The organism is Thermosyntropha sp. (assembly GCF_017656155.1).
Lineage (GTDB): Bacteria > Bacillota > Syntrophomonadia > Syntrophomonadales > Syntrophomonadaceae > Thermosyntropha.
Map to the genome: position 1 here is coordinate 115,343 of NZ_JACDOH010000005.1, position 57,671 is coordinate 173,013.

The following is a 57,671-nucleotide window of genomic DNA, read 5'->3' on the forward strand; positions in this document are numbered from 1 at the left end:
TTTCAAGGTAAAATACATATGACCTGACTGCTGATAAAGCTTAAAACCAGAAATTTCACCTTTAATCCACAAATCTGACAATACTGGATCCCTGGTTAATATTTCATTTATATAATTGTTAAGCTGAGTTACCGTAATAAAATCAGGCATTATTCAGTCTATTCCTCCTGTATGCCAGCTGCAGGTTTTGAAGCAACTTGCTTATAAGTATGGGCCCCAACCCCCCAGGAACAGGAAGGAGAAATCCGTCTTTTTCTTTTAAATTTTCATTGTGGACATTTCCGCATATTTTATCATAAGACAACCAGTGAAACCCGGCATCTATAACTAAAGCCCCTTCATTTATCATTTCGCCTGTAACACTCAAAGGATCTCCTTTTTCAAATACAAAAATATCACTTGCTTCCAATTCCCTTTTGTCTAATTCCGGAATCACATCTACATTAACCCCTTTTCTAACCAGCATAACAGATAAAGGCAGTATAAGGTCAAATGAATCTCCTATCAAAGTAGCTTTTTTCCCCTGTAGAGATATAATGTTTCTTTCAATCACTTCCAAAGCGGCTAATGCTGCACAGCTTGTGAAAGAAGGTTTTTCCCCCATAAGCAAACCCCGATTATGAGGAGTAAAGCCGTCTACATCTTTATGGGGAGAAATCGCCGATAAAATCTCCTCCAAAAAGGGATTTAAGTCTTCCGGCAAAGGAAGCTGCAGTAAAATACCGTCAATAGAACTGTCTTCATTAAGCTCTTTTATCCTGTTAACCAGTTCATCTCTAGTAACATTTGAAGGAAAAATAACATGTTCAACCTCTCCACCTGTATATTCAACAGCCTTTTCTTTCAAGCCTACATATACAAGGCTTTCCTTGTCATCTCCAACTACAACTACGGCCAGCCTTGGCTTTATGTTGTTTTCCAGGTTTTCCGCTTTAATTCTTTCTCTTATTTCGCGTGCTATTCCCAATCCGTCAATTATCTGCATCTTTTCACCCCTCTTAATCAGCAGCAAGTTGCCACTTTAAAGCCTCCACAGTGTTTTTCATCAAATAAGCGGTAGTCAAAATTCCTACCCCTCCAGGAACCGGAGTTATATAAGCTGCTCTCTTCCGCGCCTCTTTGAAATCAACATCTCCTACTATCTTATCTTCTACCGCAGTTATACCTGCATCAATAACAATAGCTCCTTCTTTTATCCATTCTCCTTTTACTAATCCAGGATAACCTGCTGCTACTACTAAAATTTCAGCATTTCTAACATGTTTTTCAAGCATTCCCCGCTTAAAAGTTTCATATTGGCAAACCGTAACGGTAGCCTCCTGCTGCATCAAAAGCATGGCAACCGGTTTTCCTACAATATCACTGTGTCCGATTACCGTTATTTCTTTACCTTTTAGATCTACACCTGTTGACTTTATTAAAGCTACAATAGACTGTGCAGTACAGGGAATTAAGCCCGGCATTCCCAGAAAAAGCTGTCCCAAGTTGGAAGGGGTAACCCCCTCTACATCTTTCTTTTTATCTATACTCCACTGGGCAATCTTTGCATTAATATGTCCAGGCAAAGGCATATGCAAAATTAAACCATTTATATAAGGATCCTGGTTAATATCCCTTATAACATTTAAAAGCCTCTCCTGGGTAGTTTCACTAGAAAGTTGAATAGACTCATAATTTATTCCCACTTCTTCGGCCGTACGCCGCTGAGAAGATAAATAAACCTTAGAAGCCGGATTGTCACCGACTTCTAAAGTCATAAGCAAAGGCGATTTTCCCTGTTTCCTTAGATTTTTTACCTCTTCCCTTATTTCGTTAATAAGCTTTTCTCTGACTATTTTCCCATACAATACATTCCCTCTCTCCATATTTACCTTCTCCCCTCAAACAACCCGTTATAAAGCAATTAGACATTTATTTTAGTCTATTTTTCATTTTTCCTATGAATTTCCCTTGCAAGTAATGCTACCCCTGCCGCATTGTCCGTGCTCAGGTGGGGATAAGCAAAATAAAGCTTTAACCCAACCGCCGGATGTTCTAATCGTTTTATAAGCCTTGCCTTTATTAGAGAATTGGACATTACTCCCCCCACCAGCAGCACATCACGCACTTTGCGCTCTTCAGATATCATCAATAAAACCTTTTCCAGGGTATTAGCTATAACTTTCAAGACAGCATAAGCCACTTTTTCCTTAGGAATACCTTCAGCCAAAAACCTTAAAGCCATCGTTTCAGCTCCTGAAAAAGAAAAGCCTCTTCGATTTACTGAGGAAGGTATAAATATATCAACATCACCTTCTACCTTTAAGGCCAGCTTTTCCATTTCCCTGCCTGCCGGAAACGGAAGTCCCATCGCTACCCCTACCCGATCTACCAACTGTCCGGCATGAATATCAAGACCGGAAAGACATTCCTCAATAGCAAAAAAAGAAGACACTCCGGATTTTATATGCAGAACTTCTGAGGTTCCCCCCGAAAAATGAACCGCCAAAAACTCCTTTTTATCCAGCAAAACCGGATTATTATAAATCCCTGCCATAACATGCCCTTCCTGATGACTTACCATATACAGAGGAATATCAGCTGATAAGCTCAAAATTCCAGCTGCCGACTCTCCTGCTTTAAAAACCGGCATATAACTGTTTTCCTCCGGCCTTGGCTTACAGCTTACAGCAATTGCCTTAAGCCCAGGGATTACACCTCTAGTCTTTTCAAATAAAAGCGGAAGGTTTTTTATGTGCTGAAAAAAAGCCTCTGATTGTCTTAAACCTCTTTTACCTTTCGGCACAGAAAGCAAAATACGCTCATCTCTTATTATATTACCTTCTTCATCAACCAAGGCTAAAGAGGTAGTGTAGGCACTGGTATCTATCCCTAAATAAATACTCATTGGCATTCTCTCGCAATCTTATCCAGAATAGCATTTACAAAAGCATGAGATTTTTCATCTCCATATTTCTTGGCAATTTCCACCGCTTCATCTATCGCAATAGGAGGCAAAACCTCCTTAAGATATAACATTTCAGCAGCAGCTATCCTCATAATATTCCGATCAACCGCTGACATGCGTTTTAAATCCCAGGCATCAGAATATTTTGCAATCTTATCATCAATGCTTTCTAAATTTTCAAGACATTTCCGAATGAGTTTTTGAGCAAATTCCCAATCCTTTTCAGGCAAAGAACCTTCTTCAACCAAATAATTAAAGGCTTCTTCAGGATCTGCTTTAGCCTGTTCTACTTGAAAAACTACTTTAAAAGCTGTTTCCCTTGCTCTGCGCCTGCTCAAATTAATCCCCTTTCCCAAAAAGTAAATTTTATTTTATCATTCGCGATTCCTGAAAATCTGCTTTAACCAGACATCTATATCCTGTTTTTCATCGACCTTCTTACCAATAAAATACCCCAAACCTATGCAAAGCATTATAAAAAGCGCTTTTAAAAACCCATAAGTTACTACCAGGATAGCTGCAACAAGACCTAATAAAACCCCTAATACTTTACCACGGTGTTCTTCTAAAAGCAAAAACAAAAATTTTTCCCACATACGAAAGCCTCCCACCAATTCAAAGACATCCAAGGATATTAAGGTTAAGCCTTATTAAGACTGCCAAAATCATCTACCAAAATTTTAATTTCTGCAACTTTCAGCCCACCCAACTCCTCTAAATACTTTCTAACAATCTCTTTTATCTTATCAGTCATTTCAGGAACGCTGTATTCAGGATTAATCATCATATGTAAATAAACAACCAAACCTTTATCACTAGGATTTACTACCGGCCTTATCTCTTTTATACCTTCTACTTCCTTAACAGCTTTCATTATTATAACCTTTACTGCTTCAACAGTAATAGATACCTGTCCATTCATACTGCTGTCTATTATTACAGCCTTTGGTTTAGGAGCAGTTTTTAAAGACTTTATAAACAGATAAAAAATCAAAACTATAACAATCAGGGCACAAATACCCGCAATTATACGGTTCTCAGGAGTAGAAAAAATAAGTTCAACATAAGCTAAAGGTTCAGGACGCCCTGCTGCTCTTGCCAAAACCGCACCAGCTATAACTAAAAAGATAACATTATATACAAATAACAGCAAACGCCAAAAAATTGACATTTTCTCACCTCTTTCGGGTAAATAATACAGATAAACCCCCTGGCTCCACAGGGGGTTTATCAAAAAATCCCATTCTTATTCGTTTTCAGCTTCGGCAGCCAGATTATCCTCGACATCAGCTGATTTTTTCATAGTAACTCCAGCAATGTAAACATTAACTTCCGAAACCTTCAAGCCAGTCATAGTTTCTACCGCCATTTTAACTTCCTTTTGCACATTTGAGGCTACTTCAGGAATAGGATAACCAAATTCTACACTAAGAAAAATATCAATTTTGGTTTCATCATCTAATACTTCAACCTTAATTCCCTTACCGTAATTCTTTTTGCCCAACTTTTCCACAATTTCGGTTCCCCAGCCTGCGCTCATAGAGGCAACCCCTTCAACTTCCACTGCAGCCAGCCCGGCAATAGTTGAAACAACCTCATCAGCTATGCGTATTACCCCAAATTCATTGGCTATTTCCGGCTTTTTATTTTCCATATCTGTCCACCTCCCAATTTATCTGTTATATATTATAACAAACTTTTCCTTTGAGTAGCAAACAATTTATTTTTAAATCAATCATCCTGCATACGACGCTGTATAAAGTTGGTATATACTTCCCCCTTACGATAAAATGCATTATCTAAAACCTTAAGATGGAAGGGGACAGTAGTTTTTACCCCTTCTATAGTAAATTCGCCCAAGGCTCTCTTCATGCGTGAAATAGCTTCATTGCGGTCTTTGCCCCATACAATAAGCTTTGCTACCATAGAATCATAAAAAGGCGGAATAGTATAGCCGGGATATACAGAAGAATCTACCCTTACCCCTATACCTCCCGGAACAATATATTTTGCCACTGTGCCTGGAGAAGGACAAAAATCATTAGCCGGATCTTCCACATTTATACGACATTCAATAGCCCAGCCATTGAGTTTGATATCTTCCTGTTTAAAGCTGAGCCTTTCTCCTGCTGCAATCTTTATCTGTTCTTTAACCAGATCTATGCCGGTTATCATCTCAGTTACTGGATGTTCCACCTGAATACGGGTGTTCATTTCGATAAAATAAAAGTTCCGATGTTTATCTACCAAAAACTCTATAGTTCCGGCACTGCAATATCCCACTTCTTTAGCCGCATTAACTGCAGTCATTCCCATTTTACTGCGCAGTTCTTCATCGAGAAAGCTTGAGGGAGCCTCTTCCAAAAGCTTCTGGTTTCTTCTCTGCAGGGAACAGTCTCTTTCTCCTAAATGCACTACATTTCCAAACTCGTCAGCTAACACCTGGATTTCAATATGTCTGGGTTCCTCAATATACTTTTCTATATACACCTCATCATTTCCAAAAGCTGCTCCTGCTTCCATTTTAGCCATTTGCAAAGACTCGCGCAAATCTTCCGGCGAATGGGCAAGACGCATTCCTTTCCCTCCGCCTCCGGCTGCAGCCTTTATCATAACTGGGTAGCCTATCTCATCTGCAATCCTTTTAGCTTCCTCATAGCTTTTTACTCCTCCATCGCTTCCTGGAACCAGGGGAACTCCGGCCTTTTTCACTACTTCTTTGGCCTTTACCTTATCCCCCATTATAGAAATAGCCTCCGGGCTAGGTCCTATAAACTTTATATCGTTAGTTTCGCAGAGTTCGGCAAAATAAGCATTCTCCGCCAAAAATCCATATCCGGGATGAATAGCTTCAGCTCCGGTCGTTTGAGCTGCAGCAATAATATTGGGGATATTTAAATAACTCTGTTTAGCCGGCGCAGGCCCTATGCAAACCGCTTCATCCGCCAGTTTAACATGCAGACTTTCTTTATCAGCCAGCGAATAGACGGCAACCGTTTTAATCCCCAACTCCTTACATGCTCGAATAATCCGGACAGCAATCTCTCCCCGGTTAGCAATCAAAACCTTGGAAAACAATATATCACCCCTTAATCCTGTTCAATTAGGAAAAGCGGCTGACCATATTCTACAGGTTCAGCATTATCTACCAGTATTTCAGCAATTACTCCGGAAACTTCTGCCTTAATTTCATTCATAAGCTTCATAGCTTCAACAATACATAAAGTCTGACCTACCTCTACTCTGTCCCCTACGTTTACATAAGGCGGTGAATCAGGAGAAGGAGCGGCATAGAAAGTACCTACCATAGGTGATACAACTTCTACCAAATTATCAGCTTTTGCTTTTTCTTTCTCAGGTTCAGTTTTACTTAAATCCGGTTTATCCTGAACCGGGATTTTTATCGGTTCTGTCCCGACTGTTTCTTTTCCTGCCCCGGAGAATTTACGCAAAGTCAAACGATAATCATCCTTCTGCAGTTCCAGTTCAGCAATGCCAGTCTGATCTAAAAGAAGCATTATTTCTCTTATTTCATCAATATTCATTTCATCTTCCTCCTTGCTGCCTGCCACCTTCCTAGTTTCCTTTAAAGCAGCAGGCCTTTTTGGCTTGACTTTTTCAACTTTAATTTCTTCGCCCACTTCCTCCTGTGGCCTTATCTGCGGTTCATCTTCATCAGTCTTATTCTGGCGATATTCAAAAAACTTCAAAGCCACCTGTGGGAAAAGGGCATAAGTAAGAACATCTTCTTCACTCTGCGCAATATGCGCTACCTCCTGTTTAGCCTTCTCCCAAGCAGGATCTAAGAGATCTGCCGGGCGCACATTAATGACCGGTTCATCTCCAATTATCTTTTTTCTTATTTCTTCTTTGACAGGCACCGGTGGTTTACCGTAAAGACCGCGCACATAGTCTTTAACTTCGCCGGGACACAGTTTATATCTTTCACCTGTCAAAACATTAAGCACTGCCTGTATGCCTATTATCTGGCTGGTAGGAGTTACTAAAGGAGGATAGCCCATATCCTCTCTTACTCTTGGTATCTCTGCTAAAACCTCATCAATTCTGTCAGCTGCTTTTTGTTCCTCTAACTGAGAATATAAATTTGATATCATGCCTCCCGGTACCTGATGTTCAAATACCTTCATATCAGATATGCGGGTTACTCCGCGCTCAAAGCCCTTATGTTTGCGAATCTTTTCAAAATGAGTAGCCACTTCAAAAAGTTCATGCAGATCAAGTCCGGTATCCCACTCTGTATCCTGCAGTGCCCGGACAATAGTCTCTACCGGTGGCTGGGAAGAACCGAAGGCTAAAGGAACACTTGCGGTATCTACAACATCAACCCCTGCCTCTACTGCTTTAAGAACAGCCGCAACTGCCAATCCCCCTATATAGTGGGTATGAAGCTGAACTGGTAAACCAACCTTTTCCTTAAGTAATTTTACCAGTTCATAAGCAACATAAGGTGAAAGGAGCCCTGCCATATCCTTAATACATATAGAATCGGCTCCCATATCTTTAAGGGATGATGCAGTTTCTACAAAATGTTCCATAGTATGCACCGGACTTATAGTATAAACTACACATGCCTGGGCATGTTTACCTGTCTTTTTTATTGCCTTCATAGCAGTTTCCAGATTGCGAATATCATTCAAAGCATCAAATACCCGGAATATGTCTATACCGTTTTCTGCTGCCTTTTCTACAAACTTACAAACTATATCATCAGGATAATGGCTATAACCTACCAGGGATTGTCCCCTCAAAAGCATCTGGAGCTTGGTTTTCTTAACATTCTTTCTTATTATTCTTAGCCTTTCCCACGGGTCTTCGTTTAAATAGCGGATACATACATCAAAAGTAGCTCCTCCCCACACTTCCAATGAATAATATCCTATATTATCTAAATATTCCAAAACCGGCAGCATATCATCCGTAGTCATGCGGGTAGCCCAGAGACTCTGATGCCCATCGCGCAAACTGGTATCAGTTATTTTTATTTTGCCCATGCTATTCCCCCTTAAAAATTACAGATAACTTATATTAATTCATTTGCTATTTTCCGCATATACAAATATACTCAGGCAAGTGCCTGAGATACTAATTCAGTTTAACTTTTTTAATTATAAAAATAATGGTTAGTTTTTGCAATCATACGATTTTATGTATACAAAAATCACGCATCTCCATTCTTCACTATTATGAATATCCTAGCATAGTCACTACCAACCACACTACCTACTGCTCTTCTTATTTCCGCTTCCTCCTCCTTAGAAAGGTTATCTTTTTCGACTACTACTGTCCCTCCTCCTGACTGTAATAAGACTATACAGTCTTCAATCCCCTTAGATTTGACCAAATTCTCTGCCTTTAATTCTTTTTCCATTTCCCTGGTAATCTCAACCATGCGCAAAGAAGCTGCTTCTCTAGCTTTTTTTTCGGCTTTCTCATTATTTATTATATCCTTTAACATTTCCATCTGCCGGCTTCTCATGCGTTCTCTTTCCAATCGATATTCAGCAAAAAAATTATTTTTCTTTTCCTGGCTTATCGCCTCTTCATCCGCCATATCCGAATTAAGGACATCACTGGTCAAATCAGCACTTTTAACTACTACTTCCTGCACTCCTTTGTTATTATGATTTAACACATATAATCTGCTTATGCCAAAAATCCCTGATAAAATAATTATTAACAAAATCCCTGCTATTTTCACCCTTTTTAAATCTATTATCATCTAGTTACTCCTCCTTTCACGCGGCATCACTCTTACTTTGTGAGCCGGAATATCGAGTAAGGTAGAAGCCGCATAAGTCAAATTCTCTCTAACCTCCGGGTTGCCTGCCCCATCTGCCACAATTAACACTCCAATAACTTCAGGATTTTTATGCTCAATCAATAAGGCATTTCCTGAATTAACTGCCACATCACGCGAAATATTAGTTTCATTGGTCACTTTCTTACTCCCTTTGCTGGTTTCTTCCTGATTTCTTTTTTCCTCCCTTACATTGGCTGCATAAGTATTAATTCCATCAGAGCTCAAAGTAAGGCTTACACTTACCTTTCCTGCACCTTCAATCTGGGAAAGTATGGATTCCAACTCATTGGCCATTTCTGCTTTTACATTATCAATTTCTTTCTTTTTATAAACCGGCTCAGATATAGATGAAGAATCAGTCTGAGTATCAGTACTGCTTACCGGCCATATAAGGGCAAGAATTCCTGCACAGCATAAAATCACCAAAAAATACATGCCTTTCTTTTTCCATTCTTCTGCCCTATTCACCTTATTATCCCCCTTATTTCTTATCCATTCTTCCAGCATAATTAACCCCCCTCAAATTCAATTTGTATATAATCACCGTCTAGGCCATATAAATTTTGGACAACATTTACTATTTTCTTTTCAATAAATTCCTGCTCTTCTTCATCCATATATCCTTTATCTGCAAAAACCCCTATTTTATCCCCAGAAAATGTCCTTTCTCTACTTTTAGTCTTTACTACCATATACACTTTTTCTAACTTTCCATTATCTGATATATAAACTTCAGTATTGACATTTTCCACCTGAGGAAACAGTAAAGCCACTGCACTTATCTGACCCTCAAGTTTTTCTCTTATTGCCGCATCTTTCCGTTTTTTTATCTCATTATTCAGCGTACTTCCTTTACTCAAGATTTCATTTTCATCAACATATTTTTCGGTATAATCCCACATGTTAATCTCAATTTCCCGATTTGAAAAAATATAAGATAATGCCGGGTTTAACACTGAGATCAAAATAAAGAGCCCTACAGCAAAACGGACAAAAGGTTTAAGCCTGCCTTCGGGGAGTATAATCTCAAAAAAGCTGGCCACGATTATAATAACCACAATATTTTTTACTATCCCTGCCAATACCGACATACAACCTTCCCTGCCTTTTTAACGGAATATCACTCATTTCAGCAAAATTACCTGATTAGATACCGCAGCTACAATAGTTATCATAATAAAAAACATCAAGGCCACAGCAGCAACTGCTGCCATCATTAAAAAGAGGTGAGCACTCATAATTTCTAACACCGAAGCTATACGGGCATCTCCTAAAGGTTCGGCTATTGCAGAAGCAACTTTATATATAAGTGCAATAGCAGCTATTTTTAATACCGGAAATATAACAATTCCTATTATGATTAAAACTCCATAAACACTTACCGCATGTTTCAAAAGAACTATATAACCAGCAGTAACCTCTATAGTATCGGAAAACATTTTGCCTACCACTGGAATAGCATTGTCTGTAACAAACCTGGTAGCACGCAAGGTTACTTTATCTAAAACTGATGCATAAAGAGCCCTGAGGGTCAACAGCCCCACAAAAAAGGTTAAGAAAAAACCTAACGAAAGCTGGGCTATCTGATTGAAAAACTTAGCTAACCTTGCAACTTTAAGGCTTTCCGACATATTATTAAGAAGATTCAAAACTGCTGACATTATTATTAAAGGGAAAACAATATTTTTCATAAAATTGGCAAAAAGACTGGTAGCCCCCGTAAGCATCGGAAAAAACATAACTGAAGAATTTATATTACCCAAACCTGCAACTAAAATCATCATCTGGGGAAGCATTGCCATCATAAAAGAGGTCATATTTTCAATTGTCTGCATCCCTATATCCAAAACAATCTTAAACGAACCTAAAGCTATGGCACAAAGGGCTAAAAAACAGGCGGTATAAGATATCTGTCCTATTGAAGAGGAAAAAGCAGTCTGCAGATTAATAAGTAAAGCGGATAACACAGCTAGAATTAAAAGTTTCCCTAAAAGTCCGGTATTAGCTCTTACCTCCTTTAAAAAAAAGCGAATTAAATTATTTCCCATTTCCTTATAATCAAAATTCCAATCTCCCTTGATAAAATCTATAATCCAATCCTTAAGAGGTTTGTTCTCTAGATAAGAATTTATCTCTCCGTCAATTTTGTTTTTGTATTCTTCCATAACATTCAAATCTATACTCTGCACGGCTTCAGTTACCGAAAATGCTGCCTGATCTTCTTCAAAAGCCAAAACCCATGAGCAGTTAAAAAACATACTTAAAACTGCGAAAAGAATTAGAATCCTTCTGAATTTTACAGAAAAACTATTTCTTTTTTCGCCAGGTTTTCTGCCATATCTTCCAAACAACCAAATATCCTCCCTCATTAAAAACATGATGTTTATTTGGGGATAAGTTCCATGAGCGACTCTAAAATAGCAATCATGATAGGAAGAGCGAGGACTGCAATTATAATCTTGGAAGCAAACTCTACTTTTTTAGCTACTGCCTGTTCTCCTGCATCCTGACAAATAGCTGCTGCAAATTCTCCCAAATAGGCTACCCCCAGTATCTTAAGCATAGTCCCCAGAAAAAAATAATTAATCTCAGCTTTTCTTGTTATCTCCTGCATAACATCTATAATAGCGGCCATTTTGCCCAGCATAAGACTGAAAATAATTATGCTGAATACTATACTCAAAACTACTGCCATGACCGGTTTCTCCTGACGTAGGATAAGAAGAAGCAAAGTAGTTATAAGAGCTAATCCCACAATCTGGGCTATTTCCACACATATCGCTCCTTTTTTATTTATATACACTTAAGTCTGCTATGTCTTTAAAGATTAAAAACCGACCTCACCACCACAAAAAGCTGATTCATAAGCTGCACAACGATAATAAGAACTACTACCACCCCTGCCAAGGTCAACATTTCTGCCTGTTCCTCTTTTTTTGCCTGTTTCAAAACAATCGAAAGCACAGAAATTAAAATTCCAATACCTGCAATGCGAAAAATAATATCAATGTTCATGAAAAACCTCCTTAACTACATCATTAAATTTATATAAAAAGCAGAACGATTACAGCTCCTAATATAAACCCTCCATAAGACCACAGCTTTACCCCCGACTCAGCCTCTTTTTCCGCCTTTTCTTCCATGATTTTTAACTCTTCCTGCAGCATAGAAAAAAACTTGCGCTGCTCATAGACATCAGAAATGCCAATTTGCATAGCTCCCGTTTTTAAAAGTTCAATATCCTCAGTTTTAAGGCTGGAAGCCCTCTCAAGCTTATAAACCCCGCTAAGCCATGCTTCATAAGCTGTCCTCCCCTCTTTTCTTTCAAGCCTTTCTGCACTTTCCAAAAAAAGCCATCTGATGGGTGAAGCACAAAAATAACCTGTCTTTCTCAAAGCAGAGCTTAAAGGAGTATGCATATAAGCAATTTCCTTTTCCAAAAAATTTAAGGCCATCCTTAAATCCTTCAGCTGTTCCACCCTCAACTGCAAATTTCTGGCTCCCATAAGCCCCCAGATTCCCGAACTCAAGATAACTAAAATAACTCCTGCCGATTTAAGCCAAAGCATCATCAATCCCACCTGTAAAACATTTCTAATGTCCCCGGTCCCCGCCTGCGGGAAAGAACAACCCCGACCTTAAAGCTTTTTGAAGCTAATAATTCCCTTAAAATCGGCCTCTTGCTCAACTCTTCTATATCACGGGCATGCACAGTGGCTATTACGGCAACTCCGGCATTGACACACTCATATACAGCAGCTGCATCTTCCTGTCTGCCTATTTCATCAGTTATTACCACCTGAGGAGATAAAGAACGAACAGCCATAAGAATCCCGGCAGCCTTAGGACAGGAATCTAAAACATCGCTGCGAATTCCCACATCAAGCTGGGGAACCCCCTGATAACATCCGGCTATTTCAGACCTCTCGTCGATTATTACTACATTCTTTGCTTCAGGAAGATTTATACCATCAGATATCATCCGGGCTAAATCCCGTAAAACAGTAGTTTTTCCACAACGCGGAGGCGAAATAATCAAGGTGTTCAAAATTCTGCCGTTTTCAACTATGTCTGGCAGTATATTTTCAGCACATCCCTTTATCTCCCGGGCTATCCTGAAACAGATGCCGGAAAAATTTTTTAAATTATATATTTCATTTACTTTATAAATAACCTGTCCAGCAAGTCCTACTCTGTGTCCACCCGGGATTGTAATAAAACCCCTTTTTATATCTTCTTCAAAAACATAAAGCGAATTATCGCTTATAGAAGCAATAGTTCGGTATATATCCTCTTCATTTACAACATAAGAATCATTCAAATTCATCGTAACTTCACCACGGCGGTTTATACCATAATCTTTGTCCCCTATCTTCAAGCAAAGCGGCTTTTCCCTTCTTAGCCTTATTTCTTCTAACCCCCTGAAAAACCGATCTTCTCTGTTCTTTAAAAGGCTTTTTATTCTAGGAGCTAAATAAGGTAATATTTCTTCTCTAATGACTTTTGCATCTGTCCTCTCCCTCATTAAACTCACCACCTTTGCTTTAAATAGATATTGGTGAAATACTCAAATTATTCCATGTATTTTAATGAAAAAAGCCTTACTTATCAAAAAATCTCCAATGTATTATTTTTTAATATAAAAAAAGCTGGTTCAAATAACCAGCCGAAATCATCTTGTCCAAATATACTTAAAAATAGATTTCAGTTCATTTTTTCAAAAATAACCACTGCTTCATTTTCAAACTTTTTGACAAAGAGGCCGGCAGAATCAAACCTGAGCTTCTGCCTGGCGTGTTTATCAACTATGAGGTAATCAATTTTATATTTATCCAATATATCTTCAGCTTTTTTTCGGTCATGGGTAAAATACAAAACAGTCATATCTTCATATCTCTTATACGCTTCCTTCTGACGGCTAACCGGCATATACTGCCACCCTTCAACTAAAATACGCCTTTCGGCAAAGGCTGAATAGTAAAAAAATCTAGGATTATCTTCACTGATTAAAAATACCCTGCGTGCACCTATTACCGCATCTTTGTTCGTATTATCCCTTAAAAATATCAATCCTTCATAAAGTCCGGGAGTTAAAGGTTTATTATTAAGTGACATCAGTTTTGTATTTATACCTTCTGTTTTCTTAACCATCCCCCAGGTATCTCCAATAGATACCAGAAGCAAAATAACAATTACCAATTTTATTATCCCGGCTTTTTCTGCCTTTATCACCTTGTATAAATAGCCTGCTGCTAAAATATTAAGGCATATGTAACCTACAAATAAAAAGTAATACTGGGAATCCCCCCGGTAACTCAAGATATAAGCAGGTATAAAGCTTATCAGAACTGTTGCTCCTAAAAAAACCTTATCTGAAGATATGTTTTTAGTCCTGCTAAAAAATCCTCTTATAAAATCAATATACGCCAGAAGCCTGAAGCTGAAGAAAGCCAGCAAATAAAAAGGTATAAAAGCTAAAATACTCCATAAGTTTTCTATCTCGAAATGGCTGCTGTATATCCTGTAAATATAAGTATTTTTCATAATCTGCAGAGGAACCAGGTTAAATCCTTCTCCTCCCGGCCTTAATCCATATATGTGAAAATAAACCATTATAAACACTAAAAAGCTTCCGCAAAGTAAATTAACATACCTTCTTAAATTATTTTCACCAGTTAAGAAAGCATATAAAAAAGCTAAAAAAATCCCGCCAAATATAACCGGGAAAAAACTTCCCTTGGCACCGCTGACGGCAAAAACCAGCAGCAGGATTAATACAAAATTCCTCTCTCCTGATAAATAATCCCTTATCTCAACTATAAGAAAAAGAGTAATCAAAACAGCCAGGAAAAAAGTAGGGCTGAAGAAAAAATTTTTCAGAAAAACATTATAGGGTGATGATAACAAAGCAGTTCCTGCAAACATAAATACAAAAGAATTAATAATCCCTGGATCCCGATTTTTATACCACCTGCTTCCTGCAAAATAAGCGGCAAAAAGCAATAAATAAATGAACAGGATAATATAAAGGCGTAAAAAGAGAAGTGATATTGAAATATCAGTCATAAAAGAAAGAAAGGCAATAAAAACATAAAAAAAGACATGATAGTGGAAAGGAAATCCGCTGATCCTTATATCTTCCGGAGGCCAGTGGTTTTTAATCTCAGCTATATTGCCTATATGCCAGGGAAAATCCACATTATATATGACAGCCTCTTTTCCCGGCAAAATATTAGGGATAAAATACATCTCTATGGTCAAAAGCAGAACCAAAAAAGAAAAAGATACCAATAAACCGAAGTATTTGGCCGGGGTTTTTTCCACCATTTTTTTTATTATATTAAAATCCTGCCTCAGCCAGCCATTGGCGATATATACAACAAATACAGCAGCAAAAAATAAATAGAACCAGGTTTTAAGATTTAATAGAGCAAATATAATATATAAAATTATATCTAAAGCTATTCCCACAACCAAAGCAAGAAAAAGCTTATAAGGCTCATCTCTATAAACACCCATGAAGTTAATAAAAACTAACCCCGGTATAAAAACACACAAAAATATACATATAAAGAATTTTAAAATATCCTGCCACGCGGCTGAATAATAGTTTAATATTACAAGATTTAATATTATATAAACAGTCACTATAATCCATCTTGCTGATTTCAGAGAAATACTCATTTTACACTACTTCCCTTTTTATTTATGGATTATCATCAGAACCCAGCAAAGAATAAAGTATATCCCACATAGCTGAAAATCCCTTCATGCTGGGTCTGCGGGGACGCTCAAGATGGCTTTCTATGATAGTTTTAATTCTCCCCTGTTTTGACATAACTAAAATGCGGTCTGCCAGTATAATTGCCTCATCAATGGCATGAGTAACAAAAATTATGGTCGGCTTCAGTTCCTGCCAAATTTTAAGCAACTCCTTTTGTAAAACTTCTCTGGTCTGGGCATCAAGATTAGCAAAAGGTTCATCCATCAGCAAAATCTCAGGGTTTAGGGCTAAAGCGCGTGCCAGTGCCGTCCTCTGCTTCATCCCGCCGGATAGTTGATGGGGATAGTAATTTTCAAAACCCTCCAACCCCATCATTTTCACATATTTACGAACATACTCATTCCGTTTCTGTTTACTTACGCCTGTAATTTTCAAAGGATACTCAATATTTTCTTTCACCGTCTTCCAACTGAAAAGCTGTTCAAAACTCTGAAAAACCATAACCCGGTCAATGCCCGGTTCCGTAATCTTTTTACCATCTATTAATATCTGCCCCCCGGATATTTTTTCATATCCTCCAATACTCCTTAAAAGAGTAGTTTTACCGCAACCTGAAGGGCCAACAATACAGAAAAATTCTCCAGAATTCACAGTAAAATCTATGTCTTTTAAAACATGAATAAAAGAACCGTTATTTTTAAAAACCTTATTCACACCTTCAAGCTGCAGCATTAACCCTTCTCCTCCTAAATACTCATACCCCATTTTCGAACAGTTAATCTCTCCACCACATTAAAAACAAACACTTCAACAATTATCCCTACCATTACAATAGCTAAAAGAGCAGCAAAGGTAGCGGCCATGTCGAAATAATAACGGGTCATATATATATGCCATCCCAAACCACCGGCCGTTCCAGACGCAGCCCCGAAAACCATTTCGGCTGCAATAACTGCCCGCCATGCCCTGGCCCAGCCGATTTTAAGACCGGATAAAAAATAAGGCAGGGAAGCAGGCAAAATTATTTCCCATAAAAACTTAATCCCTTTTAAACCGAAAGTCTGCCCTAATTCAATATAAACAGAAGGAACAGATTTAAAACCGGTTTTTATGTTTACCAGCATAGGCCAGAGTACCGAATGTATAACTATAACCAATATGCTGGTTTCCCCTATCCCAAACCATAATATAGCTACCGGAAGCAGTGCTATACCAGGCAAAGGATGAAATATAGAATTCAACGCATCTGCTATATCTTCTACCCATCTCGATGACAGAGCAAAAAAAGCTATTAAAAGAGCTATGATGAGGGACAGAACCAAACCTTTCAATATGAGCAAAAGTGAATAAACCGTTTTAACTACTAGAACACCACTTATTACACCTTTGGCAAATTCTTTAAAAACCTTGGAAAAAGGGGGAAACAAGGCCTGGTCGAATATTCCACTCCAAGCAGTCAGTTCCCAAAGCAAAACGAGCAATACAATAAATATAAACTTGGGCAGCATCTCTTTTTTAAACCATAAGCTCTTCACAAACTTCACCTTTTAAACTGCAGTTTTTCGATAGCCGACATTTCGCCATATTTTTTGCCGATTGCAGCCTGAACATTTTCAAAGGCTATATCCGCAATGCTTTCCGGCATTTTCTCAATATAACCGGCTTTTTTCATGAATTCGGCAAAATACATAAGTCCATAAGGGGTTGAGCAATAGTTGGTACCTTCCCAGGTTAAATACTTATAAGTTTGTTCTTCACTCAGATTATACTGTTTTGCCAATATGGCAGCTGCTTCTTCAGGATTATTATTTATAAAAGCTACCGCCTCATTAAAAGCAGCTATAAAAGCCGCATAAGCAGCCGGATTAGAGTCATGGAATTTTTCGGTTGCTACTCCAAAAATAAAAGTATACTCACCGCCAAAAGCTTCCTCTCCGGTAAGAATTTGATGAAGCCCCGGATCAGACAATTCTTCAAACAGGTAAGGCGGAGATGCAAAATGAGCAGTTACATCTTTTTTAGCTTTTAAAGCAGTCATAGCATCAGGATGAGTCAAAGATATCATTATATTGTCCAAAGCCCGGGCATCCCCTAATTCTCTTTCTGCTGCCATGGAAAGAAGTATATGCTGGATGCTGGCAATAGCCGGTGTAGCAATCTTATCATCAAAGCCCAAATCTTTTATACCCTTTACCCCATCTTTATAAGTCATCAAAGCTAAGGGCTGACTGCACGAAGCAGTTGCTATCTTCCATTTAACCCCCTTGTCCCAGCCGATGAGAAAAGGGGATATACCCATAAATCCTATGTCTACATCGCCTGTAACCATGGCATCCCTTATTGCAGGGCCGGTACCCATCTGCTTCCACTCTACCTGGGCTGTCGGCAGGTACTTTTCAATCAAGCCCTTGCTCTCCATTATCTGCAACGGGGCATAGCCTAAGCCATACTGAATGGCAATAGTAATTTTGTTAACCTGTTTTTCTGGAGAAACAGAACTGTCGTTTTCCTGTTTGCATCCTGTCAATAAACTGCTGACAGCGAAAACTAAAATCAAAGCAAGTATAAACCCTTTCTTTTTCACAACCTTCTCTCCTTCCCCACCATTTTACATAAAGCAAACCATATTTTCACCTGAACCATCAATAATCTCAACCTTTTTGTATGCCTCAATAACCTTTCTTTCTAAATCTTTACGATTCCTCCCTTCTACCAGCAAATATCCTAACCGGCATGTACTATCTACCAACGGTCTTATTTCTTTAATATCCGGCTTATAAAAGCCTGCATTAACTACCCCCGGCATTTTTTTAACCTGATCAAGGCTTCTGACTTCTTTGACTTTTCCTGGTTTTCCTACAATAAATTTGACCATAGCATATTTATTATTTGATAAAAGATCATAGTTTTTAATTTTACATATATCTACACTTCGGCCTATAGATTTCTCAATAAATATATCAACTATATCTATTCCAGAAACTAAAGGAATAAGTTCTTCTTCATGTCCTCCTCCGATTCTGCAGGCCACTTCCACTACTTCCAGATTATTTCCATTGACTATCATCTGAATATATATCGGACCTGAAAATATATTAAATGCCTTAACTATCTTTTCCACTACCTCTTTAATCTTTTCATAGTGGCTAAATGTATAAATTGATGGAAAAACATGTCCATCTGGTATCCCTAAGTGAGGCTCAACATTGAGTAAAGGCCGGTCGGTTATCATCAGAATATAGGGGATTAAGTCCTCTACCCAGGCACTTACGGTTATTTCGTCTCCATGACAAAATTCTTCTACTATAATCTCATCTGCCCAGGTAAAAGCAAAAGTCTGGTTCATAAAAGAAACAACATCATCTTCCAAGCTGTAAATCTTAAAAACCCCTCTCTGCCCCTGACTGTCGATAGGCTTTACAACGATAGGAAAATTCAAAGCAGATAAGCGTTTATAAAGATCAGTTTTATCCTTTAAGTCCTCCTTTTTCACCATCAAATAACGGCTGGAAGGAATATCGTTATTTACAAAAACCTCCTTCATATACTTCTTGTTAGTTGCCCATAAAGCAGTTTCCGAACTTATCATGCGGGGAAGGCCAAAGGCTTCAGCCACCTTAGCTGCAGTTAAAACCGGCTGGTCGGTTCCTATGGTAAAAACTCCGTCAATTCCATATTTCCTGGCGATTTCGATATTACCTTCAATATCAAAGGTGCTTACCATCTCCGCAAAATCGGCCAGTTTTTTTCCCGGAGCGTCGGGCAGATAATCAGCTACAATAACCGTGAGCCCTTTAGCTTTTGACCTCCTTATTGCATTTATCTGCATAAAACCGCCGCCTAATATTAATACCTTCATAAAATCCTCCATTTAAAGCTGTAATTCTTTTATTTCATAAGGTGGTTTATCATTTAACATCTCCCTACGCAAACCCTTTATATATCTGGCTGTAACCAGGAAAGATAAAAGGTTTAACAAAGTTAAAAACCATAAAATGATAAAAGCCAGCTTATCGAAAAAATATTTCATAGGAGCAACAAATAATAAAACAGAAGCTATGCTGAGTACGGTAAAAAACACCAGCCATATAAAAACAGTTATTTTTAAAGGCAGATCAGAATGATTAAATACCAGATTTAATGCTAATCTGGCAGCTTTTTTTATGCTGTAATTGCTCCTGCCATATTTCCTGGCATCGTGTTTAACCTTAATACAGGCTGTATTAGAAGTATTTTCAAAAATAAGTCCTGCCAGATAAATCTCTTTTCGTTTACAATTACTCAAAAGCTCTGCTAATCCTTTTCTTATAATCCTGAAGCTGCTCACCTTTAAATCAGGAGGCTTGTCATAAATTACATTGAGGGATTTATCAATTAAACGATTCCCTAAGTTCCTGTAAAAACTGTGTTTTTTGTCTTCAGCTATGCCAAAAACTATATCATAGCCTTCTTCAATCTTATCAATAAGCTTTACAATCTCCTCCGGAGGATGCTGCAGGTCATCATCCATAGTAATAACATAATCACCGCTGCAGTAGCGCATACCGCATAAAGTCGCATTATGCTGGCCGGAATTAAAGGCTAATCTTATCAGCTTTACCCTTTTATCTTTTTCCCTTAATCTGCACATCATCTTATAGCTTTCATCCCGGCTGAAGTCATCAACCATTATAATTTCAAAATCTAGACCTTTTTTTCCCATTACTTCTTTAATCCTGTCATATAGCTCCTCTAAGCTTTCAGCTCCGTTATATACCGGAATAACTATTGAAATCATCATAAACTTTCCTGCCTCAACTTTATTCTAAAGCATTTAAAAGCCGGCTGAGATTTTTTAGGATATATTCCTGCTTTTCCTCCGTTAAATCAGGATAAAGTGGAAGCCTCAGTATGGTGGAAGCTGCTTTTTCCGTAACCGGCAAATCCCCTTCTTTATACCCCAATCTTCTCCCCATAGGCGAAAGATGCAAAGGCATATAATGGATAACTGCTTCTATGCCGACCTTATTCAGCCCTTCTTTAACAAAATTCCTGTGTTCCTCCGAAGTAAAAAGCAAATAAAAAATATGATAATTGGAAACTGCATAAGAAGGTATAAAAGGAAGCCTAATTAAACCTTTTTTCTCATATTCCAGTAAACTTTCATAATAACGCTCATAAACCTTCCGCCTAAAATCATATATAATATCTAATTCTTCCATTTGTGCATATAGATAGGCAGCAAGCAAATCAGCCGGAGTATAGCTTGAACCTACATCAACCCAGGTATATTTATCAACCATACCGGCTAAAAACGCCTGCCGGTTAGTCCCTTTTTCCCACAGATATTCTGCTCTCTTAATCATTTTAGGGTCTATATTATTAAGAAGAATAGCTCCCCCTTCGCCACAGGTATAATTTTTGGTAGCATGAAAGCTGTAACACCCTATATGCCCTATAGTTCCGAGATATCTATCTTTGTATAAGGCATTTACGGCTTGAGCCGCATCTTCAATTAAAAATAATCCGTTCTCTTTTGCAATATAAAGAAGTTTATCCATATCACAGGCTATTCCTGCATAATGAACCGGAATAACCGCTTTAGTTTTTGAAGTTATTTTCTTTTCTACATCTTCAGGAGATATATTTAAAGTCAGCCCGTCAATATCTGCAAATACCGGCTTAGCTCCCCTAAGCATTACCGCATTAGCGGTGGAGGTAAAAGTAAACGAAGGCATAATAACCTCATCTTCAGGACCCAGGTTAACAAGGAGAGCTGCCATTTCCAATGCAGCTGTGCAGGAAGTAGTAAGCAAAACTTTTGAAGCTTTAAACTTACCACATATAAAATCCTGCACCTTCTTAGTATAAAATTTGCCCTGTCCCCCCTGACTCTTTATACAGTTATTTATATAATAAATTTCACGACCTGTAGTATAAATCTGATTAAAGGGAATCTTCATAGCTTTAATCCTCTGAAACAATTATTTTATTATCAATTTCCAGCATAATTCTGTTGGCATAAGCCAGTGATTCAAAAGTCCCGGCATCAGTCCATTCGCCTTCCAAAAGGTCATAATAAAGCTGATTTAAACTGATATAAAAATTATTTACCGGGGTAATCTCATATTCTCCATGAGCATTAGGCCTTATCTGACGAATTATATCAAAAACCTTTTCATCATACATATATATACCAATAACTGCATATTGACTCTTGGGATAAAGCGGTTTTTCCTCAATCTCAACTATCTTAAGCTCATCTAATGCAGCTATACCAAATCTTTCAGGATCTTCAACCTTGCGTAAAAGTACACGGGCCCCCTCTTTTTGCTGACGAAACCTGTCAACATATTTCTTTATGCTGTGAGTAGCAATATTATCGCCTAAAATAACAACGATTTTTTCTCCTCGAGCAAAATTTTCAGCAAGAAGCAGTGCATTTGCTATGCCTAAAGGTTCTTCTTGAACCTTAAAAGTAAAATCGCAGCCAAAATCTCTCCCGCTTCCTAAAAGACGCACAATCTCCCCCATATGCTCCTTTCCGGTAACCACCATAATATCAGTAATACCTGCAAAAATTAGCTGTTTTACCGGATTAAAAATCATAGGTTCTTTTCCTACCGGCAAAAGATGTTTATTAGTTACTTTAGTAAGAGGGTATAAACGGGTTCCCCTACCCCCTGCCAGTATTACTCCTTTCATATTCCACCTCTTTTTCGCCAATTTGTAATGCGTTTTTTGGCATTTCTAAGCCACTTTTGATTCCGCAAATACCATTCTATGGTTAACCTTATCCCTTCTTCAAAGCTTACCTCAGGACGCCAGCCCAAGTCATCTCTTATTTTGCGGGAATCTACTGCATACCTGAAATCATGCCCTTTGCGGTCTTCCACAAAAGTTATTAAATCGTAATTTATCATTATCCGCCTTTTATCATCATAAGGCAAAAGTTCCTTGAGCAAATCTATTATGAGCCGAATCAATCGGATATTTTCCATCTCACAATTGGCACCTATATTATATATCTCGCCTGCTTTGGCCTGATTAGCTATATAATCCACTGCCCTACAGTGATCTTTAACAAAAATCCAGTCCCTTATATTCATACCATTTCCGTATACAGGTACAGGTTTATTATTTAAGGCATGTTCAATGACAAGAGGAATTAATTTTTCCGGTGACTGAAACGGCCCGTAATTATTAGAACACCTGGTTATATTAACTGGCAAGCCGTAAGTTTTATAATATGCCTCTACCATTAGATCAGCCGATGCTTTAGAGGCAGAATAAGGACTGCTGGGCTTTAAAAGCGATTTTTCCGTAAAAAAACCTTGTTCTCCCAAAGAACCGTATACCTCATCAGTTGAAATCTGAACATATTTAGAAACCGAATATTTAAGAGCATAATCTAACAATACTTGAGTTCCTGAGATATTAGTGTAAGTAAAAATACGGGGATAATTTATGCTTCTGTCCACATGAGATTCTGCCGCAAAGTTTATAACTATATCCGGCTTATACTTATTAAAAACTAACTCCAAAGCTTTACGGTCATTAATATCAGCCCTTATAAAAAAATAGTTATTTCTGTCCTGTATGTTTTCTAAATTTGAAAGATTGCCTGCATAAGTAAGTTTATCAACATTTATTACTAAAACCTCATCACCATATTTTTGCATAAGATAATGTATAAAATTGGAGCCTATAAAACCAGCCCCACCAGTTATCAAATAAGTTTTCACGGCTAAACCTCCAGACAGAATTATATAAAATAAAACCAAATAAAGGGAAAAGTACAGGCTTTTCCCTTTATTTAATCATTATGTTTATTATTATTTATTTTTCTACAGGAAGTCCAGCAGGTACCCAACCTAAATCAAACCCGCTTTTGACAGAGTAGGCATCTACTCCTAATACTTTCAAAACAGCGACGGTCTGGCCTGCTGTTTGGCCTGTATAACAATAAATATATACTGGTTTATCTTTAGGAAACTCATCAAAATGTTTGTTAACTTCTTTGAACGGAATATTTATTGCTCCTTTAATATGACCTTTTGCATAATCTTCAGGAGAGCGGATATCCACTATCATCATATCCTGACCTGCATCTATCTTCTTTTGCAAATCTTCTGAAGTTATAATATTTTTATTTTCAGGCAGTTTGGCAAAATAATCCTTTAAAATGGAAGCTATTTCTTTATCCACTTCAGCAGGCTTTACATCAGCAGGAAGTTCATTTTCAACTGTATCTACCGGGAAATTATTTTCTCCCACCCAACCTTTATTAAATCCAAAATGCAGGGATCTCGCATTATAGCCGTACATATTCATAATAGCAACCGTTTGCCCTGCTGTTTGACCTGTATAACAATAAACAAATATTTCCTTATCTGAAGGTATTTTGTCTAAATACTCATGCATTTTTGCGAAAGGGATATTAACTGCCCCTTTAATATGTCCTTTGGCATAATCTTCAGGAGAACGGATGTCAATTATTAAAATATTTGCGTCCCCAGCATCTATTCTTTCTTTTAACTCGGGAGAATTAATCTTATAGATATGTTCAGGCATTTGTGCAAAATACGCATCTGCTATCTCACGAATATCAACGGTTTTTTGAGCAGCAGATTGATCAGTTTCGGGAACATTATCAGCTTCCTGGCTTTTACCACAACCTACTGCTAATGTGGCTAAAAGCATTACCACCAATAAAACCGCAAGCCATCTGGTTTTTACATTTTTAAACATTAAAATTCCTCCCCTTTTACAGTATTTTGGCTAATACTTTAGAAATACCCGCAAACTATGTCCCATTCACCCCCCTCCATCCAGACTGAAAACTAAAAGACCAATAATTATCCTTAATTAAATTATATCCAGCAATAAAATAAAAGAATTATTTGAAATCCTTATAACCCTATAAACAAATTAAGCAGCTTAACAAAAATAGGTTCATAATAAGCTCCATTTTGCACAAATTGCAATAAAAACCGATTTTATGGACAGGAAAATAATTTTTTTATTATAATGTAAATAATATAGAAAAAATGTAAGTACATCTTAATATTTAAGGTCATAAGGCATAAAAGGCAGAAAACGGGGGAGAAGGAAGATGTATTTTAATCATTTTGAAATAATACCTATCGTAGCCGAAACTAAAAGTTTTTCCAAAGCAGCTAAGCTTCTCCATCTATCCCAACCTGCTATCAGCAGCAAAATTAAGGATATAGAAGATTACTACGGGCTAAAACTGTTTCACCGGACTGCCCAAGGGGTAACTCTTACAGAAGCAGGCAAAATAGTAAATGCATATGCAGTTAGATTTGTTAATCTGCACCGCGCAATGGATGAAGAATTAAAACAGCTTCTAAACCTCAACAGCCCTAGTCTGACGATAGGTTCAAGCTGCACTGTGGGCAACTATGCCATGCCCAGTTATATAAAACTTCTTAAAAGCCGTTATCCAGATATAAGTATAAAACTTGATATAAGCAATACCCGGGGTATTTTAGATAAATTAGCCAAAAAAGAAATTGATGTAGCAGTAATAGAAGGAAACATAGATAACCCTAATTTTGCTATTCACCATATTACAAACATTAAATTAGCCTTTATCGCCTCATATGATTCAAAAACAGTGAAAAAAAAAGAAATCTCTATAGCCGAGCTGCGTTCTAAGCCTTTGGTGATCCGTGAAGATGGAGCAGCTGTCAGGCAAATCTTTGAAAATGTTCTAAAAGAGTATGGCTATAAGCTGGATCAATTTAATATAGTAACAGAAATGACCAGCATCCATTCTGTTAAAGCAGCAGTACAAGATGATATCGGTATATCACTTGTCCCTGAAATCACCATTCAAAGGGAAATTTCCAACAAATTGTTAAAAACCATAAAAGTTAAAGACCTTGATCTCAAAATGGATATTAATCTGGTACACCTAAAAACAGAAAACCTTTCTCCTCAAGCCCAAAAATTTATCGACCTTATGCTAAACTCCCAAAAAAGTGTTTTTTGCTGGGAAAATAAGGTTTTCGATTAAAATATGCCATTCTGTACAGGTCTAGGCATTTGCCTAGTACCTGTACAGAACTGCAGGAAAGAAGGGCATGTGCTTAAGGGTAATAAGTAAGTATAGGATATACTATTTGTCCACCATAAACTATTACATACCTTAATATGAAACCACCTATTAAAACCATAATCGGTTCTGCCCATGGAACAATCCCTGCCATCCCACCTTTTATCTTATCTCCAACTTCCATAATTCCTAGAATAAGGGGAATAGTAAGCCCAAACAACACTACGCCTATCCAGAATAAGAGATAATAACCACCGGTAATTATAGCCCCAAGCGCAACTTGACCAGTAGGCCTTAAAGCATAGCTTATCAGCAGGGTTGATATTACCATAAGTTCAACTACTATAAAAACTGCATCAACTATCAAAATCCTTTTTAAAAGCTTGTGGTCAAATGTCAGCAAAATCCTCTCCGGCTGCCAATTTGAAGGCAAAAACTTCCGCACAAAATCCTCAATTTTATCCCATACTTTTCCAATCAGCATAAGGCTGCATATTCCGGTAGAAAGGGCAGATATAAAAAATAAAAATGCGATAAGCGGATTGCTCCAAACCGGGTTATTATAAATAGCAGCTAAAAGCAAACCTGCATAAACACCTATGGCTATCCCGAAAATGAGCTCAAGCCAGGCAAATATTCTTCGCCACACATTATCTATATTCCAGTAAACCATAGCTGCAAAAATAAATGCAACCATGGGAAAAACCAAGAGGAAAAATGCACCCCAGGACATAACTGAAGTTATGTTATAGTGAATCAATACCTTATAAAAGTTCCAGGGACGGTGTAAATCCAAAATCAAACATAACAATCCCAGCAACACAGGAAAAGGCGCAAAATAAGCAGCAACTCTTTTTAATCTTTCATCCATACCATTAACTACATAACCAACGGCAGCCACAATCCCTGCCCCTGAAGAAATCCCTGCCGTAAAAAGATAAATAGCAATCAAATAATTCCAGGTAAAATGATGTTCCATCAACAATCACCTCCGATAAGGAATAATAAATACATTAGGATGAGTTTTAAGATCCGGTCTTCTTTCTACCGCACCTTTAGCCATCCATTTGTTAATTTCACTATCAGGGTTATTTAAATCCCCGGTAATAATAGCACCTGCAATACATGAAGCTTCACAGGCTGGTTTTTCTCCTTTCTCTAAACGATGGGTACAGAGAGTACACTTTTCCGGCAAGCCTCCATGTTCTCTTTCATTCATAACTCTTACTCTATAGGGACAGGCTAAAACACAATAGCCACATCCTATACAAAGGTCAGGGTTTACTTCAACTGTTCCCCATTCAGTATAATGGGAAGCTTTAGTAGGACATGCATCAACACAAGGAGCCTTCTGGCAATGATTACAGGACCACTTTTCAGTATAGCGATAAACATTAGGGAAAATCCCTTCTTCATGTTCAATTATTTTTGTTCTGAACTTGTCGTTAGGCACCTTATTTTCAGCCAGGCAAGCCACACTGCAGGCATGGCATCCTACACACTTATTAAGGTCAACTATTTTGCCCCACCTTTTTTTAGCCATCTATTTCCCTCCCTTTAATTTCCTTAAGTACCCTGTTAAACAAATTTTCGACTATCATGGCCGCTCCTCGGTAAAATACAGTCTCCGCATGATTTCTAATCTCTTTGGCAAAAAATGGAACCCATTTTGTCACATGTCCATCTATGAATTCTTCTACTGCCTTAAGATATAATCCCTGACGGCTTTTCTCATATTCTTCCAGCATAACCGCTATAAACTCAAGTTCCACTAATATATGGTCGGCAGGAATAGATTGGCTTAAATCATAATTCAGTCCATAAGCAGCATAAAAATTCAAAATACTTCTATCACTTTCGCCAAAAACAATCTCATCTCCCATATACCAGCCGGCAAAAGGATGCGCTTTTGCAGTAGGAACTCCATTTATAAAAAGCCTGGTAAAATCCACCTCAAGCTTCTCTAGCTCAAAATATCCAGACTTAAGCAGATTTTTAAATTCAATTATATCAGTTAAATCAGATCCTTCTGTAAATTGTACGAGATTAAGCATATTTTGCCTGTTTTGATTAAGCCTTTCCTCTTCAGGATAAACAAACAGCTCTTTTGCTGCCCAAAATAAATCAGCATCTATAGATATCTCAGACATTTCCATCACACCTTCCTGACCTTTACGATCACATGACAGTCCATGCTGGCTCCCACTGGATCTTTTAAAGTCATGTTTACCTCTTTCGGGTAGGCAGGCATTATCCTGGAATCATTAGGCCCGTTATTATAGGCTAACTTAATGTAGGGTGATTTATTTCCAAATCCGTGTAAAACACATATAGTATCTGGTCTTATACCTTGTATAAGCTTTGCTTTTCCCGTCTCTTTTCCGTATTTAGAGCTTAGCTCTACCATGTCTCCATCTTTTATACCCAGCTTTTCTGCCTTCGCAGCATTAATATAAATAAAGCCTTCTGGCATAATAGCATGTAGCCATCTCATATTATGGGTTTTCGAATGACGATGCATAGGAGGTCTGCTAGTTACCAGATAAAACTCGTCATCAGCTTTAGGTTCAATAAGCCAGGTTTCATCAAACCAGGGCAGAGGATTATAACCCAGTTCTTTTAATTTGGGAGAGTAAATTTGAATCTTTCCGCTTTCAGTCCTTAAAGAAGTCAAATCCTTAGGAGTAAATTTCTGGCTGCCATTTAAAATTCCGCCTTTTTTAAGAGCATCCTTATAAGTTAATCCATATCTTTTAAGCTTATAATCTAAAACCTTTTCCCCATGCGGAGGCATATATTTATCTACTCCAAGCTTTTTAGCTAATAAATATTTAATCTCATCCACTTCTTTGGTATCATAAAGTTTTTTAACCATAGGTTCAGCCACTGCTATTTGATAATAACGGGCATTAGTTATACGCGGTGATATATGAGGCGTTTCCAAATAAACTGATTCCGGAAGTACCAGGTCAGAAATAGTTGCCATATCATCAGGATAAATATTTATATTTATGACATAATCTAATTTTTCGAAAGCCTTCAGCCACTTCTCAGTCTCCGGCATAGATTGTAAAGACTGACCGTAAACAACAGCTACTTTAACCGGATAAGGTTCTCCCCTTAAAATCATATCCGGAACACTTTGGTAAAGGCCGGTTCCACTTAAAGGTTTGGGGACAGCTAACGGGAAAAGATGTCCTCCATCTATTCTCTCAGTTACCTGCAATTCCGGAGGTTTCTCTTTGGGCTTAGGATAATTTAAAGGTGCAATGCGGGGTAAAAGCGCTCCTCCTCTTCGCTCGATATTTCCGGTTATAGCCATCATAGCCAAACAAGCTCTAGCCAGCTCAAACCCTCCTGGTCTTACCTGAATGGCTTCTCTTTTATGGATGGGAATGACTGCCGGACATCCACCGCTGAACTCATGCGCTATACGCCTGATAGTCCCCGCCGGAACATCACTTATCTTCGAAGCCCATTCCGGAGTATATTTCTTAACCTCTTCTGCCAATTCTTCAAAACCCTCAACATATTTAGCTACAAAATCAGCATTATATCTACCCTCAGAAATAATTACATTAAGCATAGCCAGGACTACTGCCAAATCAGTTCCCGGCCTGATTGGTATCCACTCATGAGCCTTGGAAGCAGTAGTAGAAAACCTTGGATCAAAAACCACAACTTTGGCATTATTTTTAATTTTTCCTTCAATTAAGCCTCTAGCCAGCGAGTTTTTAGCTTTTCCCAGCTGATCCCATCCAAAACAAAGAATATACTTGCTGTTTTCAAAATCAGGCACATAATTAGCTACACCCAGGGTTATTCTGGTCGCCATGATTCTTACAGCATTACAGGTTGACTGATGGTTTATATTGTTAGGACTCCCAATGGCCCTTAAAAAATCAGTGCCTTTGTTATGCCCTATCCATATAACTGATTGAGGGCCGTATTTTTCTATTGCTTTTTGGATTTCTGATGCTGCCCTGTTAATAGCCTCATCCCACGAGATTTTCTTCCACTTAGGATCCTGCCCCGGAATCCTTCCCGGTGCCGTTTTAAGTAAAGGAGCCTTTAGACGATCCGGATCATAAAGCATATTAATCCCCGAGTTGCCTTTGGCACAAAGTGCCCCCCTGCTGTGCTGATCTTTTGGTTTTCCCTCCAGCTTAACCAGTCTGCCGTTTTCTATTTTCCCTAAAAAAGCACAGTTCATCTCACATATTTCACAAACCCCATGCTTATATTCTATTCTGGGAGCTGCATAAGCAGGTGCTTCAGGATTATTAAAAAGGCTGTTTCCTAATATTCCTGCACCAGCTATAGCTGCTATACTTCCACCACCCAGTTTAAAAAACTCCCGTCTGGTTAAACCCATTTTCTCTTCCCTCCTTCTTTGGCTATCGTATAATATTCTGTTTATTAAAATATAGCATTATATACTTTAAGGCAGTTATCACACTTGTTTATTACCTTATAATCATTGGTTTTTACTTACAAAGATTTCAACAAAAAAACCAGACTGCCGTTTATAAGCAGTCTGGTTTGCGTATAATTACCTCAATTATTAAGATGGATTTGGATTATAAACTTCAGAATCTTCATCATATACCGCATAATCATAATCAAATGAGCTTTCATTTACATATACCAGTTCATTGCAGTTCGGACAGACAAGTTCGACTTCATCTTCATCTTTAAAAATGTCAGCTTCAAAATACAGTTCTTCACCACAGTTGGGGCATCTGGCCTGCAGCCATTTGCGCTGACGCTTTTCTTCTTCTTCAAAAAAGCTTTCTTCCAGGTCATAAAGGTCATCATCAATATTTTCCACATATTCTTTGAAATCTTCCATATCATATTTAATGTCCCTTATAGTTTCAGACATCTCCTGCAAAACCTCAATTATTCCCGAAAGGATTTTTCCTTGAGGACTTACATCATTTATATTTATCCCTTCGCTAAGTCCCCTGAGGTAGCTTATATGTTCTGACAAATCTCTCATGCGATTTCCTCCTTTCACCTGGATAAAATCTTTGCCCTTATTATTATTTGCAGTAAAAGGAGGAAATACACATAAAGCTCTTATACCCTCTCTAAATATTCCCCTGTCCTGGTATCAATTTTTACCTTGTCGCCTTTTTCCACAAAAAGCGGAACCTGAACTACTGCGCCTGTTTCTAAGGTAGCATTTTTGGTAGCTCCAGTAGCGGTGTCTCCCTTTATGCCAGGCTCGGTTTCTACCACTTCCAGCTCTACAAAGTTCGGAAGTTCAACCCCGATTATATTGCCCTGGAAGAAAAGCACCTGAATATTCATGTTTTCTAAAAGCCATTTTACTCCATCACCTATTGCTTCAGCCGAAACGCTGATCTGGTCATAAGTTTGATTATCCATACAGATATATCCTTCGCCATCGTTGTAAAGATATTGCATCTCTCTTCTATCCAAATGGGCTTTAGGAACTTTTTCTCCAGCCCTAAAGGTTTTTTCTACCACACTTCCAGTTTTTACATTCTTCAGCTTGGCTCTGACAAAGGCAGCCCCTTTACCCGGTTTTACATGCTGAAATTCAACTACTTGATAAGCCTGTCCCTCCAACTCGATAGTTAAGCCGGTTCTAAAATCATTTACTGAAATCACGCTAAATATCCCTCCATTTAATTATTCTTAATTCTTTATCAGCACGGGTAATTATTTCACACCCATCCTGTTTTACTATTACGGTATCTTCTATCCTGACTCCTCCCGTTCCCGGAACATATACTCCAGGCTCTACTGTAACCACCATATTTTCCTGTAAAATAATATCACAGTGCGGGGATAAAGCGGGATTTTCATGGATTTCCAGCCCCAAGCCGTGTCCGGTTGAATGGACAAAATACTCTCCCAATCCGCAGCCTTCCAAATAATCTCTGACTGCTTTATCTACCTCACGACAGCTTACTCCTGCCTTAACCATAGATAACCCTATCTTTTGAGCCCTTAAAACCTCAAAGTATACATCTTTTAAGTAATCTGAAGGTTTCCCGACAGATACGGTTCGCGTCATATCGCTGGCATACCTTCCAAAGAAGCCGCCGTAATCCAGGGTAAGCATATCTCCGTCCTCTATAGGTTTTGCTCCCGGACGCCCATGAGGCAAAGAAGCATTCCTGCCGCTTAAGGCAATAACCTCAAAAGCCTCTTTTTCACAGCCTTTTTCCCGCAGAAGAAAAATTATTTTATCAGCAATTTGTTTTTCATATATTCCTGGCTTTATAAAAAGGCAGATTTCTTCAAAAACCGAATCGCCGATACCGGCAGCCTTTCTTATAAAATCAAGCTCTTCTTCTTCTTTTATCATGCGGATTTCTTCTACCAACCCTTCTAAAGGCACTAAAGAAACATCTAAATTTTTCTTCAGCATTTCATATTCATAATAGCTGATAACCTTGCCTTCTATACCCAGCTTTTCAAATTTATGCTCTATCGCATTCAGACTATCAATATAAGGAAACCTGCCTAAAAGAAGAGCAAAATCAGGGGCTTCATTTTTTACCTGTTCTTCATATCTGGTATCAGTTATTACATACTGCTCATCATCAAGAATAAGAAGCTTGCCGTCTACTCCCCCGGTAAAGCCGGAAAGATAATAGATGTTTTCCGGTTTATTTACCAGAAAAGCATCTATCCCTTTATTTTTCATCTTCTCCCTTACTTTTTTCAGCCGCCGGTCTATATTATCACTTCCTTTTCATTATATTTTCAAAAAATCAAGAGCAGCTTCTAATGCCAGCTTGTAGCTTAAACTGCCAAAACCGTAAATCCCGCCTACTGCTATATCAGAAATAACTGATTTATGCCGAAAGTCCTCTCTTTTATATATATTGGAAAGGTGGACTTCAATAACCGGGATATTTACTGCCTTCAAAGCATCCCTTATCGCTATGCTGTAATGAGAAAAAGCACCAGCATTTATTATAATAATATTTACCTTATTTAAGCAATCATGTATTTTATCAACTATTTCTCCCTCATGGTTTGATTGAAAAAATTCAATATCTGCCCCTCTTTTTTCTGCATAAGCTTTCAATTCATTATTAATACCATCAAGGGTCTCTTTCCCGTAAATTTCCGGCTCTCTAACCCCCAAGAGATTAAGATTGGGGCCATTTATAACCATAACCTTATAAGACAAGCGTTTTTCCTCCTTAATCTAAAATTTAATCTCCAGCTATGCTTAAGGACTTTATCCTGATAGTCGGAGCAGCCTTAGCCCCATAAAAGCGCAGGTCATTGCCTATCCCCTCAATATCTTTAAGAAAATCAGCTAAATTGCCCGCAATCGCTGCTCCCTTTACCGGATAAGTAAGCCTGCCGTTTTCAATCATAATTCCAGCTGCTCCTACCGAGAATTCCCCGGTTATAGGATTGGCAGTATGCATTCCTATAACTTCAGTGATATAAAAACCTCTCTTAATATCACTTATCAGTTCATCAGGCGTTTTTTCCCCGGGTTTAACCATAAAATTGGTAGTTCCTACTCCGGGGAGAGTGCGAAAAGACCTTCTCTGTCCATTCCCGGTCGACTTTTTCCCTTCCTTAGAAGCCGTATAATTATCATAAAGAAAACCTTTCAAAACCCCATTTTCAATTAAGACCTTGCGGGAGGATGCCGTCCCTTCTCCATCAAAGGGAAAAGCTCCTACACCTTTTTCACAAAGCCCATCATCTATAAGAGTAAAATTATCTGAAGCTACTTTTTCTCCAATCTTTCCTTCCAGCATGGACTTACCTTTCTGCACCGCATCTGCATTCACCATAGAAGCAATAATGCCTAAAAACCGGGTAACCACGGACGGTTCCATTATACAGGTCATTTTTCCGGTAGTTATAGATTTCGGATTAAGGCTCCTTAAAGCATCAAAAGCAGCTTCTTTGCCTATTTGTTCAGGTGATAAACCCTTTAATCTGCGTGTTAACATCATGGAAAATCCATTCTGGGCATCACCATTTTCTTCAGCCACCAGAAATATATAAGAACCACAAAAGTTAGCAGAAGCTGACGCAGTAAGCCCATTGGTATTCATTATAACTGATGTAAAAAAATTATCCTCATAACCTGCCTTCTCTATTATATTTATCCTCGGATCAGCTGATAACGCCGCTTTTTCTGCTTCCTTAGCCAGCTCTATTTTATTTTTAAGGCTTTCCTTTTCTATGTCAGGATCATAAAGGGAAAGATGGTGGTAAATCTGATTATTGGATGTCAAAACATTATGTTCATCCTCTTTCATATATTTTGATATATAAACTGCAGAAATAACTGCCTCCTTCAATGCCCTATCTGACAAATCGCTGGTATAGACAAAACCGAGCTTCCCATTATTTATAACCCTTATCCCTAATCCTTTTTCTTCCGCCTGCTTTAAAGTCTCTACCTTTCCGTTTGCCACCTCTATATTAAGTTCTCGATTATGCATAAGAAAAGCCTCTGCTTCTACTTTCATGTCATAGGCTATATTCAAAATCTTTTCACCCGTATTTCTTAAACACCATTCCAACCGGTTCACCTACTTTCTGATTATCCTTTTAATACCTGGGAGCCCCTCATCAGCTATCCCGCCTACCGTAAGCCCTGTAATCCTTATAGTAGGTTGAGCATCGGACACCGGCACCCCCTGCCCATCTTTGCCACATGTGCCAATAGCAAAACCTAAGTCGTTTCCTACCCGGTCAATCTTTTTTAAAGCTTCAGGTCCATTGCCGGAAAGAGTAGCACCTCTCACCAATTCCCGGACTTCGCCGTTTTCTATTATATAGCCTTCTTTAACCTCAAATACAAAATCCCCATTGGTCGTATTAACCTGCCCTCCGCCCATCTTTTTTACCAAAAGTCCATAAGGAGTTGACCTGATTATTTCCTCCGGATCATCCTTTCCCGGTGCAATAAATGTATTGCTCATGCGCGGAACCGGTTTATACTGATAAGACTCCCTTCGGCCGTTGCCGGTAGAATGAACACCGTCCCTTAAAGCTGCAAGCCTGTCATACATATATCCTTTAAGTTCCCCTTTATCTATAAGAACAGTTTCCTGCCCGTGAATCCCTTCATCATCAAAGACATAACTGCCGTATTTTTTATCCAAAGTAGCATCGTCTATTACCGTCACCAAATCAGAAGCTACCTTTTCCCCTTTTTTATCTTTGTAAACCGAAAGCCCCTTTTGCACCAAATCAGCTTCCAACCCGTGTCCGCAGGCTTCATGAACCATAGTTCCTCCGGCTTCAGCTGCCATAATAACCGGCATTTTACCGGCCGGAGCCGGTCTTGCCTCTAAAAGTTTTACCGCAAGTTCACCTGCTTTTACTGCCAGGTCATTAAGGCTGTTCTCATTTAATATTTCCCAGCCTGATGTTCCTCCTATTGCTTCATATCCTGTCTGCATAACACCATCTTTATAGGCCACTACATTTGCGGCTGCCCGGACCCTAACCTCTTCATTTTCCACCAACTCCCCATCACTATTGGCTATCTGAACCTTTTTCTGCACATCGCTTATCCCCACTGCAACCTGGCGGATGGATTCTCCCATCTCTCGCACCTTTTCATCAGCTTCTTTTACCCATCCTATCTTTTCTGCCAGTTCAACATCCTTTGGATGTCTTTTCACTGAAAAGCTATAAAGAGGCTCCTTTACTTTAAGGGGAATCTCTTTATCCATGTACTTTATCTCTCCGGCAGCATGATATGCAGTGTCGGCTGCTCTCAAAAGCCCTTCTTCCGAAAGGTCGTTAGTGTACACATATCCCGTGTCGCCATTTTTTACCACCCTTATGCCTGCTCCCCGCTCCATGCCATGATTTATCCTCTCTATCCGCTTATCTTCATACAAAACATGATTTATCTCTCTTTCTTCAACATAAATTTCGGCAAAATCACCGCCTTTTTTAACCGCACGCTCTAAAACCCTGCTTAAAAGCTTTTTTTCCAGCATAAACTACCTCCACTTTTATATTTATTTTTCCACAACCCATTAAAAAAAAACAGCCTTATAAAAAGGCTTTGAAAAACTCAGCTTTAAATCCCGTAAAAGGTTTTAAGATTTACCTCTAAATTAAAATAGTTTAAATTATAAGGAAGTGCCCTGCTGACTGAGGATCGATTATCCGTTTCGCCAGTATTATTATTTATACTATTTTGTTCTTCAAAATCCTCCTTTATGCCTGCGCTTATGCTTAAATTTTCTATATTCATTATGCGGGAAGCATTTTCCACCTTCATCAAAAAGGTCAATAAAGCCAAATATCTTCCTTCTGCTGCCATCTTTACATTTACGATTTTATAGCCTCCCGTTTCTTCCCCTGTCTGTGGTTCATACTCTATGCTGGTAATTTTAACATCGCTTTTTTCAGCTGCTTCTTTCAGAAAAGATGTAGCCTCAACCATCTGCGAATCATAAGGCAGAGTGGCGCTCAAGGCTTCATATTCTTCTGTAAGCTTTTTTATCTCCTTATCGGCAGTTTTCTCTTCAAGCTGTTGTTTGCTCAATCTAACAAGTTCATTTTCCATCAGGCGGTTGTTTTTTTGTAAATCAGAAATTTCAGTTTTAAAAGGGACATATACGAACTGATAAAAACCTCCGAAAATCAAAATCACAAGGAGAATGAGCAGCATCATTTTTTCTCTTTTAGAAATCTTCATCGGGCACTTCCCTCCCATCTGACCGAAACCCTGAAATTAAGCTTTCCGGTATCTTTACTGGTCCATGAAGCCATCTTTTCAATGCTTATCATTTCATCCTGAGATAAGAGCCATTCCAAATAAGCCAGCATATCATCATAATCCTGGGCAATCCCCTCTATGTTTATATAGTCCGGTTTAACCTCCATATAAGTTATAAAAGGGCTTTGTTTGTTTATATCGCTGAAATTATCCATTATCTGATTAAAATAAATCTTTCTGTTTTCAATCTCGGAAACTGCCTGTCTCTTTTTCTGCAGCTTTTCTTCCAAGCTCTTGAAATCAGATAAAAAATCTTCTTTTATTTCATACTTTGCCAGCTTTGCCTTAAGTTCCTGATTTCTTTCCTGTTCTGCCTTCAAAGTGCCTTTAAGGCTTAAATACCACAAACCTGTCGAAACAACTGCGGCTAAAATTAAAACAGCTGCCGTTGCTATTTCTTTTCTTCTCTTAATTTTCTCCTTATCCTGCGGCAAAAGATTAATTAAAACCTGTGTCCTGTTTTCCACTATACAACCCCCCGCACAGCCAATCCCAAGGCTATCAAAAATTCATATACCAGCTCTTTTTTATCCTTTTCCTCTAAATCAGGCGGAATAAGTATATTGGGAGAAATCCCGGCCAACTCAAATTTTATCCCCGTTTTTTCCATAAGTATTTCATCTATTCCGGGCATCCTGGAACCTCCTCCGCAAAGGACTATATGGTTTAACGTATTTTTAAACTGCATTTTATAATACTCAACTGCCCGGTTCAGCTCATTTATCATATCATTAATAAAGTATTCATAATTTCCGCTGCGCAAATCGACAGATTCCAAAAACTCATACCCTGAGCAGGCTTCTCCAGCTGACATGGCAAAAGCGGAACAACCAAAAGAAAGGGATCGGTGCATAACAAGACTTCCATCGTTGAAAACCGAAAAATATGCCCGGCTCGCTCCTATATTCAAAAAGGCTCTGTTTTCTCTTTCTCCCGCTATCACCCTCTGTAAAGCCAAAGGTTCAATATCTATTACAGCCAGGTTGAGTCCGGCAATTTGACAAGCCAGATCAAGCTTTTCGATCTGGTTTTTACGCACGGCAACAAAAAATATTTCCGTCTTTTTCCCGGTTTCATCTTCTATGTCGCGCAGCGGAAAAACATCTATTACCGCCTCATCAATGGAAATAGGCAAAAAAGTACTGGCCTGAAAAATTGCAGCTTCTTTAAGTTCTTCTCTCGGCATCTGCGGCATACTTAAAATACGCGTATAGACCTGGGGTCCTGAAGCAGCAGCAATCACTTTTTCTTTTTTTATCCCCATTTTCTCCTTCAACCTTGCGAGTTCAATCCCAAGCTTTTCAGGCTCCAATATGTTACCCAACTCAACTGTCCCGGAAGGTGTAAATATGCTGTCATACCCTAAAATTTCGTGATTATTGCCCCTCCGGGTTACTTTAACCATTTTAATCTTCTCTGTCCCTATATCGAGCCCAACCCCAACTTTGCTCCTGAACATTTTATTTCCTCCTGTCCCACCTTTTATTCACCACTTCTCATTTTATATGATACAATCCTTCCCATCCCCAAAAGGCTCCAACGCTCCTGGAAACTGTCAATTACCCGTGTATTCCTGTAAAGATGCAAAACCCTATCCGCCTTGCTGGTCTGGCTTTTGGTAAGAAGCTCGCGGTTGTGTTTTAAAACAACATTCAAAGTCCCCCCGGCATTAAAAGATCCCCGGTTGCAGCTTTCAGCCAGCAGATTAAAAGGAGTAGCCTCACATATTACATTCAAGTCTTTCCCTGCCAACGCATAGATATACCAATCCTCTTCTAAAAGGCTGGAATAACTGATATTTATATTGTTGGGGGTAATAAAAAGATACTGGGCAGATTTAACCTGGCTAAAGATACTGCCTAAAATCTGTTCTAATTGATTTATCATATTTAAAAATTCATCAGAAAAGCTTATACTAATATCAGCAGGAGTAACCACCATGACTCCGGGAACCCCTTCGGTAAAAAGGGTTATCACTGTCCAAAAGAAATTCCTAATGGTATGAAAGATATTGGATCCCGGCGGAACCCCAAAGCTTATATTAAGCGTGCTGCCTGCCGGCAGCTCTACAAAGGTATATGGCCTTTGCAAAGCAAAAATATACAAGGTGTTGCTTCCATTATTTATATAAGCCCATTTGCCGCGGCGGTCAGCGGCACTTTTTTTTGCCACCGCCCTTATTTCAGACACCTGTTCTTCCGTAAACTGCGGTGGCTTACGGTATTCCCCCTGTTCCGACAAACTCCTTATGCCGGCATCAACGAAATGACGTGAGCGGAAAATGCTGTAATCCCTGGGCGGTTCATGGCGAACACACGACCATTTTAAAGGATCAGCCAGATCTTCTATCTGCGATAAGCAGGCTCCTGAATAAAAAACATCTTCAGAATAGCTTCCCGGATTATCTTCCCAGGAGTTGAACCAGACCGCATCCGCATCTGCCTTCAGCCTGCCCTGGGCTACATAATAGGGAGCATAATGCAGCCGGTAGCCAGTATATATACCAGGAATTTCAAGAACATCCTGCGAATCAGTCCACCAGAAAGCCGTTTTCCCAATATTCGCATTATCGTCATAGGGAGTTATAATATGAGCTGTTCCTTCTATATAAGGCTCTTCTGGAGCTTCATAAACATCGCGCTGTGAATAAAAACCTGTTAAATTAAGAGGAACGTTATCTGATTCTAAATAGTAAGTTCCTACCACCCTGAGCCTGTCGGCATAAAGGGCCTGAACCGGCAGGGTATTGAAGCTTAAAACTGCTTCCACCTTTCTCGAAGCTTTATTCGCCTTGCCTACTGATACTACCCTGACTTCTCCATACTGTAAAAGCCTGCTGGTATCTATTTCTTTTATTATTACCCTGCTTCCTTCAGCCAGCAAAAAAGGCGAAGGATTGACCAAGGCTGAATAAGCCTGATTTCTTATCTCTTCTATCCGGGAAGTGTTTAAAATGCTGCTCTTTTTAAGTTCAGAGCGGAAAAAGTCCCGCACCATCTCAATCCCGGAATCAGCAGCATTTTGAGCCTTTTTAATATCTTCAGAAGCAATCGTCATATAATTTTCTGCCACTGCGATGTTGAGAATTGCAGTCCCTAGAACTGTTAAAGCTAAAAGAATCAGCAAAACCATTAAAACCGCATTACCTCTCTGGTACTTCACAGTCCCCCTCCTCAGATACTCCTCCTGCCTATACAGGAATTAAGCACATAAACTGTCCTTCCTTCTTCATTCACCCCCTCAAGTTTTATCTCATAAAACCCTTTGTCTCCGTCTTTTTCCGTAAATATCGGCACCACCTTTTTTTCCGTAAGGGGCATAACATATACCAGACTGTTGTCCTGAAGCCTTCTTACCTCTCTCATTATCTGTCCTTCATTATTTGCATAATAGCATACCAGCACCTCAGTCATGGTTCCATTTACATCTTCCCTTTTTTCAATCTCCAGCACACCACCGGCAACTTTCACCGCAACATCTTTCAAATACAGGCTCTCTTTTATATCAGAAGCAATCCTCATCATAACATTTCGCATTTCAAACTGCAGTTCAGCCTTCTCACCACTTCCAGCAAAAGCACGGCCTGAACAGTAAAAAACAGAAAATCCTGCTGCTGCTATAAAAGCCAGAAATGCCACGGCAATAAGCATTTCCAAAAGGGTAATCCCATCTTCATTTAAGATCGAAAAAAATCTTTTCGGCACCAGCCTTCACCCTCAATCTGTTAACAACCTTTATTCTCACTTTTTGGCAATAACCCTGCTCAACTCTGTCAGTTTTTTCATGTCTTCAGTTCTGTAAACTGCAATCCTGGTCAGGAATAAACTGTCTCCCGTCCCGTATTTTTCAACTTCCAGAACTGCCTGCATCCCCCCAGGAGGGTTTTTTATATCCGCATCTTTCAAATCGCTTAAAGCCATATTCTCTCTTATCTCCCCCGGATATGCATAAAGATATTCCAGGACTGAAACTGCATAGTCGGCAGCTGTTCCCTTATCTCCTGCCATACCTATCCACATATATGAAAGAGTAAAAAGAGGAAGAAAAAAAACCGTCAAAAGGGAAATTATAACCAGGGATACCAGCACTTCAATCAGGGTAAAACCAGAATCATCCATCAAAAATTTTGATTTGCCTCTTTCCCCATCTAAAAACACCTCCACCCGCCTAAATAATAAAACAGTATTTCATCTGCAAACATAAACGAAATCCAGGCGGAAACGGCCAGAAAAGGGCCAAACCTTACTTCCGTTTTGCGCCCCCCTTTTCCCGTCGCCAGCAAAAACAAAGCCCATATCCCTCCGGCCAGAGATGAGAGGATAAAGGTCGCCAATGCCCCCTTAAGGCCGGTAAAAGCCCCGATTACCGCTGCCAGTTTAACATCTCCTCCTCCCATGCCGCCGCGGGATAAAACGGCTGCCAAAAGATAAACAGCTGCCAAAGAAGCTGCACCCGCCAGGCTGTTTTTTACGCCTATGCCTGTGAAAGAAAGCGCAAGTCCTGCCACTACACCCGGATAAGTAATCTTATTTGGGATAATTCCTTTTTTTATGTCAATTATCGCCGCCGGAATGAGAAGTGAAGTTAATACAATACCTGTCAGGGTCTGCAATGTCAATCCGTATTTCATGTAAACCAGCACAAACAGGAAGCCGGTTAAAAGCTCAACCGCCGGATAAACCGGGGATATTTGACTATTGCAGTACCTGCACCTTCCCTTAAGGAAAACATAGCTCAAAACCGGTATCAAATCTAAAGCCTTAAGCCTTATTCCACATTCCGGGCAAAAACTGCCCGGCCATACTACCGACTTTCCCTCGGGAAGCCGGTATATGACCACATTGAGAAAAGAACCGATGATAAGGCCGAGGAGAAAAACAAAAACAACAAAAATCATTTTTCTACAACTCTCAAAGCAAAATGTTTTAAATTCTTCCAGGCGTAACGGTTATTGTAATCTTGTCTACTGTATCACCAGAATCTGCTTTAACTGTTACTTTGTAGTCACCACTCAACCCAATTCCACTAGGAACCTCAGGCTTTTTATCCAAATAACCATCACTTACAAGGTCATCCATTATATCTGTGTTACCATCCCAAGTATAATTTTCCCCATTTATATAAGCCATCTCTGCTGCCTTTTCAATCATCATAACATTAGCATTGTGGGCTTTCTTTTTCGAACTAGTTAAAGTAGCTCCAAACCTCGGCACCGCAATAGCCGCCAATATGGCCAGTATCGCCATTACCACGATAAGCTCGACCAGGGTAAACCCTTTTTGATTCTCTTCTCTTTTCATCATCTGCCCCAACTTGATAAGCATAAAACATCTCCTCCTTAATTATTCAGTCCCATGAAGTAAAATTTAAGACAGGCAATTTTCCCTTTCTCACTCTCACCCCCTTCAAAGGAGCAGTTTTACGTTCGTTACCCTTAAACCCCTGCGCCTACCACATTGACCATCTCAAATACCGGCAGAAGGGTAGAAACTACCACTCCGCCTACCATCAGTGCTACTACAATAATCAAAAGCGGTTCAAGCATTGCCATCAGGGAATCAACCGTATGCATAACCTCTCTTTCAAAATAATCGGAAAGCTTTACCAGCATCCCGTCCAGTGCCCCGGTTTCTTCCCCTACCGCTATCATCTGCACCACCATAGGCTCAAAAACCCCGGTTTGCGCGAGCGGAACATTTATGTAGTCCCCTTCGCTTATGCTTTCCCTGGCTTCGCGAATAGCTCTGGCAATAACAGCATTTCCCACCACATCTTCCACCACTTCCATAGCCTGCAGGACGGGGATCCCTGAACGGAGCAGTGTGCCCATAGTCCTGGCAAAGCGGGCTACCGTAATCTTGGAAACCGCCTTGCCTGTAAGGGGAAGCCTGAGATAAAGTGAATCGAAGAAAAATCTCCCCCTATCCGTCCTTCCCCAGGCCTTGAGACCTAAAGCCAAGGCAATAACAGCTGTGAGCAAAAGGAACCACTTCTGCTTCAAAAAAAGCCCGATGCCTAAAAGCATCCTGGTAGGAGCAGGAAGCTCCGCTCCGGCCGATTCAAACATGCCGGCAAATGTAGGCATGATGAAGCTGATTATAAAGAAGACAACAGCCACTGCAAAAACTGCAATTATGGAAGGATAAATCGAAGCAGTCTTTACCTTGGAATTAATCTCGTCTTCCCTTTCCAAATGCTCGCACAGTCTTTCCAAAACACCTTCCAAAACGCCTCCCAGCTCTCCTGCCCTTACCATACTTACATAAACCTTGGAAAACACCTTCGGATGCCTGGCTAAAGCCTGCCACAGAGGAATTCCTTCTTCAATATCGTCTCTCACCTGAATCAGGGTTTTCCTTAAAAGCTTATTTTCTGTCTGTTCGGCCAATATATTAAAAGCCCTGAGTATGGAGAGCCCTGCCGAAAGCATGGTGGCAAGCTGCCTGGTCATAAGCACCAGGTCGCGGGTTGGAACCCTCCCCAAACTGAAACTCAGTTCAATCTGACGGCTGGAAGCCTGTACCTCTTCCAAACGGGTGATGTAATAATTCTGGCTTAGGAGGCTTTGAATAACCGCATCCCGGTCATCCGCCTCCAAAATTCCCCTCAAAAGATTTCCCTGAACATCGCGAACCTTATATTCAAACTGCAAAATATACCTCCTCCCCCTAGAAAATTTTCATTTCCTTATTTGCAAGCCTTCGGTTCAGTTCCTCCAGGCTTATAAGGCCTCGGTCATACAAGCTGCGCAGGGACTTTTCCATGGTAATCATACCGGTGCCAGCACTCGTCTGCAGAACCGAATAAATCTGGTGAATCTTGTTTTCCCTGATAAGATTGCGTACAGCCGGAGTAGCAACTAAAACCTCCACCGCTACCACCCTCCCTTTCCCATCAATTCGGGGAACAAGCTGCTGACTTACAATTCCCTGCAGGGAATTGGCAAGCTGCACCCTTATCTGGGTCTGCTGTTCCGGTGGAAATACATCTATTATACGGGCAACAGTCTGGGACGCACTTCCCGAATGCAGGGAAGCCAATACCAGATGCCCGGTTTCGGCTGCTGTAATAGCAGTTGAAATTGTTTCTAAATCCCTCATCTCTCCCACCATAATCACATCCGGATCCTGTCTCAAAGCTGCCCTTAAAGCAAGCGGAAAAGATACTGTATCCATGCCTACTTCTCTCTGGTTTATTATGCATTTATTATGCCGGTGCAGGTATTCAATAGGGTCTTCCAGAGTTAAAATATGCAGGCTGCGCGTTCGATTCATCAAATCAATCATAGCCGCCAAAGTTGTAGATTTTCCGCTTCCGGTAACCCCGGTCACCAGCACCAGCCCGGTATCTTTCATGGCAAACTCCTTCACTGTCGGCGGGAGCCCTAAATCGTCTATATTAGGAACATTTATAGGGATTATCCGGATAGCGGCTGCCATGGAACCGCGCTGGACATAAAGATTTACCCTGAATCTTCCTATCCCCGGAAAGGCATTGGAAAAATCCACCTGGCCTTTTTCCTTTAAATTCCTTTCCACTTCCTCATTGGGGATTATCTCCCTGGCCAGCCGCACAGTATCATCCTGGGTTAATACCTGGTCGCTGTCAAATGAAACAAGCCTGCCGTTTACCCGGTAAACCGGGGGACGAAATACAGTCAGGTGGACATCGGAAGCCCCAATTTCAACTGCTCTCGTTATTATCTCCAAAGCTGACAAAACAGACATCTTTTATCCTCCCAAATATACCGCCTTCATTACTTCTTCCAGGGAAGTAATCCCTTTTTTGGCTTTTAAAATACCGTCTTCCTTTATCGTTTTCATCCCCTCACCTATCGCTTTCGCTTCTATCATCTCTTCACTGACATTTCCTCTCCCTATCAATTCTTTTATAGGTGCAGCAACCGGCATTATCTCCTGCAGGGCGGTTCGTCCCTGATACCCTATCTGCCTGCACATGTTGCAGCCGACAGGGCGAAAAAACTGCTGCCCTGCTTCTTCAGGTATGCCAAGCCTTGCTGCCATCTCTTCATCCAGCACATAAGGCTGTTTGCAGTTGGGACACAGCTGGCGAACCAGCCTCTGCGACACAATGCCGATAAGGGAGGAAGAAAGCAGAAAACCTTCAATCCCCATATCCAAAAGCCTGGCAATTGTTCCGGCTGCACTGTTGGTATGCAGGGTAGACAGAACCAAATGCCCGGTTAAAGCTGCTTTTACTGCCAGTTCCGCTGTTTCATTATCCCTTATTTCGCCTACCATGATAATATCCGGATCCTGCCTTAAAACAGCCCTGAGACCGCTGGCAAAAGTAAGGCCGGCCCTGACATTAATTTGCACCTGGTTGATACCAGCCAGGGAATACTCTACAGGATCTTCTAAAGTTATAATATTTTTGTCAACTGAATTTATTTCATTTAGTAAAGCATACAAGGTAGATGTTTTTCCCGATCCGGTAGGTCCGGTTACTATAAGCATTCCGTGGGGTCTTCTGGCCAAACGCAAGAGCTTCTCCTGATTCTGCGGGGTTAAACCCAGCTGTTCTATCCTGGTTAAAGCACTGGAACGGTCTAATATGCGCAGAACCACCTTTTCTCCATAGGTGGTGGGAAGGGTGGAAACGCGAAAATCAACTTCTCTTCCCTCAAACATCATATTAAACCTTCCATCCTGGGGAATACGCTTTTCCGCTATATCAATCGACGACATTATCTTAAGGCGTGAAACTACGGCTGCCTCTGAGGCTTTCGGAATATGCAAAACCTCATAAAGTTCGCCATCTACCCGAAAACGAACCCGCATATCTTCCTCCTGGGGTTCCATATGAATGTCGCTGCACCTTCCCTGCACCGCCTGGGTTAATATAGAGTTGACCATGCGGACAACAGGAGCATCATCTTCTATCCTTACAGGCGCATAAGATTCCTTTCTGTTTTGTCTGGCGGTCTCTTTCAGCTCTCCTAAAATTTTTTCTATGCCAGGGTCGAGACGAAATGCCAAATACTGGCGGATAGCATTATCCAGTTCCCTTTCACTGGCTAAAACCGGAATTATATCAAGCCCGCTCGCCATGCGGGCATCATCTATGGCCTGCTGATTTAAAGGATCAGCCATCGCCAGCATAAGAGAAGTGCTGGTTTTATTAACAGGTAAAATTTTGTGTTTTCTCATTACATGCGGAGGTATCAATCTTACAACCTCCGGGTCGATGTCCATCTTGCTCAGCTGAACATGGGGAATTCCCATCATAAATTCCAGGGTCTCTAAAAGCTGCTGTTCGGTAATAAAACCTTTATTCACCAAAATTTTGCCAATCCGCTCATGAGTCCCCTTCTGCTCAGCTAAAGCCTCTTCCAACTGCTCCCGGGTTATTATCCCTAACTCAAGCAGCATTTCTCCCATCATTTTCTGCTTTTTTGGCATACTATATCTCCACCTTCAGTAATACATCTTTTTATGACATAAGTCCTTTTATTTTTTGCAATTTCAAAAAATTACCATTTTTTTAATAGTTATTATAATAATGAATTTAGAAAATTGTAAACACTTTCGACAATTTAAACTACTTTAAGTCAAAAATAACTATAATTTTTCAATATATAAACCATAACTTTTCCAAAGACTTTTCTCCTATTTTTTATTTTTTTAAAATAAGTTAAACTTTAAATAAAATTAACCTCAGCTGTTTTACTATGCTAAAAGGACCTAACAATATGCGGGGAGGCTATAAAATTAATGAAATTCAATAAGATCAGCCAAATCTTTGCCGACCAGAAAGGCTTCACCCTTCTCGAACTGCTCCTTTCAGTGCTAATCCTTGCTATTATTATAACTGCTTTTGCACCAATAATCACTTTCACCGCACAAAACTTCGAATACAACCGGGCTAAAATGACAGCAGTAAAACTGGCCAATAAAAAAATGGAAGAAATCCGCAGTCTTTCCTTTGGTGATATCGGAACAATCGGAGGAAATCCGGCTGGAGCCATTCCTCCGCTCGAAGAGGTAAAAGTGGGCAGGCATACCTTTCTCATTGAAACCTATGTTAACTGGATAGAGGAAGGCGGCTGCCTTTCCGGACAAAATGCCGACTGGGACTATAAACAGGTGCGGATTACGGTAACCTGTCCCGGCTTTTTTTATCAGGGAAAACAGACTGTCCGGGAAGAATTAAGCTCACTTTTTGCCCGTGATTCAGAACAGCCTGCTATGACCGGTGCCAACCTGAGAGTATGTGTATTCAGGGCATGGGGAGCCGGGCTGAATCCGAATACAGGAGAATTCGACCAGAACAGCTTGAAACCGGTTTCAGGGGTTAAAGTTACTGCCAACTCGATTCATGTCCATACCACCTTGAAAGGCTCTGCCCTTTTCTTAGGGCTTAATCCGGGAAACTATACAGTAAATATCGACCCTTCCGCCAGAGGATTTATTATCTTTCCCGGCTCCTATCCAAAAAATGATATTTCTGTAACAAACGGCAATACAGTTCAGCTTTTTGGCTTTGTAGAAGAACCGTGCAGCTTAAAAGTTTTTCTCAAAACTTTAAACGAAGCTCCTGTTCACCTGTCGTTAAGCTCTGGCCAAAAAGCAAAGCTGGCTTTGCTGCAGCCTTATGGAGACCAACTGGTTCATGAATTTACATCAACTTCTTCAAATGGAGAAATTCCAAATCATCCTTTTTTCGATCTATGGCCGGTAGGGGCAGGTTTTGCCGGTTTATACAGCTTTGATAAAGATCTTTTACATATACCCGGCTATGTTTCTTCAGGCCTTAATGGCGAACACGGAGCATTTGACAAAGACATAAATCAGGCATGGCATGGCGACTTTTTGGCTCCGGGAACCCGAAAAAACCTAATCATATACTTGATTAAAATACCTGATGCAGATAATGCTCCCGGTGCAGATCCCAGTTGGACCAATGGAAACAGTCCTCAGATAAAGCATAATAACAATCTGCTTTCCGACCGGGGAATCGCTTTTGAAACTGTAATAATCGACCCTGAGGCTGAACCTCCAATGACTATGCATATTTTAAAACCTTGCAACTTCAGAACTGAACACAATTCTGACGAACTCGTTCTAAGCACAGGTTCGCCTCAGTACACGGCCAGCGAATTATATTTTACCAATAAAAAACTTACAATTTCCGCCCAGTCCGAACTGAAGCTCAAAAGCAACCTGCTGGTATTTAACAGTGAAGTTATTCTGGAAAAACACAAAAAACCCTCGAAAGATGGAAAACTTACATTAAATGTAATTACCGGTAATGTCCCATATGATAATACCTATGTTTCTATATACGACCAGAACGGAACCCCAGTAATAAAAAAAGCTGCAGACGGTTCAGAAATCGAGGACTATAAAGGAAACAAAGGTATAAGCGGACGCAAATATGGAGAAGTATATTTCTCCAATGATGTAAAAGATAACAGAGGCAATATATTAATAAAAAAAGGCGCTTATTATTTTCCCGACGGCTTTGAGCTGCCCGGCGATGCAAATAAATCTCCTGCAGAAGGCGGGCTTTTGAGAAAATAAATATTAAGGCAGGTTTGTATGAAAATGGTAAAAAACCAGTTAAACGAAAAAGGCATAACTTTGCTGGAACTTATTCTGGTATTAAGCCTCCTCACCATTGCGGTAGGAGCAATATTCAACTTCTATTTTCTGGTCCAAAAAAACTGGAATAAAGCAGATGCTGACAGTGCTGCCCTGAATGAAGTCCGCAGTTTTTTATCCGGTTTTGAAAAAGAAGTCCGAAGTGCATCGAGTATAACATTAGACAGTAACAGCCTGGAAATCCAACTTTCTGTTGACGGTAAAGATAAAACCGTTCAATACAGGGCAAGAAGCGGCAGCCTTGAAAAAAGCAGCCAGCTTCAGAATTCATCGTCTAATTTTAAAACAATTATACAAAACATATCTCCTCTAACCGACCCTGACAATAATCCCTTGCCTTACTTTGAAAGAAAAGGAAAAAATATCTACGTAAAGTTTTACGTTAATCCGAATAATACCAGCACAAAACCGATTATTGTAAATGAAGTATTTACACTGCGCAATAAGGGGGTATAATCTTGAATTACTTAAAAAAGCTGCTTCACAATGAAAAAGGCATAAGTCTCCCCATAGTTCTCCTCCTTTTTGTTCCCATAGTCATCTTGGCTTATTCGGCCTTAAACCTTTCCACGGCGCAGAACTCCTTTATTTCCAAATATGACAGCGGGGTAAATGCACTGCACTATGCAGAAGCCGGCATAAACCATTATCTGTGGTCATTAAACAAAACAGAAACCAGCTTTCCACATTTAAATCGGGAAGTCCCTTTTGAAAACGGCAAATACATGGTAACCGTCCTGGAACAGGGTGAAGGCTATGTAAAGATAAAATCTACCGGATGGACTGATAAAGAACCAAATATAAAACGCACCATAACTGCGGTTTTAGCTAAACGCAACTTTACCCGCTATTCCTATTTTTCTGACAACGATCCTTCTGAGATACGCTGGGTCAGCAGTGACATAGTCTACGGTCCTTACCACACCAACGGCGATCTGGTTATAGACGGCAATCCTACATTTTACGGACGGGTAACCTACAGCGGAAGGATTCACTTCTATAACGGAGTCTGGAAAGGTGGAGCAAGTGACCCTGACTTTAACGGTCCTTACCCGGTAAACGGCAGCTATCCTAAGTTTATGAAAGGTATTCAATGGGCAGCCCCCTTAGAATTCCCCTTAAGCAACAGCCAGCTCAAAATAAGGGCGCAAAACGGAGGCTATTACTATGAAGGGCGAACCAGCATAAGGTTAAACCCAGACGGCACGGTTACTATCCGCAACAAAACCAATCCGGCTGAAACTAAGCCGCTTCCGTCCAATGGGGTTATATATATAGATGGAACCACCGGAAATGAAAACCGCAAATTTAACCTTAATATGGGCAACGCTTTTGTAGCAGGAACACTTAAAGGAAAACTGACCATCGCAGCAGCTAATGACATATACATCACCGGACGGGATCCTGTTAACTATACTTTTAATTCTGCTTCTGCAGTTGGAACTGGTGGAATATCAGGAGGTGGAGGAATAACCTATGCCGGGACTACCTTCACCGAAGTCCGGGAAAATGGGGTTTTAACCGGCTATAAAGCAAACGGCGATGATATGTTGGGACTTGTCGCCAATAACAATATCTTGATTTTGTGTAAAGGTTGGTTTGATAATCCTGATCCTGATGTCCGGTGGTCTTGGGGATGGCACTATGATCCTCAGATCGATGCTGCTCCTGATAAAGCTAATGTCTATGCTGCAGTTTTTGCCATCAACGGCTCCTTTGGATTTGAAAAACTTAATAATTCTTCTCCTTATTGGCTTATCTATAGTGGATTTTTTAAAGATGAATACATAAAAAAAGATACTATTTTTCTACGCGGAGCCTTAATTCAGAAGACCCGCGGCGAAGTTGGCGAAAGCATCGGAACTATCCATACCGGCTACCGCAGCAAAAACTATGCCTATGATGATCGCATGACCTTTGAAGCCCCCCCGCACTTTATAGAACCGAGTAATCAGGGATGGGAAATCATATCCTGGCAGGAATCTTAAATCCCGCGAGCGTTTTTTTGTCTGCTTAAAATTCGTTTAGTAAATTAAGCTTACTAAAAATTAATCATTGAATATTTTATTTAAATCTGTTATATATAAACTAAACTTACCGGTAGGTATAGTAAAACAGTATGTAATATTCGGGGGGAAAAATAATGAAGAACAAATCCGGGTTTATCTTGGAAAACACGCTTGTGGAACAGGAATTTGAAGCTAAGGTGGCTGAAGAAAAACATTTGGGTTTGATGATTAAAAAACGGGTTAAAAAATATGGCAGAAATAAAATTGCAGTTAGGCATAAGCTCTACGGACAATGGGAATCTTTTACCTGGCAGGAATTTGGCGATATGATCGATGACTGCGCTGCCGCTCTGATTAAACTAGGAGTAAAAGAAGAAGAATTTGTCGGAATATTCTCTCCCAACTGTGTATTCTGGGCAGTAGCCGATTTTGCCTGTTTTAACATAAGGGCTGCCTCTGTTCCGATATATGCCACCAATTCGGCAGCCGAGCTTAAGTATATAGTAGACCATGCGGAAATCAGGGTTTTATTTGTCTGCACAGAAGAACAATACCGGAAAGCCATGAGCATAAAAAATAATTCGCCGAGTCTTGAATACATAATCGTTTTCGACAGGCGGGTAGCTATTGATAAAAATGACAATATATTATATTTTGATGATTTTCTGAAACTGGGAAAAGCTCCAGAGCTAAAAACAGAAATGGAGAAACGGCTTAATAAAGTAGATTCTGGAGACCTCGCCAGCATAATTTATACCAGCGGGACTACTGGAACGCCTAAAGGGGTTATGCTTACCCACCGCAACTGGTTTGCCATGTTTCTGCAAAACCACATAGATTTTACCGGGGTAAAGCCCGGCTATCGCATTTATGTAGATGAAGACGCCGTAAATTTGGCATTTCTTCCTTTATCCCATGTATTTGAAAGGGCCTGGACTTATAATATATTCTGCGGCGGAGGCCAGATTGACTACTGCCACGATACAAAAGCCTTGGAAGAATTCTTGCAGGAATCTAAACCTCACTACATGTCTTCAGTTCCACGCCTGTGGGAAAAAATCTACGCTAAAGTTATGCATGATTTAGACAGCGCTTCCCCATTAAAACAAAAGCTATTCTCATGGTCAATAAAAACCGGTAAAGATTATCACTATAAACTGAAAGAAGGAAAAACCCCCTTTACGCTTAAATTAAAATACCGGCTGGCAGATAAAATAGTTTTAGGTAAAATACGCGCCGTTTTCGGCGGCCGTCCCAAAGTTTACAATGTTGGAGGAGCTCCTTTTTCAGGAGAAATCGGCGAATTTTTCTTTGCGGCAGGGGTATACCTGTTCCAGGGATACGGACTTACCGAATGTTTTCCCATATGTGTATCAACCCCTGAGAACAATGAATTTGGCACCTGTGGTCCGGTAGTTCCGTTAATAGATGTCCGCATATCTGAAGAAGGGGAAATCCAGGCTAAAGGACCAGCTATGACTTCAGGCTACTATAAAGACCCGGAAAAAACAAAAGAAATATTTACAGAAGATGGCTGGCTTAGAACAGGAGATATAGGGGACATTAACGATAACGGCTTTCTGGTAATAACAGACAGGCTCAAGGATTTATTTAAAACATCTGGCGGCAAATATATTGCCCCTCAACATATTGAAACCCTGCTTATTGAAGATTATTATATAGAACAAGCAGTAGCAATAGGAGATAACAGAAAATTTGTTTCTGCTCTGATAGTTCCGGCTTTTGAACCTTTAAAAGAATATGCTAAAAGCCAGGGAATAGAATTTAAAAATAACGAAGAATTAGTGCAAAATCCTCGTATCATTGAATTTTACCAAAAACGTATAGACGAACTCACAAAAGATTTAGGACAGGTTGAAAAAATTAAGAAATTTACCCTTATGCCGCGTGAATTTACCCAGGAAAATGGCGAAATCACCCCTACACTTAAAATCAGACGCAAGGTAATAAATGAAAAATATCGTTCAATAATCGACAATATGTATAAAGATGATTAAAAATAAAAAGCTTATTTTAATCAGGGTCAAACTGCTGATTAAAATAAGCTTTTCTTTTTAATTTTTTCTCAATTTATTCTAAACTATTTTTCCTTATATATTCAATCATAGCCGGAATACCTGCCTTAAAAAAGGCTTCCCACAAACTTAAAAGCTCTTCTGTTTTTACCATGTCTTCTTCCAAAATAAGCTGGATAGCCTGTCCATCTATCATAGCAACGGTAGAGGAAGCCAAAGCCCTTTTAAATTTTATATCCGGAAAATCATAAAGAACATCTATAGCCTCTTCCGTTGTATCCAGCCATCCCTTAAATTTCCGAACCACAAGTTCATGCAGTTCTTCTTTTTCTAAAACTGCCTCATGGGTAAGGTAAAACTGCAATTTATTATGTTCAGAATTGTATAAACGTCTGGCAATGCCGTTTAATATGACATTAAACAATTCTTCCTTACTATTTCCGGTAACAAGCGATTCTTTAACTGGTGCAACCGCTTCCTTTAAAAATCGGTCAGCCAACTCAAAAAGTATATAGTCTTTTCCCTGATAATGGTAATATAAACCTCCTTTGGTCATTCCCGCCTCTTCCGCAATAGCCTGCATACTGGCATCTTTTATTCCGCTGCGTGCAATAACCCGGCGTGCTGCTTCTAAAATCTGATCTTTTCCTGTCCCATTCATATTCTCAACCTGCTTTTTTGTTTTTATTATGTTCTTTAATTATACCAATACTAATAATAAAATGTCTAAACAATATAAAATCTAACCTTTTCAAATTGCAAAAATCTTTTATATAATTAGCTGATGAGGTGATTTTAATGGAAATGACATTTTACCGGTATTATATTCATCCATCACAGGATGCCGATTCAGGTGAACTGCTGGCTAAAAGTTTTGTAGCCGAAGGATTCAAACACTATACTGAAATCAAAAGCTGGTCAAAAGGAAATCATTCAGAAAAATTTTTTTATTTTAAAAAAATACCTAAAATAGAAATCCTGTGCCTGCGCCTGGACTTTGATGCAAATTTTACTTCTCAAATTCTGCAATATCTGAATGATTGCGAAAAAAAAGCTGAAATAGATACTACTTTTTTATTGGGCAAAATTGACGTTTGGGCTGGATATAAAATGCCCCTGGAAGAAACAGTAAATTTCGCTGCCAAGCATTACGATCTCTTATCTTTTAAACCAGTAGAAATAAAAATTGAAAAAAGCACAGCTGCAAGATTAAACTGGCTGTGGCCAAATGAAAAAGCAATCTATGCAGCAAGTATTGATCCACAAGATGAAAATGCCCAGTATTTTTTAGAATTTGAACTGCCCTGTATTGAAGCCTCGCTTTTAAAATTAGACAACATAACTAAATACTATAAAGAAAAGCTCCCTTTAATCACAAAGAAAAAAAATGAAATGGATCAGCGTTTAGCCCGAATCATTAATAGCAGCTTCTCTTCTATAAAAAATCAACAAGAGCTTATAAAAGAGCTGGAAAACCAACTGGAAAACCTGTCTTCCTTATACAGTATAATAGCAAGTGATTACAGCATTGTTTTAGAAGGAATTGATAAAATAAGTCAAGCCCTTAAATACAGCCAAAATCTTCTCTATAATAAACAAAAAAATAGTATCTTTGGTAAACAGCTTTATGAAAAAATATTCAATTATTATATATATAAACTCGAAGATATGAAAAACATCGAAAAAAATCTGCGCATAAGCCGGGAAAATTACCAGGCAGCTATTGATGTCCTAAGAAGTCGCCTTGATATACTCATAAGTCATGAAAACATTGAAACCCAACAGCAAATAAAAGAAATAATGGAGGTTAATATCTCTTTACAAAAACAAGGCTTAGTCTTCCAGTTTGCCGCCGGCCTTGTAGAATTCATTGTTTTAGCCTATTATAGCCATTCCCTTTGGAAAGCGCTATCACCTGCAGCCTACCATATGGTGGAAGGATGGATACAATTTATAATAGTCTGCCTGTTTTCCGGCTGCACAGTTTATCTTACCCATCTTATAGCTGAATATATCCAAGGTGAAAAACACTTTCTCAAAAGAATAATTACTTTGACAATCCTTCTTTTTATTTTATTAGCTGTAACTTTTGTTTTCGGTATAGCAGTAGAACAAGGGGCTATCCACTAGCCCCATTAATCCATAAGCTTTAATACCTTCAGTCGGTCATTCAGCTTCTTAAGATGCAGCCTTTCTTCTTCTGCAATCTGCTCAAAAAGCAGTCTGGTTTCCGGATCATCTGCCTCTAAAGCCTGATTTATATACCATTCATAAGACCTTGTTTCATTTTCAATGGCTATTTCTAAAGCCTTTCTAACTTTCACCTTGATTCCTCCCATTTTTAACAAAAGCGGAGAGAATTTTCTCCCCGCTTGCCTTTTTAATTACTGCTGACTGTTCGTGCTGGTTATCGGGGTATAAACCCTGGCTGCCATTTCCCGGTCTAAAAGCAGGATTCCTTTAGGATCATCTTTTACAAAACGAAAAGAAGCCAAGTTTTTCTCGGCATTTTCTTCTTCCTCCACCTGCTCATTGACAAACCACTGCAAGAACATAACTGTTTTGTGGTCTTTTTCCTCACTGGCAAGATCAAATAAATCATAAATAGAACGGGTGACCAACCTTTCATGTTCTACTGTCTTCTGCAGAACTTCCTCTGGAGAAGCAAAATCTGTCGGTGGAGCTTCAATAGCTCCCAGCTCAATTTTTGCTCCTACTCTGTTAAGATAATCGAAAATCAGCATAGCATGATCCCTTTCTTCCTGAGCCTGAATATGAAACCAGTTGGCAAAGCCATCTAAATTTTGTGATAAAAAATAGGCTTCCATCGAAAGATAAAGGTAGGCAGAATAAAATTCCTTTTGGATCTGTTCATTAAGTTTTGCTCTAAGTCTTTCACTTACCAAAGTATCATCTCCTTTTCCAATTTTTAATCTAATTTAAGTTCAATATATTCTGCCTTCACCCCGGAAAGCGCATTAAGACTATCTTTAAGTTCTTCCACTTCTTCAGGAGTTCCGCAAAGCTGCAGCATTATAAGGCCTTCTTCCGTGCAGGACGAATTTTCTACCTGAGGTATCCCTACGCGAACCTTTATAATACAACCATATTTGGTAAGTATCTCCTGAATCTCTTTTGCATTAATGCTCCGATTTTGGACTAATATCCCCATAACATTAAGGCATGACACTTAATATCCCCCCCTGCCAAAGATTTTAATCTTTAAAATCCTTTTGCAAATTCCTAACTAAGATTATAACTTAAACATCCTGCCATAGTATACCAATTTTTTTAAAAAAGAATTCATCCAAATGAATATGTAAATAATAAAAACAAAAAAACAAGGGATATGATTATATATGAGTGAAACAGCTGTAGTAATCGTCCGAAGTTTCATAGCATTTTTCACCCTTTTGATTTTTACCCGTTTTTTAGGTAAACAGCAAATAAGCCAGCTTACATTTTTTGAATACGTCCTCGGAATAACTATAGGCTCAATTGCAGGCACATTATCAGTTGACCTCAGCAGCCGTGCCTGGCCACACTGGGTAGGGTTATTTGTGTGGACTTTTACCGTCTTTGTAATGCAGAAAATATCCCTTAAATGGCCTAAAGCTTCCAAATATCTTACTGGTAAACCGGCCATAGTTATAATGAATGGCAAAATAATGGAAGAAACTATGAAAAATATGCGCTATACCATACCTGACCTTTTAGAACAGCTGCGGGAAAAAAATATTTTTGACTTAAACCAGGTAGCTTTTGCAGTCTTAGAAAATAACGGACAGCTATCCGTACTATTGAAACCGGAATATCAACCGGTAACCCGCGGTGATCTTCATCTTCCTCCTCAAAATGAAACATTAAATACAGAGATAATTATTGCAGGAAAGCTTATTCCAGAGAAGCTAAAAAAGATAGGCAAAGATGAAAAATGGCTCTTAAAAGAGCTTAATAAACAAGGAATTAAAAAATATGAAGAAGTATTTCTGGCGGTTTACAATCCCGTCCATTCAACCCTTTATATAGACAAATACAAGGACAAAATTAAAAAACCACAGGAAAATCCATATTAAGTTGAGGAGAAAACGATATGGGAAAAATAATATACTACACGAGCATAATTATAATTTTAAGTTTATTTGTCTTTATTCTTAATTCGGGAGATATAGCAAAAAAACCCTGGAACAGGGAAGATGATTTCGAATTTTATGCAGAATCTTTGCACAAAAATCTAAAGAGCGAAAACTGGATAGAAGCAAAAAAAGATTTAATCTCTCTGAAAAAAGCATGGAAAAAAACGGTAAAAAGGATTCAATACAGTGTAGAAAAAGATGAGATAAATGCGATAAATGTCAATCTGGCCAGGCTTACAGGCTATATAGAAAATAAAGATAAATCAGCAGGGCTGGCAGAAATACATGAAATTCAGGAGCACTGGCATAATCTGAATAACTGAATCTATATTCCCTGCTGCGCTTTCTTTATAGCATTTATTATTTCTATTTTATCAGCTTCATCTGTTATCAGACAGCTACCGATAGAATTCGGCAATACCAAGCGGAGTCTGCCTTTCATAACTTTTTTGTCATTAAGCATCGCACTATAAACCTGTTCCGGATCTATCAGAGGAAAAGGCTTATATATGTCTAGTTTTTTATATAAATTTATAATCCTTACCAGTTCAGCATCTCCTATATGTTTTTTATCCCGGGCTAAAAAAGCTGCTGCTACCGTTCCCATGACTAGAGCTTCTCCATGTCCATAAACTTCATAATCAGTGAGCTTTTCCAAGGCATGTCCAAAAGTATGCCCTAAATTAAGCAAGGCCCTTATGCCTGCTTCTTTTTCGTCTTTTTCTACAATAATGCTTTTTATGGCACAGGATCTATAAATAATTTCAACTACCACATCCGGTTCCTTATTTTTTATTGCATTAGCATTTTCTTCCAAAAAATTAAAAAACTCAGCATCATATATGAGCCCGTATTTTACCACTTCACCCAGGCCGTTTTTATATTCTTTTTCTTCTAAAGTATTAAGTGTTATGGGGTCAATTATAACTGTCCTAGGCTGATGAAAAGAACCTATAAGATTTTTGCCCTGGGGATGATTTACCGCTACTTTTCCGCCTACACTGCTGTCCACCTGGGATAAAAGGGTGGTAGGTATCTGAACAAAGTCTACACCTCTCTGGTATATGGCAGCAACAAAACCGGCCAAATCTCCTACTACTCCACCACCTAAAGCTGCGACAACACTGCTCCGCTCAAGATTAAACTCCACCGCTTTATCTAAAATTTTCATTGCCTCATGCAAATTCTTATATCTTTCCCCATCAGGCATAAAAGCTGTCTCAACATTAAATCCTGCCCTTTTCAAAGAATCTGTCACTTTTTCTCCATACAATGGAAAAACCGTAGGATTGCTTACCAGAAAAACCTGTTTGCCTGAATTTATTTCTTTTATAATTTCCCCTGTCCGCTCTAAAATACCAGCTTCTATATTTATAAAATAACTTCTTTCTCCTAAATTAACCTTAAGCCTCTGCAAAATTTTTCATCCTTTCATCAAACACTGTTTTTCTCTAAAGACTTTATATAATTTACAATATCATCTACAACTGCATCTATCTCACGTCCACTGGTATTAACTGTAAAATCTGCTACCGAATAATAAGGCTCT

Annotated in this window: 63 protein-coding genes (2 of these 63 running past the window's edge); 8 read left to right on the plus strand and 55 right to left on the minus strand. The window is 39.2% G+C overall.

Translation table 11 applies throughout. The annotated features are described in order from the left end of the window. The 28 genes from xseA to H0Z36_RS06645 all read right to left on the minus strand — a co-directional run. Positions 1–150, minus strand: the 5' end (the start) of a protein-coding gene (gene xseA, locus H0Z36_RS06510; RefSeq protein WP_296864646.1) for an exodeoxyribonuclease VII large subunit. It extends 1,068 nt beyond the left edge of the window; the window shows 150 of its 1,218 coding nt (coding positions 1–150); its start codon is at positions 148–150; the stop codon falls past the left edge of the window. Continuing rightward, a complete protein-coding gene (locus H0Z36_RS06515; protein WP_296864648.1) occupies positions 143–985 on the minus strand; it encodes a bifunctional 5,10-methylenetetrahydrofolate dehydrogenase/5,10-methenyltetrahydrofolate cyclohydrolase in 843 nt (280 codons plus the stop codon). Before H0Z36_RS06515 ends, xseA begins: the two co-directional genes overlap by 8 nt. 13 nt (positions 986–998) lie before the next feature. After that, a complete protein-coding gene (locus H0Z36_RS06520; protein ID WP_296864650.1) occupies positions 999–1,865 on the minus strand; it encodes a bifunctional 5,10-methylenetetrahydrofolate dehydrogenase/5,10-methenyltetrahydrofolate cyclohydrolase in 867 nt (288 codons plus the stop codon). Between the two features lie 56 nt (positions 1,866–1,921). Next, complete coding sequence (locus tag H0Z36_RS06525; RefSeq protein WP_296864653.1) at positions 1,922–2,887, minus strand: peptidase M22; 966 nt, start codon at positions 2,885–2,887, stop codon at positions 1,922–1,924. Next, a complete protein-coding gene (gene nusB, locus H0Z36_RS06530) occupies positions 2,884–3,285 on the minus strand; it encodes a transcription antitermination factor NusB (protein WP_296864685.1) in 402 nt (133 codons plus the stop codon). The genes H0Z36_RS06525 and nusB overlap by 4 nt, the downstream gene beginning before the upstream one ends. A gap of 36 nt (positions 3,286–3,321) precedes the next feature. Beyond that, positions 3,322–3,543: a DUF2273 domain-containing protein gene (locus H0Z36_RS06535; RefSeq protein ID WP_296864687.1), complete on the minus strand. Its 222-nt coding sequence runs from the start codon at positions 3,541–3,543 to the stop codon at positions 3,322–3,324. A gap of 44 nt (positions 3,544–3,587) precedes the next feature. Beyond that, positions 3,588–4,118, minus strand: a complete 531-nt coding sequence (gene amaP, locus H0Z36_RS06540) for an alkaline shock response membrane anchor protein AmaP (protein WP_296864689.1) — start codon at positions 4,116–4,118, stop codon at positions 3,588–3,590. 75 nt (positions 4,119–4,193) lie between these two features. Next, complete coding sequence (locus H0Z36_RS06545; protein WP_296864691.1) at positions 4,194–4,601, minus strand: Asp23/Gls24 family envelope stress response protein; 408 nt, start codon at positions 4,599–4,601, stop codon at positions 4,194–4,196. Positions 4,602–4,678: 77 nt separating this feature from the next. Next, entirely contained in the window at positions 4,679–6,025 is a 1,347-nt protein-coding gene (accC, locus tag H0Z36_RS06550; RefSeq protein WP_296864693.1) for an acetyl-CoA carboxylase biotin carboxylase subunit, read from the minus strand. A gap of 11 nt (positions 6,026–6,036) precedes the next feature. Further along, a complete protein-coding gene (locus tag H0Z36_RS06555) occupies positions 6,037–7,959 on the minus strand; it encodes an oxaloacetate decarboxylase subunit alpha (protein WP_296864695.1) in 1,923 nt (640 codons plus the stop codon). Between the two features lie 167 nt (positions 7,960–8,126). Further along, positions 8,127–8,687 carry a SpoIIIAH-like family protein gene (locus H0Z36_RS06560; RefSeq protein ID WP_296864697.1) on the minus strand — a complete coding sequence of 187 codons (561 nt, stop codon included), beginning with the start codon at positions 8,685–8,687 and terminating at the stop codon, positions 8,127–8,129. Then, complete coding sequence (locus H0Z36_RS06565; RefSeq protein ID WP_296864699.1) at positions 8,688–9,275, minus strand: hypothetical protein; 588 nt, start codon at positions 9,273–9,275, stop codon at positions 8,688–8,690. Between the two features lie 2 nt (positions 9,276–9,277). Then, positions 9,278–9,859 (minus strand): stage III sporulation protein AF, encoded by a 582-nt coding sequence (locus H0Z36_RS06570; protein WP_296864701.1) that lies wholly within the window; start codon positions 9,857–9,859, stop codon positions 9,278–9,280. A 33-nt stretch (positions 9,860–9,892) separates the two neighbouring features. Further along, complete coding sequence (gene spoIIIAE, locus H0Z36_RS06575; protein WP_296864703.1) at positions 9,893–11,119, minus strand: stage III sporulation protein AE; 1,227 nt, start codon at positions 11,117–11,119, stop codon at positions 9,893–9,895. A gap of 32 nt (positions 11,120–11,151) precedes the next feature. Beyond that, entirely contained in the window at positions 11,152–11,541 is a 390-nt protein-coding gene (spoIIIAD, locus tag H0Z36_RS06580) for a stage III sporulation protein AD (protein WP_296864705.1), read from the minus strand. Between the two features lie 47 nt (positions 11,542–11,588). Then, a complete protein-coding gene (gene spoIIIAC, locus H0Z36_RS06585) occupies positions 11,589–11,783 on the minus strand; it encodes a stage III sporulation protein AC (protein ID WP_296864707.1) in 195 nt (64 codons plus the stop codon). 29 nt (positions 11,784–11,812) lie between these two features. Continuing rightward, a complete protein-coding gene (locus H0Z36_RS06590) occupies positions 11,813–12,340 on the minus strand; it encodes a hypothetical protein (protein WP_296864709.1) in 528 nt (175 codons plus the stop codon). Then, entirely contained in the window at positions 12,340–13,293 is a 954-nt protein-coding gene (spoIIIAA, locus tag H0Z36_RS06595) for a stage III sporulation protein AA (protein ID WP_296864711.1), read from the minus strand. Before spoIIIAA ends, H0Z36_RS06590 begins: the two co-directional genes overlap by 1 nt. A gap of 179 nt (positions 13,294–13,472) precedes the next feature. Next, positions 13,473–15,452 (minus strand): hypothetical protein, encoded by a 1,980-nt coding sequence (locus tag H0Z36_RS06600; RefSeq protein WP_296864713.1) that lies wholly within the window; start codon positions 15,450–15,452, stop codon positions 13,473–13,475. Between the two features lie 22 nt (positions 15,453–15,474). Continuing rightward, a complete protein-coding gene (locus tag H0Z36_RS06605) occupies positions 15,475–16,224 on the minus strand; it encodes an ABC transporter ATP-binding protein (protein WP_296864715.1) in 750 nt (249 codons plus the stop codon). Positions 16,225–16,238: 14 nt separating this feature from the next. Continuing rightward, positions 16,239–17,027: an ABC transporter permease gene (locus tag H0Z36_RS06610; RefSeq protein ID WP_296864717.1), complete on the minus strand. Its 789-nt coding sequence runs from the start codon at positions 17,025–17,027 to the stop codon at positions 16,239–16,241. A 5-nt stretch (positions 17,028–17,032) separates the two neighbouring features. Further along, on the minus strand, positions 17,033–18,076 hold the full coding sequence (locus H0Z36_RS06615) for an ABC transporter substrate-binding protein (protein ID WP_296864720.1): 1,044 nt from the start codon (positions 18,074–18,076) through the stop codon (positions 17,033–17,035). A 24-nt stretch (positions 18,077–18,100) separates the two neighbouring features. Continuing rightward, positions 18,101–19,351: an ATP-grasp domain-containing protein gene (locus tag H0Z36_RS06620; RefSeq protein ID WP_296864723.1), complete on the minus strand. Its 1,251-nt coding sequence runs from the start codon at positions 19,349–19,351 to the stop codon at positions 18,101–18,103. A gap of 12 nt (positions 19,352–19,363) precedes the next feature. Next, positions 19,364–20,272 (minus strand): glycosyltransferase family 2 protein, encoded by a 909-nt coding sequence (locus tag H0Z36_RS06625; protein ID WP_296864725.1) that lies wholly within the window; start codon positions 20,270–20,272, stop codon positions 19,364–19,366. 19 nt (positions 20,273–20,291) lie between these two features. Then, entirely contained in the window at positions 20,292–21,434 is a 1,143-nt protein-coding gene (gene rffA, locus H0Z36_RS06630; protein WP_296864727.1) for a dTDP-4-amino-4,6-dideoxygalactose transaminase, read from the minus strand. Between the two features lie 4 nt (positions 21,435–21,438). Next, a complete protein-coding gene (locus H0Z36_RS06635; protein WP_296864729.1) occupies positions 21,439–22,176 on the minus strand; it encodes a sugar phosphate nucleotidyltransferase in 738 nt (245 codons plus the stop codon). Continuing rightward, on the minus strand, positions 22,173–23,216 hold the full coding sequence (gene rfbB / locus H0Z36_RS06640) for a dTDP-glucose 4,6-dehydratase (RefSeq protein ID WP_296864731.1): 1,044 nt from the start codon (positions 23,214–23,216) through the stop codon (positions 22,173–22,175). The genes H0Z36_RS06635 and rfbB overlap by 4 nt, the downstream gene beginning before the upstream one ends. A gap of 94 nt (positions 23,217–23,310) precedes the next feature. Next, complete coding sequence (locus tag H0Z36_RS06645; protein ID WP_296864733.1) at positions 23,311–24,222, minus strand: rhodanese-like domain-containing protein; 912 nt, start codon at positions 24,220–24,222, stop codon at positions 23,311–23,313. Positions 24,223–24,586: 364 nt separating this feature from the next. Here H0Z36_RS06645 and H0Z36_RS06650 point away from each other — a divergent pair, with 364 nt between their 5' ends. Further along, positions 24,587–25,513: a LysR family transcriptional regulator gene (locus tag H0Z36_RS06650; RefSeq protein ID WP_296864736.1), complete on the plus strand. Its 927-nt coding sequence runs from the start codon at positions 24,587–24,589 to the stop codon at positions 25,511–25,513. A 73-nt stretch (positions 25,514–25,586) separates the two neighbouring features. Here the strand turns inward: H0Z36_RS06650 and nrfD are convergent, their stop codons facing one another. The 21 genes from nrfD to H0Z36_RS06755 form a co-directional block, all read right to left on the minus strand. Then, the gene (gene nrfD / locus H0Z36_RS06655) at positions 25,587–26,531 is read right to left on the minus strand and encodes an NrfD/PsrC family molybdoenzyme membrane anchor subunit (protein ID WP_296864739.1); all 945 of its coding nucleotides are present in this window, start codon (positions 26,529–26,531) and stop codon (positions 25,587–25,589) included. 6 nt (positions 26,532–26,537) lie between these two features. Further along, complete coding sequence (locus H0Z36_RS06660; protein WP_296864741.1) at positions 26,538–27,095, minus strand: 4Fe-4S dicluster domain-containing protein; 558 nt, start codon at positions 27,093–27,095, stop codon at positions 26,538–26,540. Then, positions 27,088–27,702 (minus strand): molecular chaperone TorD family protein, encoded by a 615-nt coding sequence (locus H0Z36_RS06665; protein ID WP_296864743.1) that lies wholly within the window; start codon positions 27,700–27,702, stop codon positions 27,088–27,090. Before H0Z36_RS06665 ends, H0Z36_RS06660 begins: the two co-directional genes overlap by 8 nt. Before the next feature lie 5 nt (positions 27,703–27,707). Next, on the minus strand, positions 27,708–29,927 hold the full coding sequence (locus H0Z36_RS06670) for a molybdopterin-dependent oxidoreductase (protein WP_296864745.1): 2,220 nt from the start codon (positions 29,925–29,927) through the stop codon (positions 27,708–27,710). A gap of 189 nt (positions 29,928–30,116) precedes the next feature. After that, entirely contained in the window at positions 30,117–30,554 is a 438-nt protein-coding gene (locus H0Z36_RS06675; RefSeq protein WP_296864747.1) for a CD1247 N-terminal domain-containing protein, read from the minus strand. An 80-nt stretch (positions 30,555–30,634) separates the two neighbouring features. Then, positions 30,635–31,192 carry an elongation factor P gene (gene efp / locus H0Z36_RS06680; RefSeq protein ID WP_296864749.1) on the minus strand — a complete coding sequence of 186 codons (558 nt, stop codon included), beginning with the start codon at positions 31,190–31,192 and terminating at the stop codon, positions 30,635–30,637. A 1-nt stretch (position 31,193) separates the two neighbouring features. After that, complete coding sequence (locus H0Z36_RS06685; RefSeq protein ID WP_296864839.1) at positions 31,194–32,270, minus strand: Xaa-Pro peptidase family protein; 1,077 nt, start codon at positions 32,268–32,270, stop codon at positions 31,194–31,196. Between the two features lie 18 nt (positions 32,271–32,288). Continuing rightward, positions 32,289–32,714 carry a type II 3-dehydroquinate dehydratase gene (gene aroQ, locus H0Z36_RS06690; RefSeq protein ID WP_296864841.1) on the minus strand — a complete coding sequence of 142 codons (426 nt, stop codon included), beginning with the start codon at positions 32,712–32,714 and terminating at the stop codon, positions 32,289–32,291. A gap of 40 nt (positions 32,715–32,754) precedes the next feature. After that, the gene (locus H0Z36_RS06695; protein ID WP_296864751.1) at positions 32,755–34,095 is read right to left on the minus strand and encodes a TldD/PmbA family protein; all 1,341 of its coding nucleotides are present in this window, start codon (positions 34,093–34,095) and stop codon (positions 32,755–32,757) included. A gap of 9 nt (positions 34,096–34,104) precedes the next feature. Beyond that, the gene (locus tag H0Z36_RS06700) at positions 34,105–35,529 is read right to left on the minus strand and encodes a TldD/PmbA family protein (RefSeq protein ID WP_296864753.1); all 1,425 of its coding nucleotides are present in this window, start codon (positions 35,527–35,529) and stop codon (positions 34,105–34,107) included. Between the two features lie 83 nt (positions 35,530–35,612). Next, positions 35,613–36,236, minus strand: coding sequence for a type 4a pilus biogenesis protein PilO (gene pilO / locus H0Z36_RS06705; RefSeq protein WP_296864754.1), 624 nt, complete (start codon positions 36,234–36,236; stop codon positions 35,613–35,615). Continuing rightward, positions 36,233–36,784: a hypothetical protein gene (locus tag H0Z36_RS06710; RefSeq protein ID WP_296864756.1), complete on the minus strand. Its 552-nt coding sequence runs from the start codon at positions 36,782–36,784 to the stop codon at positions 36,233–36,235. Before H0Z36_RS06710 ends, pilO begins: the two co-directional genes overlap by 4 nt. Further along, positions 36,784–37,776, minus strand: a complete 993-nt coding sequence (gene pilM / locus H0Z36_RS06715; protein ID WP_296864757.1) for a type IV pilus assembly protein PilM — start codon at positions 37,774–37,776, stop codon at positions 36,784–36,786. Before pilM ends, H0Z36_RS06710 begins: the two co-directional genes overlap by 1 nt. A gap of 23 nt (positions 37,777–37,799) precedes the next feature. Then, positions 37,800–39,479 carry a PilX N-terminal domain-containing pilus assembly protein gene (locus tag H0Z36_RS06720; protein WP_296864759.1) on the minus strand — a complete coding sequence of 560 codons (1,680 nt, stop codon included), beginning with the start codon at positions 39,477–39,479 and terminating at the stop codon, positions 37,800–37,802. Positions 39,480–39,490: 11 nt separating this feature from the next. Further along, the gene (locus H0Z36_RS06725; protein ID WP_296864761.1) at positions 39,491–40,021 is read right to left on the minus strand and encodes a hypothetical protein; all 531 of its coding nucleotides are present in this window, start codon (positions 40,019–40,021) and stop codon (positions 39,491–39,493) included. A 36-nt stretch (positions 40,022–40,057) separates the two neighbouring features. Then, complete coding sequence (locus tag H0Z36_RS06730; protein ID WP_296864763.1) at positions 40,058–40,474, minus strand: prepilin-type N-terminal cleavage/methylation domain-containing protein; 417 nt, start codon at positions 40,472–40,474, stop codon at positions 40,058–40,060. Further along, positions 40,465–41,214: an A24 family peptidase gene (locus H0Z36_RS06735; protein ID WP_296864765.1), complete on the minus strand. Its 750-nt coding sequence runs from the start codon at positions 41,212–41,214 to the stop codon at positions 40,465–40,467. The genes H0Z36_RS06730 and H0Z36_RS06735 overlap by 10 nt, the downstream gene beginning before the upstream one ends. A 28-nt stretch (positions 41,215–41,242) precedes the next feature. Further along, a complete protein-coding gene (locus tag H0Z36_RS06740) occupies positions 41,243–41,641 on the minus strand; it encodes a prepilin-type N-terminal cleavage/methylation domain-containing protein (protein WP_296864766.1) in 399 nt (132 codons plus the stop codon). Positions 41,642–41,751: 110 nt separating this feature from the next. After that, entirely contained in the window at positions 41,752–42,969 is a 1,218-nt protein-coding gene (locus H0Z36_RS06745) for a type II secretion system F family protein (protein WP_296864768.1), read from the minus strand. A 16-nt stretch (positions 42,970–42,985) separates the two neighbouring features. Next, positions 42,986–44,044, minus strand: coding sequence for a type IV pilus twitching motility protein PilT (locus H0Z36_RS06750; protein ID WP_366508874.1), 1,059 nt, complete (start codon positions 44,042–44,044; stop codon positions 42,986–42,988). Between the two features lie 3 nt (positions 44,045–44,047). After that, positions 44,048–45,739, minus strand: coding sequence for an ATPase, T2SS/T4P/T4SS family (locus tag H0Z36_RS06755; protein WP_296864770.1), 1,692 nt, complete (start codon positions 45,737–45,739; stop codon positions 44,048–44,050). Between the two features lie 312 nt (positions 45,740–46,051). Between H0Z36_RS06755 and H0Z36_RS06760 the strand changes: the two genes are divergently transcribed. The 4 genes from H0Z36_RS06760 to H0Z36_RS06775 all read left to right on the plus strand — a co-directional run bounded on the left by H0Z36_RS06760 (position 46,052) and on the right by H0Z36_RS06775 (position 51,968). After that, positions 46,052–47,860 carry a carboxypeptidase-like regulatory domain-containing protein gene (locus tag H0Z36_RS06760; protein ID WP_296864772.1) on the plus strand — a complete coding sequence of 603 codons (1,809 nt, stop codon included), beginning with the start codon at positions 46,052–46,054 and terminating at the stop codon, positions 47,858–47,860. Positions 47,861–47,878: 18 nt separating this feature from the next. Further along, positions 47,879–48,397 (plus strand): hypothetical protein, encoded by a 519-nt coding sequence (locus H0Z36_RS06765; protein WP_296864774.1) that lies wholly within the window; start codon positions 47,879–47,881, stop codon positions 48,395–48,397. 2 nt (positions 48,398–48,399) lie between these two features. After that, positions 48,400–49,929 (plus strand): hypothetical protein, encoded by a 1,530-nt coding sequence (locus H0Z36_RS06770; RefSeq protein WP_296864776.1) that lies wholly within the window; start codon positions 48,400–48,402, stop codon positions 49,927–49,929. A 155-nt stretch (positions 49,930–50,084) separates the two neighbouring features. Next, positions 50,085–51,968, plus strand: coding sequence for a long-chain fatty acid--CoA ligase (locus tag H0Z36_RS06775; protein ID WP_296864778.1), 1,884 nt, complete (start codon positions 50,085–50,087; stop codon positions 51,966–51,968). Positions 51,969–52,041: 73 nt separating this feature from the next. On the opposite strand, the gene H0Z36_RS06780 is transcribed toward H0Z36_RS06775, so the two are convergent. Further along, on the minus strand, positions 52,042–52,647 hold the full coding sequence (locus tag H0Z36_RS06780; protein WP_296864780.1) for a TetR/AcrR family transcriptional regulator: 606 nt from the start codon (positions 52,645–52,647) through the stop codon (positions 52,042–52,044). Between the two features lie 137 nt (positions 52,648–52,784). Between H0Z36_RS06780 and H0Z36_RS06785 the strand changes: the two genes are divergently transcribed. Further along, complete coding sequence (locus H0Z36_RS06785; RefSeq protein ID WP_296864782.1) at positions 52,785–54,116, plus strand: hypothetical protein; 1,332 nt, start codon at positions 52,785–52,787, stop codon at positions 54,114–54,116. A gap of 5 nt (positions 54,117–54,121) precedes the next feature. Here H0Z36_RS06785 and H0Z36_RS06790 read toward each other — a convergent pair whose 3' ends face one another. Genes H0Z36_RS06790 through H0Z36_RS06800 form a run of 3 tightly spaced genes read right to left on the minus strand, consistent with a single transcriptional unit; the run spans position 54,122 to position 55,176 of the window. After that, the gene (locus H0Z36_RS06790) at positions 54,122–54,310 is read right to left on the minus strand and encodes a ferritin family protein (RefSeq protein WP_296864784.1); all 189 of its coding nucleotides are present in this window, start codon (positions 54,308–54,310) and stop codon (positions 54,122–54,124) included. A 60-nt stretch (positions 54,311–54,370) separates the two neighbouring features. Further along, positions 54,371–54,892, minus strand: coding sequence for a ferritin (locus H0Z36_RS06795; RefSeq protein WP_296864785.1), 522 nt, complete (start codon positions 54,890–54,892; stop codon positions 54,371–54,373). Positions 54,893–54,915: 23 nt separating this feature from the next. Continuing rightward, positions 54,916–55,176, minus strand: a complete 261-nt coding sequence (locus H0Z36_RS06800) for a hypothetical protein (protein ID WP_296864787.1) — start codon at positions 55,174–55,176, stop codon at positions 54,916–54,918. Between the two features lie 169 nt (positions 55,177–55,345). On the opposite strand from H0Z36_RS06800, the gene H0Z36_RS06805 reads away from it, so the two are divergent. Beyond that, positions 55,346–56,062, plus strand: coding sequence for a DUF421 domain-containing protein (locus H0Z36_RS06805; protein ID WP_296864789.1), 717 nt, complete (start codon positions 55,346–55,348; stop codon positions 56,060–56,062). Between the two features lie 17 nt (positions 56,063–56,079). Continuing rightward, positions 56,080–56,445 (plus strand): DUF4363 family protein, encoded by a 366-nt coding sequence (locus tag H0Z36_RS06810; RefSeq protein WP_296864791.1) that lies wholly within the window; start codon positions 56,080–56,082, stop codon positions 56,443–56,445. 2 nt (positions 56,446–56,447) lie between these two features. Here the strand turns inward: H0Z36_RS06810 and aroB are convergent, their stop codons facing one another. Both aroB and H0Z36_RS06820 read right to left on the minus strand, forming a co-directional pair. Beyond that, complete coding sequence (gene aroB, locus H0Z36_RS06815) at positions 56,448–57,539, minus strand: 3-dehydroquinate synthase (RefSeq protein WP_296864793.1); 1,092 nt, start codon at positions 57,537–57,539, stop codon at positions 56,448–56,450. A 17-nt stretch (positions 57,540–57,556) separates the two neighbouring features. Beyond that, positions 57,557–57,671, minus strand: the 3' portion of a protein-coding gene (locus H0Z36_RS06820; RefSeq protein ID WP_296864795.1) for a shikimate kinase. Its footprint extends 413 nt past the window's final position; the window shows 115 of its 528 coding nt (coding positions 414–528); the start codon falls outside the window, past its right edge; it ends in the stop codon at positions 57,557–57,559.

Coding starts and splice junctions, on each gene's coding strand:
- H0Z36_RS06750 (WP_366508874.1), bottom strand. CDS start 44,044: ATGTCTGTTTTGTCAGCTTTGGAGATAATAACGAGAGCAGTTGAAATT.
- H0Z36_RS06780 (WP_296864780.1), bottom strand. CDS start 52,647: ATGAATGGGACAGGAAAAGATCAGATTTTAGAAGCAGCACGCCGGGTT.
- H0Z36_RS06520 (WP_296864650.1), bottom strand. CDS start 1,865: ATGGAGAGAGGGAATGTATTGTATGGGAAAATAGTCAGAGAAAAGCTT.
- H0Z36_RS06810 (WP_296864791.1), top strand. CDS start 56,080: ATGGGAAAAATAATATACTACACGAGCATAATTATAATTTTAAGTTTA.
- H0Z36_RS06740 (WP_296864766.1), bottom strand. CDS start 41,641: ATGCTTATCAAGTTGGGGCAGATGATGAAAAGAGAAGAGAATCAAAAA.
- aroQ (WP_296864841.1), bottom strand. CDS start 32,714: ATGGTTATAAATGGCCCCAATCTTAATCTCTTGGGGGTTAGAGAGCCG.
- nrfD (WP_296864739.1), bottom strand. CDS start 26,531: ATGGAACATCATTTTACCTGGAATTATTTGATTGCTATTTATCTTTTT.
- H0Z36_RS06555 (WP_296864695.1), bottom strand. CDS start 7,959: ATGGGCAAAATAAAAATAACTGATACCAGTTTGCGCGATGGGCATCAG.
- H0Z36_RS06645 (WP_296864733.1), bottom strand. CDS start 24,222: ATGTTTAAAAATGTAAAAACCAGATGGCTTGCGGTTTTATTGGTGGTA.
- H0Z36_RS06665 (WP_296864743.1), bottom strand. CDS start 27,702: ATGTCTGAGATATCTATAGATGCTGATTTATTTTGGGCAGCAAAAGAG.
- H0Z36_RS06805 (WP_296864789.1), top strand. CDS start 55,346: ATGAGTGAAACAGCTGTAGTAATCGTCCGAAGTTTCATAGCATTTTTC.
- H0Z36_RS06755 (WP_296864770.1), bottom strand. CDS start 45,739: ATGCCAAAAAAGCAGAAAATGATGGGAGAAATGCTGCTTGAGTTAGGG.
- H0Z36_RS06600 (WP_296864713.1), bottom strand. CDS start 15,452: ATGAGTATTTCTCTGAAATCAGCAAGATGGATTATAGTGACTGTTTAT.
- pilM (WP_296864757.1), bottom strand. CDS start 37,776: ATGTTCAGGAGCAAAGTTGGGGTTGGGCTCGATATAGGGACAGAGAAG.
- H0Z36_RS06625 (WP_296864725.1), bottom strand. CDS start 20,272: ATGATGATTTCAATAGTTATTCCGGTATATAACGGAGCTGAAAGCTTA.
- H0Z36_RS06525 (WP_296864653.1), bottom strand. CDS start 2,887: ATGAGTATTTATTTAGGGATAGATACCAGTGCCTACACTACCTCTTTA.
- H0Z36_RS06620 (WP_296864723.1), bottom strand. CDS start 19,351: ATGAAGGTATTAATATTAGGCGGCGGTTTTATGCAGATAAATGCAATA.
- H0Z36_RS06545 (WP_296864691.1), bottom strand. CDS start 4,601: ATGGAAAATAAAAAGCCGGAAATAGCCAATGAATTTGGGGTAATACGC.
- H0Z36_RS06675 (WP_296864747.1), bottom strand. CDS start 30,554: ATGAGAGATTTGTCAGAACATATAAGCTACCTCAGGGGACTTAGCGAA.
- H0Z36_RS06760 (WP_296864772.1), top strand. CDS start 46,052: ATGAAATTCAATAAGATCAGCCAAATCTTTGCCGACCAGAAAGGCTTC.
- H0Z36_RS06635 (WP_296864729.1), bottom strand. CDS start 22,176: ATGAAAGGAGTAATACTGGCAGGGGGTAGGGGAACCCGTTTATACCCT.
- H0Z36_RS06660 (WP_296864741.1), bottom strand. CDS start 27,095: ATGGCTAAAAAAAGGTGGGGCAAAATAGTTGACCTTAATAAGTGTGTA.
- H0Z36_RS06570 (WP_296864701.1), bottom strand. CDS start 9,859: ATGTCGGTATTGGCAGGGATAGTAAAAAATATTGTGGTTATTATAATC.
- H0Z36_RS06700 (WP_296864753.1), bottom strand. CDS start 35,529: ATGCTGGAAAAAAAGCTTTTAAGCAGGGTTTTAGAGCGTGCGGTTAAA.
- spoIIIAC (WP_296864707.1), bottom strand. CDS start 11,783: ATGAACATTGATATTATTTTTCGCATTGCAGGTATTGGAATTTTAATT.
- H0Z36_RS06590 (WP_296864709.1), bottom strand. CDS start 12,340: ATGATGCTTTGGCTTAAATCGGCAGGAGTTATTTTAGTTATCTTGAGT.
- H0Z36_RS06785 (WP_296864782.1), top strand. CDS start 52,785: ATGGAAATGACATTTTACCGGTATTATATTCATCCATCACAGGATGCC.
- H0Z36_RS06560 (WP_296864697.1), bottom strand. CDS start 8,687: ATGATAATAGATTTAAAAAGGGTGAAAATAGCAGGGATTTTGTTAATA.
- H0Z36_RS06515 (WP_296864648.1), bottom strand. CDS start 985: ATGCAGATAATTGACGGATTGGGAATAGCACGCGAAATAAGAGAAAGA.
- H0Z36_RS06775 (WP_296864778.1), top strand. CDS start 50,085: ATGAAGAACAAATCCGGGTTTATCTTGGAAAACACGCTTGTGGAACAG.
- H0Z36_RS06670 (WP_296864745.1), bottom strand. CDS start 29,927: ATGGGTTTAACCAGACGGGAGTTTTTTAAACTGGGTGGTGGAAGTATA.
- H0Z36_RS06535 (WP_296864687.1), bottom strand. CDS start 3,543: ATGTGGGAAAAATTTTTGTTTTTGCTTTTAGAAGAACACCGTGGTAAA.
- H0Z36_RS06735 (WP_296864765.1), bottom strand. CDS start 41,214: ATGATTTTTGTTGTTTTTGTTTTTCTCCTCGGCCTTATCATCGGTTCT.
- H0Z36_RS06650 (WP_296864736.1), top strand. CDS start 24,587: ATGTATTTTAATCATTTTGAAATAATACCTATCGTAGCCGAAACTAAA.
- pilO (WP_296864754.1), bottom strand. CDS start 36,236: ATGAAGATTTCTAAAAGAGAAAAAATGATGCTGCTCATTCTCCTTGTG.
- amaP (WP_296864689.1), bottom strand. CDS start 4,118: ATGTCAATTTTTTGGCGTTTGCTGTTATTTGTATATAATGTTATCTTT.
- H0Z36_RS06765 (WP_296864774.1), top strand. CDS start 47,879: ATGAAAATGGTAAAAAACCAGTTAAACGAAAAAGGCATAACTTTGCTG.
- rffA (WP_296864727.1), bottom strand. CDS start 21,434: ATGAAGATTCCCTTTAATCAGATTTATACTACAGGTCGTGAAATTTAT.
- H0Z36_RS06565 (WP_296864699.1), bottom strand. CDS start 9,275: ATGCTGGAAGAATGGATAAGAAATAAGGGGGATAATAAGGTGAATAGG.
- H0Z36_RS06605 (WP_296864715.1), bottom strand. CDS start 16,224: ATGCTGCAGCTTGAAGGTGTGAATAAGGTTTTTAAAAATAACGGTTCT.
- spoIIIAA (WP_296864711.1), bottom strand. CDS start 13,293: ATGAGGGAGAGGACAGATGCAAAAGTCATTAGAGAAGAAATATTACCT.